The sequence below is a fragment of the Nocardioides candidus genome (genome assembly GCF_041321175.1).
In the GTDB taxonomy this organism is placed as follows: domain Bacteria; phylum Actinomycetota; class Actinomycetes; order Propionibacteriales; family Nocardioidaceae; genus Nocardioides.
Window position 1 is genome coordinate 55,607 of record NZ_JBGGWC010000002.1, and the last position, 55,849, is coordinate 111,455.

The following is a 55,849-nucleotide window of genomic DNA, read 5'->3' on the forward strand; positions in this document are numbered from 1 at the left end:
GCACGATCTCCGGGACCCCGCCGACCCGCGACGCGACGACGGGCACCCCGCAGGCCATCGCCTGCAGGAGCGCCATCGGGCAGGCCTCGGCGGCCGACGGCAGCACGAAGACGTCCGCGTGACGGAGGTACGGCGACGGGTCGGACTGGTAGCCGGCGAGGTGGACGTCTCGGATGCTCCCCTCTTCGTCCACCACCGCCTCGATGCGACCACGTTCCGACCCGTCGCCGACCAGCTCCAGGGCGAGGCCGGGCACCCGTGCCGCGGCCCGCACCAGGTCGGGCACCCGCTTGACGGGCTCCATCAGTCCCAGCCAGGTGGCCGTGACGTTCGTGCGCTGCGTGCGCGCCGCGGGCGGCGCCAGCCAGCCGGGCCCGACCCCGTTGGGCACGGTGCGCACCCGGCCCGACCGGATCCCGACCTGCTCCCGCGCGTAGGCGGCCAGGGCCCGGCAGGGGGTGACCACGACCGACCGCGGCGTCGCGGCGAGCAGCCGCTCCAGCCCGAGGTAGGTCCAGCGGTCGCGCGCCCGACGGGGCGCGACGGGCAGGTTGCCGGGCACCAGCCCGGCGAGCTCGTCGGGCACCCCGTGCAGCGTGTAGACCGACGGGCGCGAGCTCCGGGCGGCCAGCACCCGGCCCACCAGGCCGGCCCGGCGGTCCTGGAGGTGCACGACGTCCGGCCAGACCCGGTCGATCACGTCGGCCACCGCATGGGCGCCGGTCACGTCGGCCTTGCTGCGCACGTCGGCGACGTGGACCACCACGCCGCGCTCGGCGGCGAGCGCGAGGTGGCTCCCCGCGGGGCCGACGAGGTGGCTCTCGTGCCCGAGCCGGACGAGCTCCACCGCGACGTCGACCGCGTGGTCGACCGGACCGCCGCGGGTCTGCGTGACGAGCTGCAGCACGCGCACCGTCACCACCTCCCCGCGCCGGCGAGGACCGGACGCTCGACGACCCGCTCGGGGTCCTGCTCGGCCGACGGCTGCGCCTCGGCCCCGTCGTCGAGGGCGATGCCGAGGGCGACGAGCAGCCAGACCGGCAGGTAGAGCTGCTCGCTCAGGAAGCAGGCGGCGGCCAGGGTCCCGGCCAGGCCCAGCAGCACCGCGTCGGCCAGCGGCCGGGTCTCGGCCCACCGGCGGCCGCGGACGGCACCCCGGACGCCGTACGCGATGACGGCGAGGAACGCCGCCAGGCCGAGCAGGCCGAGCTCGGCGGCGACGTCGAGGTACATCTGGTGCGCAACGGTCTGGTCGACCGCCGGCACGCCCGCCGGCACGAACCGGTCCCGCTCCTCGGCGAACCCGCCCGGCCCCTGCCCGAGCAGCGGGCTCGCGGCGGTCATGGTCGCGGCCATCGTCGAGGTGGTCACGCGGAGGTCGACGTTGGTCGCGGCGATGTGCTCCTTCTCGTGGATGCTCTCGTCGACGACCGCGGCGTGGGTGAACCACAGCGCTCCGGTCGCCACGGCGGCGACGGCCACCACGGCCACGGCGGTGCGCGGCCGGACCGCGCGCAGCAGCAGGGCCACGACGCCCATCACGACCAGCCCGACGAGGGCGCCGCGCGACAGCGTGGCGAGGACCGCCACGACCAGGACGACGCCGCCGAGCACCGCAGCCGTCGCACCGGGCAGGCTGCGGCGGCCGGCCACGAGGAGCAGCGGCAGCGCCGCCACCATGAAGAACGCGAGGTCGTTGGGGTCCGAGAGCGGGCCGGACGCGCGCCCGCCGTGGGCGAGGTAGTCGGCCACGCCCACGGCGCCGGCCGCCGTGCAGGACAGCGCGAAGGTGAGCGCGAGACGGCGGGCGAACACCAGCGGGTCGGGCTGCGCACGGCGGACGGTGTCGACGAGGACGACGACGACCAGCGCGTAGGACCCGTAGCTGACCGTGTGGTCGAGCCCGACGTCCAGGTCCGCGCCGTGCGCCACGAAGGAGGCGAGCACGACCAGGGCGAGCACGCCGACCGCGGCGACGCCGGGGTGCCGCAGGGCCGGACGGCCGCCGGCGACGAGCCGCACCAGCCAGGCGAGGAAGAGCAGCCCGCCGGCGACCTTGATCGCCGCGGGGTGCACGTCGCGCAGCAGGTCGCCGAACGGCTCGGCCGCCACGTAGGCGACGGCGGCCCACTCGACGCGGACCACCGCGGCACCGACGACCACCGCAGCGAGCAGGACCAGCAGGGCGGTCGCCGGGGCGACCACGGCGCCGACGGCCACGCCCAGTGCAGCCGCGACCACCGCGGCGTACCAGGCCGCGCGGGCGGCACCCAGCCTCCGTAGGTGCACGGTCACCACCTCGCCATCGGGATCGAGCAGGAGCAGCACGCCGACGTACGCCGCCGTCGCGCCGGCGCCGCAGACGAGCAGGCCCGGGACCGACACGGCCGGCCAGGGCAGCAGGAGCTGGAGGAGCAGGGCGGTCGCCGCGAGGGCGACCGCCGCGCCCCCGACCGGCAGCAGGCGCCGGCCGAGCAGGGTCCATTCGGCGCCGCTCACGCGCCGGGTGAGCACGAGGGCGGCCACCGCCAGGGTGGCCACACCGGCGACGAACTGGGCGATGGCGGCGGCGGTGACGCCCCGGTCGACCAGGAGGAGCAGGAGCACCAGCAGCGCGCCGAGGTGGAACGCCCCCAGCCCGAGCACGTCGGCCGTCCGGCCGACCGAGCGCAGCGAGACGAGCAGCAGCTCGAGCGCGCTCAGCACCAGGCCGTACGCCGCCAGCCACCGCAGCGCCGGCACGCCCGCCGCCCACGGGTGGCCGAGCAGCTCCAGCTGCGGCGCCAGGACGATGACGCCGACGTACGCCGGCACGACGAGCGCGTGCAGCACGACCGCGGCGTCGACGATCGCGCGCCACACGGCCGCGCCGCGCATCCGGCACAGGTGCGCGAAGACGGCACCGCCGATGACCATCGCGATGAGGAGGTAGGGCATGTAGGCGATGCGGAACGCCATCGAGTAGACGCCGACGTCGTGGGTGCCGAGCCGGTTCGCGATCAGCACGTAGTCGACGTTGAGCATGACCAGGGTGAGGACCCCGCCGCCCGAGAGGCCGAGCCCGTAGGAGAGCAGCTTCGTGGCATCGTCGCGCGACCAGCCCAGTCGGACGAGCGGGCGCAGCCACCACAGCAGGAGGAGCACCACGAACGCCTGGGTGAGCTGGCCGTAGACGAGGGAGAACGCGCCCTCCCCCGCGGCCAGCGCGCCGATCGTCGCGACCGCGCCGGCCACGCTGCCGACGATGTCCGGCACCACGCGGCGGCGGAAGTCCAGGGAGCGCCGCAGCAGCTCGGCGCTGACGCCCGCGACGGCGGCGAGCGGCACGCAGAGCACCACGCCGCGGAACACGTCGACGCCGAGATCCCCGGCGTGCACCAGGCCGGCCAGCCCGGGCGCGGTCGCCCAGACCAGCAGCACCAGGCCCGAGGAGGTGGCGAGCGCGATCGTGACCGCGCTGCGGGCGGCGCGTTCGGCGTCGCCCCTGAAGTGCACCAGCGCCGTGCTGGTGCCGAGGCCGGCCACGACCGTCGTGACGTTGAGCAGCACCGCCCCCAGCGAGACGACCCCGAACGCGTCCGGCGCGAGCACCGCGGCGAACACGAGGAGCACCACCGTCTGCGCCGACTTCGACGCGACGGCCCCGAGCGCGAGCCAGGCCGCTCCGCCGACAGCGGCGGGCGGCTCGTCGGCTCGCGCCGGCACACCCGGTGCGAGGGCCGGGGTGTCGGGGAGGTCGTGGCGGACGTCCATCAGCGGCCTCGCACCTCACGCTCGAAGGCGCACATGGCGGGCTTCGGGCTCAGGTCGGGGTGGAGCAGGCCGAAGCCGTCCTGGTAGTCGTCGGTGGGTCCGTCGACGTCGCGGTACCAGATGATCGGGCCGACGTAGGGGTAGCGGTTGCGGATCAGCTCGACCGCCTCGCGCAGGAACCGGGCCTGGCGCTGCGGGGAGACCGCACGGTCCCAGGGGTTGCCCGCGCTGTCGGGACCGGACGACCACCCCAGCTCGGTGACCCAGATCCGCTTGCCACGGTCGCCGAAGTCGGCCATCACCTCGCGCATCGCGGGGGTGTGGGTCAGCCGCCAGACGGCGCCGACCGCCGGAGTGTCCGGAGCGGCGTCGCTGGGTCCCACGTAGGGATGGGTGGCGAGCGCGTCGAAGCAGTCCTTCGCACCGGCCTCGTAGGCCTGGCGGAGCCAGGCGTCGTCGTTGTACATCAGGCCGCCGAAGAGCACCGGGTCGTCGTCGTACTGCTTCACGACGGGGTAGGCGGTGCAGAGCAGGCGGGTGTACGTCGCCGGGTCGGCGCCGGCGAAGAAGGAGTCGAAGTTCGGCTCGTTCCAGATCTCCCAGGCGTCGACGTCGTCGCCCCAGCGCTCGGCCGCCCGGCGGATCGCGTCGGCGTAGTCGTCGTCGTCGCGCGGCGGTGCGTAGGGGCTGCCGGAGTCCGAGGCCCACTCCGGGGTGAGCCAGAGGTTGAGGATCACCTTCAGGCCGTCCTGCTTCGCGCCCTCGAGGACCGCGTCGAGGAGGTCGACGTACCAGAGCTCGAACGGGCCGCGGCCCTCCGGCTGCAGGGTGCGCCACCCGACGTCGATGCGCACCCACGTCGCGCCCGCGCGGGCGAGGCGGTCGAGCACGGCGAGGGCGGGGCCGGGGCGGTCGCTGTGGTGGGCCGAGAGCTGGACGCCCAGCTGGTCGTCGGCCACGCCCTCCGGACCGGACGGCGCGTGCTTGCGGTGGTGGCCGGGCTCCTGGGCGGGCGCCTGGGGGTCGGCGGTGCCGCCCCCCGGGCTCGCGTCGACCAGGCTCGGCACCCGCGAGCCGAGCAACCAGACACCGAGCACGGCGACCACCAGGACCACGACCGTGCGGTGCAGGAACGTGCTCATCGCGCACCTGCCAGGGAGGACTCGCCGTGCTCGTCGCCCGGGGCGCGGCTGAGCAGGTCGTGGGCCATCCGGCGCACGGCGGGTGCCCGGCCCAGTGCCCGGCGCAGCGCGGGGTAGGACCGACGCAGCTTCAGCCGGAAGCTCAGCATCGAGTCGGTGGCGTTGACGTCGACCCGCGGGACCGCGAAGTCCCCGGCGCCGTCGTGGACGGCGAACGCCGCCCGGTAGCCAGCCGCACGCACCGCCTCGCGGACGCGCGCGTCGTGGGTGCCGTAGGGGAAGGCGAAGGTGCGCACCTCCTCGCCGAGCAGGGCCTCGAGCTCGGCCCGGGCCTCGGTCGTGTGGCGGCGCAGGTCGGCGGCGGAGAGCGTCGTCAGGTCCTGGTGGTCGAAGCCGTGCGCGGCGACGGCCATGCCGCTGCGGTGGACCGCGACCAGGTCCTCCCCCGCCATGAGCAGGTGCCGGTGCCGCGGCTCGAGCCAGACCGACGCACCGCCGACGAGCCCGGCGGGGACGTAGAGCACGCTCGGCAGCCCGAAGGACGCAAGCACCGGGACGGCGTGCTCGCCGACGCCGACGTAGCCGTCGTCGAAGGTGATGAGTGCCGCCTTGCGCGGCAGCGCCGGCCCGCCGGCCAGCGCCGCGAGGTAGGCGTCCTCCGAGACCGGCACGAAGCCGGACTCGAGCAGCTGCTCGACCTGCGCACGGAAGGCGGCCGGCGTCACGAACATGCCGTAGGGGTCCCGGTCGGCGGGCACGTGGTCGACCCCGTGGTACATCAGCACGAGGGGGCGCGGCGAGAGGGACGTCATGTCGTGCGCTCCCTGATCTGGTAGAGCCCGCCCGCCAGCAGCAGGGCCGCGAGCGCCAGCAGCGCGGCGATGTAGAGCTGACGCGGCGGCGCGGAGGTGACTCCGCTGTCGCCCGCCTTCACGACGACCACCACCTTGGCGGTCTCGTCGCCGCGGCCCTCCTCCTCGGCCCTGTCGGCGAGGCCGTTGGCCACGGCGATCGCCGCGTCCTTGTTGGTGGACGTGGTCTCGATCCGGACCGTCGACGTGCCCGGGTCACGGGTCGAGGACACCGACACGTCCGGGTGGCTCGAGGAGTCGCTGACGTCGTCGAGCACCTCGTCGGCCGTCTCCTGCGCGCCGAGCATCACGCTGAACTCGTGCGCCTGCATCTCGATCGAGTCGGCCGCCTGCTCCGCCGTCAGCGGTCGCAGGGCGATCGCGCTGGTCGCGGTGTAGGTCGTCGGGATGAGGAGGATCAGCTGCACCCCGAGGAGGACGAGGAGGGCGAGCCCGCCGACGAGCAGCCCCGTGTAGCGCCAGCGCTCGCGTCGGCGCTGGTCCTGCTGGGCCGTCAGGGACATGTCGTCACTCGCTTTCGGGTCGTCGTGGTGCGCTCCTCGCGCACCCGGCAGGTCTCGGCGACCATGGCCGAGCCGAGGAGGGTCCAGACCAGGCCGGACACGATGGGGTTGCGCAGCGGCATGTCGAAGGCGCCGTGGACCATCACCACGGTCAGCGCGCCGATCACCGCGACGCTGCGGGTGCGCAGGACCTTGGCCGCCGGGCCGATGCCCGGTGCACCCAGCAGGTGCCGGCGTACGGCGATGACGCAGCCGACGACGACGAGGACGCCGAGTGCCATCCCGATCACGCCACGGTCGGCGAGGACCGTGAGGAACAGGTCGTGGGGGTGGTCGGCCGGGTCGGCGGACACCACGCTCCGCGACTCCCCCGCCGCGCTCTGGAAGCCGCCGGGACCCACGCCGAACCACGGGTGCTCGGTGGCCTGGCGGAAGGCCTCGGCCCAGGTGAGGGGCCGGTCGTCGTACTCGTTCTGCGTCGGGTCGCCGAGCGAGCGGATCCGGGCGCCCAAGACGCCGATGACGGCCGTGCTCGCCGGCGCGGCCAGGGCCGCGGCGCAGGTCGCGAGGATCGCGAGCGCGACGCCGGTGAGCGCGCGGCGGGTCGCCGGCTCGCACACGGCGAGGCCGATCAGCGCGACGAGCGCGCCGATCCACGACCCGCGCGACATGCTCATGACACAGGCGGTCGCCAGGCAGGCGGCCGACGCGCCGATCACCGCGGCGCGCCGCGGGGTCGACGCGGTCACCAGGCAGGCGACCGCGATCGGCAGCAGGATCGCGCAGAAGGCGCCGAGCTCGTTGGGCTGGGAGAAGGGCCCGGTCAGCCGGCCGCTGACGACGGTGCCGGAATCGGTCGCCTCGAGCGATCCCGCCGAGGTCAGCGCGAGCACCGCCACGACGCCGCCGACGACCACGAGCAGGTCGAGGCCGTCGACCTCGAGCCCGGGGCGGTAGGCCACCACGATCGCGGTCGCGTAGCCGAGGGTGAGGACCGAGATGACCACCAGCGGGATGGAGGTGTCCGGGGCGACGCCCAGCGCGGCGGACACCACGCCCCCCGCCATCCCCAGCCCGGACCCCACCAGGACCAGCGACGCGGGCAGTCGCGCGTCGCCCCGCACGACCTGGAGGAACGCCATCGCGGCCGGCACGGCCATCGCGACGTAGGTCAGCCGCAGGCCGACCACCGGCACCGACCAGTCGCCGAAGGGCAGCAGGACCACGGCGGCGGCGATCGCCACCACGAGGTGGCGGTTGCCGGCGTCGACGGAGGGGGCGGTCATGCTCACGCGGAGCCTCCCTCGCGGTGCCGTCGGCCCCTGCGACCCAAAACGGCCGAGAGCGCGCCCTCCACCTTGGCCAGGTCGCGCGCGGCGGCGACCGGCGGCACCAGCAGCGTCGTCACGACCGGCCGGGGACCCCGGACCGCACGGGCCACGGGCAGCGAGAGGTAGACGGCCGCCGTGGCCGCGGCGACGCCGCGTCCGCGTCCGCCGCGGAGCGCGAGGCCCGCCCAGCCGGCGTACGCACCGAGCCGCGCGAGGTCGCGCCCCATCAGCCGGGCGTCGAGCGAGTTGCCGCTGCCCTCGCCGTACCGCTTCAGCATGCGCAGGTTGGCCCGCAGGGTCGGCCGCTGGGCCCACCGCACCTCGGCGTCGCGGGCGAGCGCGGCGGTGCGGCCGCTGGCGACGACGGCGCGGCCGAACAGCACGTCCTCGCCCGTGGGCAGGTGCTCCGGGAAGCCCTCGGCGGCACGCCAGGCGTCGCGGGTGAACGCGACGGACCGGCCGGTCGGCATCGAGGCGTCGAAGACGCGGCCGAGGAAGCGGCCGTAGGCCCGCACGAAGGGCGTACGACGCCCGAGCTCCTCGATCGACGGGTAGCCGGTGGCGATCAGGGCGAGCTCCCAGGGCTTGTCGCCGAGCACGCGGTAGGTGCCGGTCCACAGGTCGACGTCCGGGTGCCGGTCGAAGGCGCGGCGGAAGGCGTCGAGCCACCCGGGCACCGGCACGCAACCCGCGTCGGTGCAGGCGATCAGCTCGTGGCGCGCGCTCTCGATGCCGAGGTTGCGACCGCGGGAGATGCCGGCGCCGGGCTCGCTGAGGAAACGCACCCGCGGGTCGGCCTCGGCCGCCCGGAAGGCCACCGAGCCGGTGCCGTCGGAGGACCCGCCGTCGACGACGACGAGCTCGTCGTCGGGGCCGAGCTGCGGGACGAGGCCGGTGAGCAGGTCCGTGAGCGCGGCCGCGTCGTCCAGCACGGTGGTGACCACGCTGAGGGTCGGACCGGGCGCGGCGCCGGCCGACGGGCCGGCCTCGGGGCCGGGCCGGTGTCCTGCGCCGGGGCGGTCGGCCAGCCGGGCGAGGAAGTCGACGAGGGCGGACGCGGACGTCGTGGCGTCGGCGAAGTCGCGTGCCCGCTCCGCGGCCGCCTCGGCCACGACGCGGTGCGCGGCCGGCACGGTCAGCACGCCGAGCGCCGCGGCGACGTCGTGCGCGCTGCCGGGTTCGACCGCCAGACCGCCTCCGCGGACCAGCTCGTCGACAGGCGGCACGGCGATCACGGGCACGCCGGCGGTCATCGCCTCGAGCGCCGCCATGCCGAAGGCCTCGCGGTACCAGGGCACCTCGGGGCTCGGCCGGGTCAGCACGGCGATCGCGTCGAACGCCGAGGCCACCCGCGAGAAGTCCGGGACCTCCCCGAGGAACCGCACCCGGTCGGAGACGCCCAGCTCGGCCGCGAGCTTGACCAGCCGGTCCTGCTCGTCGGGCTCGGACGCGTCGTGGATCCCCGCGACGGCCAGCACCCAGCAGGAGGCGGCGGGCTCGGCGAGGGCACGCACGGCCTCCTCGATCCCCTTGTTGCGGGTGATGCGCGTCGCCATCCCGACGAGCAGCTCACCGGGCTCGAGCAGCACGTCGAGCTCCGCTCGCGCGACCTCGCGCGGCAGCGGCTCGGGCATCCGCGGAGGGTTCAGCACCAGGCTGCGACGCGGGGAGCGGCCCTGGAGCAGCCACGCGCTCGTCGTCACCTGGGCGTCGGTCAGCCGGTCGAGGATACCGACCACCCGACCCGAGAAGGAGGCGTCGTGACGCACCCAGACCACCGGGATGCCCAGTGCCCGTGCGGCCGGCGCGGCGACGAGCGCGGCCTTGACCCCGTGGGCGACCACGACGTCGGGCCGGCGACGGCGCAGTGCCGTCATCACCTGCGGCACCAGCCGCAGCAGCCGCCGCGGCGTCCGAGCGTCCGGCACGGTCGTGACCCTCCAGCCCCGGGCCGCCCACTCGCGGCTGGTCGCGCCGGCACCGATGCCGACCACGTCCACCTCGAGACGGTCCGTGGCGTCGGCCAGCTGCAGCTGCCAGCGCTCGGCGCCGCCGAGCACGCCGCCCTGCTGCACGACGGTCACGCGCAGCCGGTCCAGCGGCGGCTGGGGGAAGGTCGTCGGGTACATGTCGTCCGGCCCTCACGCCATCCGGGCGGCACGGCGGGAGCGGCGCGCGGGCCGGACGCCCAGGAGCACGCTGCCGAGGACGCGCAGGCGGATGCCGTGCAGGTGGTCCGCGGCTCGCTTGACGAAGCGCGGGTGCACGGTCCCGGACGGCACGATCATCAGCAGCGCACCGTGGATCGCCATGATCCGGGCGTCCTCCGAGGTGGCCACGGGAGCGGCGTGGACGATGACGACGTCGTAGTCGTCCTCCGTGTCGTCGAGGAGGCCGCGGAAGCGCATCTCCAGCAGGCTGGGCGCGGCGAGGTGGGCCTCGCCGAGCGGGAGCACGCTGATGAGCTCGGCGGGCCCCTCGCGGACGGCGTCCTCGAGGCTGCACTCGCCGCCCAGCACGTCGTAGAGCCCCTGCTCGCCGGGCGCGTCGAGGGCGGGATGCACGTTGCCGCGCTCGCGGTCGGTGTTGATCACCAGCACGCGGTGGCCGACCTCGGCCAGCGCCGCGGCCAGGTTGATCTCGGTCCACCCGGCCCACGGGTCCGACCCGCTCGCCGAGGTCACGACCAGCAGGCGGGTGGGGTCCTCCGCGCTGGCGAACTCGATCGCGATCCGCAGCGCCCGGATCGCCTGGAACTCCTCGGCCCACACGTCGATGGCCGGGACCCCCTCCCAGTCCGAGGGCTTCGGGATCACGCCGAGCACGGTCGTGTCGGAGATCTCCCCCATCTCCTCCGGCTCGGTGACGGTCCGGAAGAGCCGGTCCGAGAGCACCGCGGCGCCGATGGCCAGCAGCGCCGCGAGGACCAGGCCGGCGAGCACCGTCACCGGGATGTTGGGCGAGCTGAACTCGTCGGGCACCACGGCCTGCTCGGTGACGCTGTAGTCGAAGGTGCCGTTGCTCGCGTCGTGGCCCGGCAGCAGCGCCACGATGAGGTTCGCGACCTCGGCGGCGCGCTCGGCGTCGGTGTCGCTCACCGACACCTGGATGATCACGGTGCCGGGCACCACCTCGGCCTCGACCTCGTCGCGGAGCTGGTCGGCGGTCCGGCCGTCGACCTGCGCTGCCACCTGGTCGAGGACCGGTCGTGACTCCGCCACGTCGGCGACCGTGCCGAGCAGGTCGTCGTAGCTGGCGGGCGAGGGTGCCAGGTCCTGCTGCGGCGTGGCGGCGATGCGCGCCGACGCGGTGTACTCCCGGTCGGCCAGCACCAGGCCGGCCGCGACCGCGTTGGCGACGAGGGCGAAGACCAGCACGACGGTCCACCGGCGGCGCCACAGCAGGGCTCCCAGGGTGCGGAGCCCGCCACGCACTGCCGTGGACGTCGTGGCGCCCTGCTCGGCGGGGACGACCGGGGTCCGGGTGGTCGAGGTTGTCGGGGACATCGGGGTTTCCTAACTGAGGACGAGCTCGGCGGGGGCGTGTCGGTAGGCCTCGTGCAGCCGCTCGCGCTGCAGGTCGGCGGAGTGTGCGGAGGCGAAGGCGAGCGAGCGGCGTTGCTCGCCGGCCCACGCCGTCGCCGAGTGGAGGGCGATGATCCGCGCGGCGAGGTCGGCGGCCGTGCCGACCGTCCCCGGCACGCCCAGGCTCATCAGCGTGTCGATGCCGCGCGCCGCGATCGGCAGGCCCATCGCCGCGGCTTCCAGGATGCTGACCGGCGCGGCCTCCCACGCGGCGGTGTGGACGTAGACCTGGGCACCGGCCAGTCGTCGTACGACCTCGGTCCGCGGGAGCCAGCCGGCCACCGCCACGCCCTGGGCGCGGAGCTCGTGCTCGGCGTCGGCGTCGCCGCCGCCCAGCCACTCCCACTCGACCCGCTGGTGGAGGACCTCCTCCAGGTAGCCCTTGACGCTCAGGAGGTAGTGCCAGTCCTTCTGGGGGCTGATGCGGCCGACCGTGACGACGCGGGGCCGGTCGGACCACCGGGCCCGCAGCTCGGGCGGGTTGAGCGCCCGGTTGGGCACGGTGACCACGTTGCGGTGGCCCAGCTCGGCGGCGAGGTGCGCCTCCCACGGCGAGCAGGCGACGAGCACCGAGGTCCGGCGCGCCATCGCCCGCTCGAGGCGGCGCACCCCGGCCCGGACGACCGGCCCGAGGTCGCGACGCTCGAACGCGAAGCAGTGCGGGCTGTAGGCGACGTCGACGCCGAGGTCGAGGGCACGCACCAGGAGGCCGGCGTACGACGAGTGCGCGTGCACCTCGTCGGGTGCGAGGTCGCGGACCAGGTGGCGCACCGACAGCACCGACCGCAACGGCTGCGCCGGCAAGGTGTGCACGCCCGCGAAGGCCGACAGGTCGTCCCCGGTGTCGGCGTGCGACCGGCGGGGCCACACGGCCAGGTGGTGCTCGACCTCGGGGGTGGCCTCGACCATCGAGAGCACCGAGGTGAGCACGCCGCCGCCGAGGGACTCGACGACGTGCAGGACACGGACGGTCATCACGTTCTCCAGGGCTCGTCAGTAGGCGCCGCGGGCCAGCACGACGGCGGGCACGGTGCGCAGGAGGATGAGGAGGTCGAGGCGCAGGGTGCGGTTCTCGACGTAGTTCAGGTCCATGCGGATGGCGTCGCTCCAGTCGAGGTCGCTGCGTCCGCTGACCTGGGTGATGCCGGTGATGCCCGGACGGACGGCGAGGCGCTGGTAGTCGAGAGGCGCGAACCGCGCCACCTCGCGAGGGGTGGTGGGCCGCGGACCGACGAGGGCCATCGACCCGCTCAGCACGTTCCACAGCTGCGGCAGCTCGTCGAGCGAGAGCCGGCGCAGCCACCGTCCCGGGGCGGTCACCCGCGGGTCGTCGTGGATCTTGTTCAACGGCCCGGAGCCGTCGTCCTGCTGGGCGAAGACCTCGTCGGCGACGTCGTCGGCCCCGATCCGCATGGTGCGGAACTTGACGATGACGAACGGTCGACCTCCGGTGCCGATCCGCTGCTGGCGGTAGAGCACCGGGCCGCGGCTGGTCGTCGCGACGAGCACGGCGATCGCCACGAGGAGCGGCAGGAGGAGGACGAGGGCGAGGCCCGCGAAGGCGACGTCCATCGTCCGTCGGGCCGGGCCGTGGGCCCGCACCGCGATCAGCGGCACGACCGCGGCGGTGGCCGCCTCGGCCGGCGTCGCCCGGACCGCGGTCGTGTCGTCGGTCCGCTCGTACGGAGCGCGCGCGATGCTCACGAGCGCCCCCGCTCAGAGGGCCGCGGCACCGCCGCGAAGAGTTCTTCCTTCACGCATCACTGGTGCCGGGAAGCCCTGCGTTGATCCATCGGAAGATGCAGAATTTCGCTCAACCATGGGGTTTTTCTCACGCCTTGGCGGCGGAGAGGTCCCTACGGAAGCGGGCGTACGACGCCAGCTCGGTGCGCATCGGGGCCAGCACCTGGCCGCGCACGACCCGATCGATGACGCGCCGGCACTCGTCCTCGACGAGGCCTGCCTCCGCGGCCGCGTAGCGGTCGACGGCGGAGCGTCCCATCACGAGGACCGCGATGCCCAGCAGCACGACGAGAGCACCCGCGACCACGGGGACGGCGAGAGCCGCACCCGACGTCGCGGCGACGCCGAGCCACCCCGCGGTGGCCACCGTGCCGAGCGCCGCGACGGCGCGGGCGGGACCGAGCAGCGGGAGCCAGCCCGGAGGACGGAGCTCGAAGCGGAGGGCCGCGAGCTCGGCGTCGAGGCGGTCGTCGGTCTCGCCCAGCCGGGCGGTCGCGGCCGTCCGGACCGGGTCGGCCCAGGCCGGAGCGAGGTCGCGGCAGACGTTGTCGACCAGCGAGCGCACGGCCGTGTCGGCGGCGCGACGGTCGATCGCACCGAGCGACCGCTGTCCGTCGCCGACGGGGGTGCGCGTACCGCCGCCGAGCAACGAGGTGCGCCGGGCGGCCTCGGCGCGCGCCGCGCGCCGGGTCTCCTCGGCCAGGGCGGTCACGCCCGCGGCCTCGCCGATGCGGCGCTCGAGGTCGGCGATCCAGACGTCGGGCACCGACGTCGGCGCGTCGCCGCTGGCCTCCTCGACGCGGGAGGCGGCGGCCCGGATGTCGGCCTCCACACGGAGCGCGGAGTTCTGCTTCTCCTCGACCCGGCGCCTGATCGCGGTGCGCAGGTCGTCCATGCCGATGCCCTCGCGAGCACTCGTCGCGAGCACCCGCGGGTCGCGGATGCCGTCGGCGACGAGGAGCTTGCGAAGGTCGCGGAGCATGCCGGTGCGGCGCTCCTCGGGCACGGTGTCGATGTGGTTGAGCACCACCAGCGTCACGGCCCGGTGGCCGGCCAGCGGCCGGAGGAACTGGCGGTGGATGGCGGCGTCGGCGTACTTCTGCGGGTCGACGACCCAGATGAGGAGGTCGGCCAGCTCGACCATCCGGTGCGCCTCACGGTGGTGGGCGACCTCGATCGAGTCGTGGTCGGGCAGGTCGAGCAGGACCAGGCCCTCGGGGAGCCGCGACTTCGCGGGCGCGCTGTCGAGGCCGGACCTGCGGTACTGGTCGTCCGGGCGCACGCCCAGCCACTCGAGCATCTCGCCGAGGTCGTCGTCGGACCAGAGCAGCGCCTTCGCCGTGGAGGTCGTCGGGCGCTGCGCGCCGGACGCGGAGATCGTGGCACCGGCGAGCGCGTTGAAGATCGAGGACTTCCCCGAGCCGGTCGAGCCGGCGATCGCGACGACGGTGTGCGCCGCGGACAGCTGGAGCCGTCCGGTGGCCCGCGCCGCGGAGGCCTGGACGTCGTCGAGCAGGTCGTCGTCGATCCGGCCGCGGGCCGCGTCGACCGCGGCCGCGAGGCCCGAGAGCCGCGCCTCCAGGCGCGACCCCTTCGTCAGCGTGCGCGGCTGCGCCGCGATCGACGCACCCAGTCCTCGTCCGGTCATCGGCTCCTGCTCCCGTCGGCCTCGTAGTGGAGAAGCGCGCGGGCCGCGTCGCGTGCTGCTGCACGCAGGCGGTCCGGCGCGTCGGGCGCGAGGTTCCAGTCGAGCACCGGCCGGAGGTAGCGGTCGCGTTCCGCTGCGAGCATCGAGGTGGTCGCCCGGACCACGTCGTCGCGCGCCTGCACCAGCAGGCCGTGCAACGCGGCACCGGTCGGGTCCTCCGGCGCCTCGCCCACCGGCGCGGTGATCGCATGGAGGACGAGGGTGACGGCGAGCGCGCGGGAGCTTTGGTCGCGCAGCCCGCCGTCACCCCCGAGCTGTTCGGCCACGCGCGCGACGAGACGCCGGCGCACCGCGGCGATGGACTTGCGGGTCCGGGTGCCCAGACCCCGGCCCGGGCGCGAGAGGTCGTCGGCGCTCCAGTCCAGCAGGGCGCTGCCGTGGCTGGTGGCGCGCAGGTCGGCGCTGGCGTGCGCCGCGGCGCGCTCGGCGTGGTCGACGACGAGCGTCTCGAGGGTCAGGTCGAGGGCGAGCACCAGGCGGTCCACCCGCGTCTGGAGCTCGTCGGCCGACCGGGCGCGGAGGTCGTGCACGGCGCCGACCGTCTCGGCGAGGGGCGGGACGTCGTACCGGTGGAAGAGCTCGGCCCACTGCGCGCGCAGCTCGCCACGAAGCAGGCTTCCGTCGCCGAGGGCGCCGCGCAGCAGGTCGACCTCGACGCCGTACGACCGGTCCGCGATGGTGAGCAGCTCGCTCACCGCCTCGACCTGGAGCACGGCGGCGTCGGCGACGGAGGCCGCGGCGACGACGGCACGGCGTACGGCGCCGCCGACGGTCTGTTGCACGGCGGCCGAGCGCGCCCGGACGTCGGCGGCGAGGGAGTGCAGCCAGTCGCGGATGTCGGCGACGTACGGCGCGGGCAGTCGCCCGCTCTCGTCGACCGGGCCGTGCTCGACGAAGAACACGTGCTGGTCGCGGATCCCGCGCTCGGTGAGCATCCGGCTCAGGTGGGGGGTCACCGTCGCGCGGTCGTCGACGGGGATGCGGTTCATGACGACGGCGGTCGCGGCGTCGCGGGCCAGCGCGATCGAGAGCTGCTGCCAGGGCACCTCGTCGGCGTAGCGGGCCGAGGAGGTCACGAAGAGCCACAGGTCGGCGGCGGCGAGCAGCTTCGTCGCCAGCTCGCGGTTGGCGTCGTCGATCGAGTCGAAGTCGGGTGCGTCGAGGATCGCCAGGCCGCGCGGCACGGACGGCGTGCCGACCAGCTGGATCGCCCCGTGGTCGGACGTCGCGTGGTCGACGCGGTCCAGCGTCGGCAGGATGCGGTCCGGGCCGAACCAGTCGCGGTCGTCGGGGTGGTGCACCAGGACGGGCGAGCGGGTGGTGGGGCGCAGCAGGCCCGGCGTGGTCACCCGCCGGCCGGCGAGGCTGTTGACCAGGGTCGACTTGCCGACGCCGGTCGGTCCGCCCACGACGACGAGCGCAGGCGCGCCCGGGCCCTCGAGCCGGGGCAGGAGGTAGTCGTCCATCTGGTCGACCACCTGCGACCGCTCGGTGCTCACCGAGCCGGACTCGCGCAGCGGCAGCGGCAGCGGCGCCGCGCCGAACGCCGTGCGCAGCCGGGCGACCGCGAGCGACAGCTCACGATCGACGGCCCGGGCGCGACCGGTCACGGCGGGTGCCGGCACCGTCTCAGTCGACACGACGGCCATGGCGGCGGAACATCGACCCGAGCTGCCGGTCGAGCAGCTCGTCGGCGAGGGTGGCGGACGCGTCGGCGGGCTCCGGCGGCACCCCGGTCGGGTCGACGACCTCGGCCTCGGCGTGCCCGCCGTCGTCGGCGTCGTCGGTCCCCTCGGCGTCCTCGGCGTTCTCTGCGTCCTCGGTGTCCGCGGCGTCCTCGGAGTCCGCGGTCTCGTCGGGCCGGCCCTCGTCGGCCTCCCCCGCGGCGGCGGCGATGTCGTCCTCGACCTCGTCGACCTCGTCAGCAGGAGGACGGGGGGTCTCGGCGAGCAGCTGGGCCATCGAGGCCCGGGCGTCCTGGAGCCGGCTCATGATGTCGGCCACCGTGGTCGTCAGGTCGCCGATCGCCTCGGCCGACTCCTCGCTCAGCTCGATCGCCCGCTGCAGCACGTTGCGCGCTTCGCCGCGGATGCCGTCGGCGTCCTCCTGGGCGCGGGCCGCGGCCTCGGCGAGGTAGGCCCGGGCGGTCTCCTCCGCCTCGGCCATCGAGGTCCGCAACGCCTCCGCGCGGATCGCGTCGGCGTCCTTGTTGGCCGACTCGACCAGGTCCGCGACGAGCGCGTCGACCTTCGCGCGCTGGGCAGCGGCCCAACCGGAGATCTCCTGCCGGGTCCGCTCGGCGGCGTCCCGAGCCTCGATCACGATGCGCTCGGCCTCCTCCGAGGCCTGCTGGCGCGCCTCGTTCGCCATGGCGAGCATGGCCTGGGCCTCCTGGTGCGCACCCCGCGTGGCCCGCAGCGTCGCGGCGTGCTCGGAGGCCGATGCGGTGACGCCGGCGACGCCGAGCTCGGCGGGTGGTGCGCCGGGTGGCTGGAGCTCGCTCAGCACCTGGTCGAAGGCGCGTGCGGTCTCGCCACCGGTGGTCTCGGCAGGTGCCGAAGCGACGCCCTCGGGCGCGGCACCCTCGGCGTCGGATGGAGTGCGACTGAACATGCCCGACTAGTGCCGCGGACGCGTCCGTTGATCCGAACCCACCGAACTTTTCCTCAGCGATCCGGACATCGCGTCGGACCTCGCCTCACACATCGTCGTGGGACAGGTCGGGGTGGTCGTCGTCCGGGTCGGCGAACGGCCGGAACGCCCAACCCTCGCTGGACTCCGCCCGACCGAGGTCGGCCGCCCGGCGCTCCACCTGGAAGGCGTCGCGCATCGTGGCGAGCAGCCGCTCCCCCTCGTCGAGCCGGGTGTTCATCACCGAGAGGCCGAGGTTGCGCATCGACTCGGCGTGCCCGACCGCGTCGGCCACGATCGCCCGCGCGTCCCGGTCCGCCTCGGACAGCTTGGCGGTCGCGAGGCGCACCGCCGTCGCACGCAGCCGCTGCGCCTCTCGGGCGATCAGGGCGAGCAACCGGTAGGCCTCCGCGGTGTCGAGGGTGCGACCACTCTCGAGGCGGTCGATCAGCCGATCGATCTCGAGGTGCGGGAAGCTCGGGGGCCAGGCGAGGCCCTCGCCCTCGCCCCGGTCGGGCACCGATGACGGATCGGACGGTGGGACCACGACCGAATCACTTCCCTCCAAGCAGGCTGCGTGACGAGCGCGCCGATGGTGCGCGCCCGCACGGACGCGCACACCGACATCGACTGACTGGTGCGCAGAACGGCCGCGTTGATCCACCGGAGGCCGAATCCGGCGGGGTTTTCCCGGCGAGCCGGTGCTCAGCCCCGACGTGCCTCGTGCCCGACGTAGCGGAACGCCGCCCAGAAGTAGGGGTGCGGGTGCTGCGCCGCCACCTCGCGCCGCGCGCGGCGCAGGGCGTACGGCGGCGCCAGGCCTTCCGCGAGGCCTCGGTAGAAGCTCGTCATCAGCTCCAGTGTCACCGCGTCGTCGACCGCCCACAGTGCGGCGATCACGCCCTCCGCTCCGGCCGACAGGCAGGCCGAGGCCAGACCGATCGGCTCGGCGAGGTAGTCCGGCGACAACCCGGAGCCACACGCGCTCAGCACGACCACGGCACCGCCGAGGTCGAGTGCGCCGGAGATGATGTCGCGGGCGTGCAGCCACCCGTCGCCCAGCTGGAGTGCGGACGACAGCGGGTTGTCCTGGCGGAAGACGCCGTGGCAGACCAGGTGCACGACGTCGGCATCGGGTGCGCGCTCGATCAACGCCTCCCTGGTCGCCTCCTCACCGATGAGGATCTGCGCCGACGGCAACGTCGTGAAGATCATCTCCGCCTCCGCGGTGATGAGCGGGGCGTTGTCGTCGGGGACGGCGAGCACGAGGGCCGCGATGCCGGGCGCGTCCGGGCTCGTGGGCGGCAGCTCCGAGGGGAACGGTGCATCCAGTGCCGAGAACCACGGGCCGACCTCGTCGAGCAGTCCCTCGAAGGGCACCGCGTGCAGGTGCCGGTGGCCGATGACCTGCAGCTCGTCGTCGAGGTCCGCGAGGAGATCGGCGAGCGGCTTCACGAGCAGCTCGCAGAGCCCGTCGAGGGCGGGCGATGCCCAGCCCTCCTCGATCACGCGCGACTCGGGTGCCATCAGTCGGCACTCCTGCTGCCACGAGCTCACCAGCCGACGGGTCTCCGCGGCGATCGCACCGAGCACGCGGGCGTCGACCTGGCCGTCGCGCACGACGAAGGCGACGACCTCCTCGCCGGTGACGTAGTACTCGACCAGCGACCCCCACGGCACGGACGGCAACACCTCGTCGTCGGGATCGGGGGTGGCCCAGGAGGACGGGCGTCGCGAGGTCTGCAACAGCTCGTCGAGCCGCTGCGCACGCTCCTCGTCCGTCGTCGGCCGCGCTCCGTGGGTGTGCTCGACGAGCGGCCCGAGGGACGAGCTCTTCATCATCCGGGCGCGGCGCCACGCCTCGATCTGCGCGGCATGGTCGTTGCGCTCGAGGAGCAGTGCGATCAGCTCGTCGGTCGCCTCGACCAGCGAAGGCAGGATCACGGCCGAGGCGTCCTCACCGAGCCGCTGCTCCCACGCACGGCCGACGCCGAGCGCGCTGCGGAGCGCCTCGAGCGCCTCGTCGCTGTGGCCGAGCCGCCGCAGGTGGCGGGCCCGGGCCAGCAGCACGTCGACCCGGAGCTCCGGCACAGCGGCGCCGACCGCGAGGTCGGCTGCGGCGTCGAGCAGGTCGGAGGCGTGCTCGGGCTCGACCACGCGTGCGGCGAGCAGCCGCGCGTGCACGCCGAGGAAGGGAGCGACGTCGTCGAGGTCGGCGTCGAGCACGCGGGCGCACTTGCCCGCCGCGAGCTCGAGGTCGCCGCGCGCCAGGGCCAGCTCGGCCTGGACCAGCCAGGTCCGTCCGCGCAGCAGCTGGCTGCCGCACTCGGCGAAGAGCCGGTCGGCCACCGCCACCTCGCGGGCAGCCACCTCGAAGCGCTCCCACCGGAGGGAGGCCTCCGCGCAGGCGAGCGCGGCACGTGCCGAGCACTCGACCGCGCCGATCTGGGCGAACACGTCCTCGGCCAGGCCGGCCTCCGCGTGCGCCTCGGCGGGGAGGCCAGCCCGCAGCAGCGCCTGGGACCGAGCGAGCCGGTGGATGCCGACCTGCCACCTGCTCGCACCGTCGTGCGGCTGCAGGCAGTCGAGCACACCGAGGGCGCGCGCCACCTGACCGGTCGCGGCCAGCGATGCGGCGATCATGATCGACGCCGTCACCGACTCCCGCTCCTGCCCCGACGCCCGATAGCTCGATCGGGCCCTCTGCAGCTCGACCATCGCATTGTGCGCGCGGCCGGCGTCCAGGGACGCCACGCCGCGCCCGAGGCTGACCAGGGCCATGCCGTCGGCGTCGCCGAGGGCGGCGTACAGGTTCTCGGCGGTCTCGTAGTGGCGCAGGGCCGCTGTCATCTGGCCCATGCCGGCGCGGGCGTCGGCGAGCTGCCGCTGCACCGTGGCGTCGAGCAGGGCGACCCTGCTCTCCTCGTGCGCCTCCCGTCCGAGCTGCGCCTGGACGCGGAGCACCGCCGACTCGGCGGCCTCGTACTCGCCGAGGAGCACCTGGACCTCGGTGCAACCCAGGGTCGCCCGGGCGGCGTCGAGCCTCCGGCCGACGGCGAGCCAGTTGCGGCGCGCATGACGGAACGCCGAGGACGCGGCGCCGAGCTCACCCAGGTGGAGGGCGACCTCGCCCCGGATCTCGCTGATCCGTGCTGCCCGACCGAGGTCGCGCTGCCCCTTGATCGCCGTCTCGGCGTCGTCGAGCAGCTCGACACACCGGTCGAGGTCGCGGTGCAGCCAGCTCGCTGCACCGTCGATCAGGTTGTCTACATCGGTTCGGTTGGAGCTGGCCCGATCCGCACTCCTCATCGCCGCCGTCAGTGAGCGCGGAGATCGACCGCAGCACGGACGCGCGTGTCACCGGCCGTGAGCCACAGCTCGTCGACCTCCACCGGCACTCCCCGCACGTCGAAGCGGCCGTCGGCCGCCGAGCGCGCGGCACGCCGCAGCGCACCCTGCTGGAGGAACGCCAGGTCCACACCCACGGTCTCGCCCTGCGGCACCATGATCAGGCCCTGCACGTCGACCTCGCCGGGACCCGCCGCGACCGCGTCGAGCACGAAGCGCCCCACCAGGCTGTCGAACGCCAGGTGCACCCCGTCGTCGTGCGAGCGCACGCCCGCGGCGGCAGAGCCGACCCGGGTGTCGTAGAGCAGCGAGGCCTCGGACCAGTCGTCCTGCTCGGGGCTGTGGAGCCCGACGAACACGTTGCGCAACCGAGCGCTCAGGTCCGCCGGCGGCTTCTCGAGCGGCATCGATCCCGTGTGGTGCAGGAAGTCGCGGATCCACTCGATGGTCTCGAGCGTCTCGGCGTCGGCGGTCTCCACGTACGTGGTCACCGCGTCGGCGCGCTCGGGGGGCGCGAGCCGACCCTCGACCCAGTCGAGGAGCTCGGTGAAGGACGGTCGGGTGGCGTTCACTGCTCGTCCCTGAGGATGACGCGGAGCTTGTCGAGGCACCGACCGCGCAGGGGGCCGATGCCGCCGATGGAGCGGCCGAAGCGCTCGGCGATCTCGGCGTAGCTGGGCGACTCGCGCTCGAAGTAGAGCGCGAGCAGCAGCTCGCGGCAGGTGCCACCCAGGGTGGCGAGCGCGTCGTGCAGGGTCGCGACCGTCGCCCAGTCCGCGAAGGGATCTGAGATTCCCTCCGTGGCGAGCTCGAGGGCGACCGTGCGGCGGCTCAGGTTGCGCGTGCGCCAGGCCTGGCGGCGGGCGACCGTCATCAGCCACGACGCGAGCTTCTCGTCGTCCTGGATCCGGTCGAGGGAGTCGACCAGCGCGACGAACGTGCTCTGGGTGACGTCGGCCGCGTCCTCGGCACCGAGGCCGTTGCGGAGGGCGACGGTGTAGACGAGCCGCTCGTAGCGGCTCACGATCAGGTTCCAGGCCTCGGCATCACGGCGTCGGCAACGGCGCAGCAGCTCGGTGTCGCTGACGGGGCCGGCCGGCTGCGCAGGTCCGGTCCCGGGTAGATGCCGCACGTTGCTGCGCGGCAATGAGGTGCGAGTCGGGCGCTCGCTCAATGACGTCATTTCGTCCCCACGAAGATTTTGGGAACGCGTGGAGCGCGCATTCCCGTGGTGAAGAGCCAATGCCTTGATCAATGCGATCCGCCCGAGAGAGCTATCGGTCGGACCCGGGCGTTGGCCCAAGGGTCTGAAAGGTGACCCTAACCGCGACTTCGCCGGTCCACAAGACGGATAACTTCGAAAAAGTCTGGATCCGTGGATCAAATCCCCACGAATCCGCACCAGTGGGGTATGGAGCGGACCCCGTCCACCAACGGAGTGCGGCCCCACCGCGAGGCGGGGCCGCTCTGCTCCGGGTGCGCTCCCGCACCCCGTCACCGACGGGATGGACGCGAGCGCGACGCCCGATGTCGCGGCTCTCCTCGCGGCCCACCCTTTCGGCAAGCGGACGCTACCACCTTTGCCGGAGAGGCATCCACATTCTTTCCAATACTTGCCACACTGTTTTCCTGGCGTCGACATCGGGTGCGGCGCGCAGGGTCACCCATCTGAGGGAGAAGAAGATGACCGCACTGAAGAAGTACGTCGGGACCGCTGTCGCCGTCGCCGCAGTCCTGCTCACGGTCGGGGTCGCCGCACCGGCCGACGCCGTCACCTCGCAGTCGGGACGCCCCATCGGTTGCTGCTGAACCGGTCACCGCTGACGCACCCGGCGACAGCCGGGAGCGTCAGCCCGGGCTGATCGCCCGGTCCCGGGCGCGACTTCGGACGCGAAGTCCACTGGCCGCAGCCGCGCCCTTCAGCGCTGCCCTGGCGGCCTCCATCTCGCCGGCCCGCTCGAGGAGCTCGGCCAGCTCGCACCATGCCTGTGCGACCCAACGGTCCGAGCCGCCGAGCTGCTGGAGGACCTCCGCGGCACGGTGGTAGGAGGCGACGGACTCCTCGCGCCGACCGAGCTCGGCCAGCGCTTCGCCGTGCACGATCAGGGCGTCGGCCATCCCCAGCGAGGCCCCGTCAGGCGTCTCCTCCTGCGCGGACCGCGCCACCTCCTCGGCCTCCTCGAGCCGCCCGTCCAGCAGCAGGGCGCGGGCCAGCACGACCTCCCCCTGGGCGCGCTCGCCGGCGCTCGCGCTCGTCGAGCGCAGGTCACGGTTGCCGCGACGGATCTGGTCGAGGGCGGCGTGCACGTCCGGGGGGTCGAGCGACAGCTGGAGCCGCCCGAGCTCGAGACGCAGCCGGGCGAGGTTGCGCACGTCCTGGCCCTCGCCGAGAAGAGCGAGCGCACGCCCGGCCAGCGCGAGCGCCGTCTCGGTGTCGCCCCGCTCGGAGTAGACGATGCTGGTGTTCCAGTAGGCGGTGCTGCGCGCGGTCGGCGACGCCTTCTCCTCCGCGACCCGGATGGCCGAGGTGCAGATCCGCGCCGCACGGCTCAGGTCGCCGCGCTCGATGTAGGCCAGTGCCACGGTCATGGCCAGCTGGACACCCTCGTCGGTGTGCTCGAGGCCGCCGTCCTCGATGACCGGCCTCAACCGCTCCCCCACCTCCGTCGCCAGCACCAGGTCGCCGACCTCGCGGTAGCAGCGGCTCAGGGCGATGCCGAACCGGATCGCGGCCAGGCCGCTCGCGCCGTCCAGCAGCGCCTCGAACTCGGTGATCGCCTCGTCGAGCTGGCCGCCGGCCTCGAGCACCCGCGCCACGAGGTAGCGACCGTGGTCGACGAGGTCCTGGTGGGAGGCGCGCTCGGCGCGCGTGAGGAACTGCCGCGCCTGCAGCTCGGCGTCGACGACCTCGCCGTTCTGGAGCGCGAGCTCGGCATAGTCCAGGCCGAGGCGGATCTCCTTGTACTCCGCCGAGGTCGCGCCGTGCAGCAGAGCGTCGACGGTCGTGCCGAGCCGCTCGGCGATGACCTCGAGCACGCTCAGCGTGGGTCGGCGGGTGCCGGTCTCGATGCGGGAGAGGTAGCCGATCGACAGCGTGTCGCCGGCGAGGTCGCTCTGGGTCCAGCCCCGTGCCAGCCGTGCCGACCGCACGCGCGACCCCAGCATGACCGGCTCGACCATCCTGAGTTTGTCCGCTACGTGCGTGTCGACTTGACTCACCGGCAGCATCCTAGGGCAGCCCCACCAACTTCGATCCGGAAACGTTGGAGGTCACCGCCGACAGATCGCTCCCGCCGACCGCCCGGGCGGCGCAGAACGGCGACGGCTCCGGGACCAGGACCTGGTGCCGCCCGGCGGACGTCCGGCGGCGGCCGAGACAGGCCGCGGGGTCGCACGGAGGTCCGTAGGGGAAATTCTCCGACGGTGCGTGATGTGACCCGGATCCCGTCCGGAGCGCGCAGGTCTGAATCCTCCGCCCGCGGGAACCACCTCCCTGCGCCCGATCCTCGGCGCCCGGACCACGGAGGAAGAGCACGATGATCCGCTGGACTGTCTCCCGCCTGCTGGGCCGCCTGTGCCCCGTGTGCGACGGCCACTTCCACGACCTCGAGCGGCACTGGGCCGTGGACCACCTCCGGTTCGGGCTCGAGACCAGGTCGGCCGCCTGACCCTGCTGGCGGTCACCGGCGTGTCCGGCTCGGGGAAGTCGACCGTCGGGGCCGCGCTCGCCGAGCGGCTCGCCGTACCGTTCCTGGACGGCGACGCCCTGCACCCGACCGCCAACGTCGCGAAGATGCGCGCCGGCCTGCCGCTGGACGACGAGGACCGCTGGCCGTGGCTGGACCGGGTGGGCGCGTGGCTGGCCCGGCACGAGGCGGGCGGCGGCGTGATCGCGTGCTCGGCCCTCCGCCGTACCTACCGCGAGCGGATCCTGACCGCGGCGCCGAGCACCCGGTTCGTGTGGCTGACCGCGCCCGCCGAGCTGATCGCGGAGCGGCTCGCCACCCGCTCGCACGCGTTCATGCCGGCGACCCTCCTCGAGTCCCAGCTCGCCACGCTCGAGCCGCTCGACCCCGACGAGCCAGGCGTCGCCGTCGACGCGTCGGCCCCGCTGGCGGACGTGGTGGCGCAGGCGCTCGCGCTGGGATGACCTCCGCCGTCACGCCCGCTCGATCGTGAAGGCGACGATGAACCCGAGGGTCGCGATGAGACCCGCGAAGAGATGGGCCTGCTCGAACGCCTCGGGGATCATCGTGTCGGACACCATGGCGAGGATCGCGCCCGCCGCAACGGCCGTGATGAGGGCGATGGTCGCGTCCGGCGCCCCCTGGAGCAGCAGGCAACCGAGGAGACCGGCCAGCCCGGACGCGACGGCGATCGCGATCCACACGCCGAAGACGTAGGTCGCGCTGCGGCCGTTGCGCTTCATCCCGGCGGCGCTGGACAGCCCCTCGGGCAGGTTGGAGATGAAGATCGCGGCCAGCACCGGCACTCCGACGCCGTTGCCGCCGAGCAGCGAGAGCCCGAGCACGACCGACTCCGGGACGCCGTCGAGGAGGGCCCCGACCGCGATCGCGGCACCGCTCCCCGACTGCTCCTCCTCCGACGGCTGCTGCTCGCCGGACCGCTTGCGGTGCCGGGCACCGCGCCGGTTCAGCACGAGGTTCGCGCCGACGTACGCGAGCGCACCCAGGAGGAAGCCGACGACCGTGGGGCCGAGCCCGCCGGTGGTCTCCGCCTCGTCGACGAGGTCGAACGACAGCGCCGAGATGAGTACGCCGGCTCCGAACGCCATGATCGAGGCGACCACCGGTTGGGAGACCCGCACCCGCCAGGCGACCAGTGCGCCCAGCACGAGCGCGCCACCTGCGAGCAGGCCCCACAGCCCTGCGGCGAGCCATACCGGCATCGCGCCGCCCTCCCTCGTCTCGTCGTCCGACCGTGGGGGCCGGTACCCAGCGCCGGGCCGGTCAGGCCCCGGCGGCCCGCTTCTCCCCTGCCGCGATCTCCTGCTCGAGGTCGAGGCAGTAGCGCCCGAAGTCGATCTGGATCGTGTGGCGGGGTGAGGCGTAGTACTGCTCCAGGTGCCGTGCCTCGTCCTCGGCCATGATCCGCTCCTGGTCCTCGACCGACGGCAGCACGTAGTCGCCGACGAGCAGCTTGACGAGCAGCTTCGACTGCTGCTCGGCCAGGTTGACGATCGTCGGCGACGACTGCGCGAGACCGAGGTGGTAGAGGTGGTCGACGCCGGGCTTGATCATCCTCTTGAAGAGCGGGTAGCGGTGCTCGGAGTCGGGGTGCAGGTCGGCCTCGCCGTCGTCGAAGAACGGGAAGCGCATGTCGTAGCCGGTCGCGCAGATGATGACGTCGGCCTCGACCGCGCTCCCGTCGGCCAGGTGGACCGTGCGCCCGTCGAGCCGGACGATCTCGGGCAGCATGTGGATGTCGCCGGACCCGGCGCGGGTGAGGAAGTCGGCGCTCACCGACGGATGCGCCGACAGCGGCTCGTGGTCGGGCTCGGGCAGGCCGTAGCTGCTCATGCTGCCGACGAGCTCGCGGATGAGCTGGCGCGACGCGGCGAGCGCGACGTCCTTGGGGATGTCCGGTGGCGCCATCACCTTGTCGGCGGCGACGCCGTTGCGGTACTTCGGCAGCACCCACACGCCGCGGCGCGCGGAGACGTAGAGCCTCTCGGCCATCCACCGGTTGGAGAGCTCCGAGGCGATGTCCATCGCGGAGTTGCCCATGCCGACCACGATCACCCGCTTGCCGCGGATCTCGATCGGCTCGAACGGGCTGATGTAGGCGTGGCTGTGCATCAGGTCCCCGTCGAAGTGGCCCGGGTAGTCGGGCAGGCGCGGCGACCAGTGGTGCCCGTTCGCGACGACCAGGTCGGTGTAGGAGCGGGTCTCCCCCGTCGAGAGCGCCAGGTCCCAGCCGCCGCCGTCCCCACGGCGCGCGCGCACCACCTCGGTCTCGAACTCGATCGCCTCGCGCAGCCCGAAGTGGTCCACGTAGGCGCGGAAGTAGTCGTGGATCTGCGTGTGGTGCGGGAAGTCCGGGTAGTCGGCGGGCGCCGGGAAGTCCTCGAACTGGAGCCGCTGCGTCGAGGTGTCGATGTGGAGCGACTCGTAGACCGACGAACGACCGTTGGGGTTGCGGAAGTACCAGTTGCCGCCGACGTCGTCGCTCATCTCGAAGTGGTCGTAGGCGATACCGTGGTCCTTGAGGCGCTTCGCGGTGGTGATGCCGGAGCAGCCGGCGCCGATGATCGCGACCTTCACGGGTGGTTCCCTCCTGGGGTCAGAGTCGGTCGACGCACGAGAACGCGGTCCGCAGGTAGGCGTCGGTGCGCGGTGAGGCGAGCAGGTGCGAGGCCATCCGGTTCGGCGTGTAGGCCACCGTGGTCCGGGAGTCGAGGGCGTTGACGACGACGGCGCCGCCGTACCCGCTCCACCAGCAGGTGCGTCCGCCGGGCACCGCGGGGGCCGACGGCGTCGGCAGCCCGAACCCGATGCCGAACGTCACCGCCTGCAGCAGCACCTGGTCGGGGCCGTCGGCCTGCACGTCGAGGATGCGCTCGATCGTCGTCTCCTGGAGGAGTCGCCGGCCGGCGTACTCGCCGCCGTGCGAGACGACGGCCTGCACCTGCGCGACGCCGCGCGCGTTGCCGTGCCCGCCGACCGAGCCCACGGCGCCGCGCCGCCAGGCGGCGGTGTTGCAGACCGCCGGCACGAGCAGCGGGTTGGCCATCGTGCGCAGCAGGAAGCTGTCCGGCGGCAGCTGCGAGTAGTCGACGCCGGAGGGCGGCGGGGCGATCAGGTCGGCGCAGCGGTGCTGCTCCTCCTCGGGCACCCCGATCATGAAGTCGGCGCCGAACGGTCCGGCGACGTCCTCGCGGAAGACGTCGGCGAGGGGGCGGCCGGCCGCCCGCCGTACGAGGCCGTCGAGCAGGTGGCCGTGGTCGACGATCTGGTACGCCGACCGCCCTCCCGGTGCGCACCACGGCTCCTCGTCGGCCAGCCAGTCGGCGGCACGCGCGCCGGCGAGCAGGTCCTCGACCGTCACCGGACGGCTCCAACCAGGCACTCCGCTCGTGTGCGAGAGCAGGTGGCGCACGAGCACGCCGTCCTTGCCGTGGGCGCCGAACTCGGGCCAGTAGTGCGCGACCCGCTGGTCGAGGTCGACGATGCCGCGATCGGCGAGCACCAGCACCGTCAACGCGGCCATCACCTTGGTCACCGACCACGTCATCACGACGGTGTCCGCACGCCACGGGACGCCCGGCCGGGCCTCGCCGCCCCACAGGTCCACGACCAGCTCGCCGTCGTGGACGACCGCGACCGCGGCACCGGCGTCGATCCCGTCCGCGAGGTTGCTCGCGAGCAGGTCACGCAGCGGCGCGAAGCCCTCGGCGCACGATCCGTCGACCACGCGGCCACCCTAGCGGCCAACTAGAACATGTTCTAGCGCTCTCTCAGCCGAGCTCCGGCAGGGCGGCGCGGACCCACTCCCACATCGCCTGGCGCTCCTCGTCGCCGGCCGCGGTCGCCGACCGGTAGCTGGTGGGCCGCGGCACGCGGTCGTGCCAGAACAGGCCGGCCGGCGGCGGGGGCTCGGTCGCGGCGAGCCACACGACGGTGTCGGCACCCTGGCGGCCGGTCCTGAGCAGCGGTCGGGTCAGCAGCCGGAAGACCGGGAGCGACGTCGCGACCCCCGGGGTGTCGGCCCACCCTGGATGCATCGCGTGCACCGCGACGCCGTCACCGGCGAGTCGCTCCGCGAGGACCGGGGTCAGCTCCACCTGGATCCGTTTCGACCGCGCGTAGGCCGTGGCGCCGCGGTAGGTCCCGGCGAGGTACTCCGGATCGTCGAGCGGCAGCGGCTGCGCGTACATCCCTCCCGACGAGACGAGGACCACCCGCGCACCGGCCTCGCTGCGGCGGAGCGCAGGACGCAGCAGCTCGGTCATCAGCACCGGCCCGAGGACGTGGGTCGCGAGCGTGAGCTCGTGGCCGTCGGCCGAGGTCTCGCGCGCGGCCGGCAGGGTGCCGGCGTTGTGGACCAGGACGTCGAGGCTGCTCGCGTCCTCGGCGAGCCGCTCCTCGATGTCGCGGGCGAACCGGCGGACGTCGCGGAGGTCGGAGACGTCGCACGCCTCGGCCACCAGGTGCGGCGGGGCCCCACCCTCCTTCTCGAGCCGCGCACGGATGCGCTCGATCGCCGGCCCGACCCGCTCCGTCGTGCGCCCGACGAGGTGCACGGTCGCGCCGAGCCGCGCCAGACCCAGCGCCGTCGCCTCACCGAGCCCGGTGCCGGCGCCGGTGACCAGCGCCCGTCTGCCGGCGAGGCTGCCCGGCGCGGGGTCGTCGTGCGAACCGAGGCGGCGGAGCAGGTAGCCGAGGTTGGTGTAGCCGCCGACGAGGCTGCGGTCGAGGACCTTGTCGAAGGCGGACTCGCGGCGGCTCATCGCGACGCTCCCGCGTGCTGGCGCAGCACCGATCGCGCCACCCGGCCGCCCGAGACCAGGGCGCCCTGGATCGAGCTGGTGTCGCGGTGGTCGCCCGCGACCCACACCCCGCTGCCCTCGCACCAGGTCGGCTTGCGCAGCTCCAGCGGAGCCGGCATCGCGGGGAGGGCGCGCGGGACGTGACGGGTCGCCACCAGCTCCCAGTCCGCGTCCGGCGCCTCGTGGAGCTCACGAGCGACGGCCTCGGCGGCGCACGCGTCGAGCCGCGGGCCCCCGTCGGTGTGCAGCACGGAGGTCGAGACGAGCGCGCGGCGCCCGTCGCCGTACTCAGGAGCGCTGGCGGTGAGGACCACGCTGTTGACCACCCCCGACCCGTCCGCGTCGACGGCCAGCGTGCCGTCCTGGCGCGCCCACGGCGGGGCGGCGAAGGAGTACGTCGTCACCCCGCGGGGCGACGGCGCCGGCCCGAGGTCGGGCACGAGCCTCGTGGCGGTCCACCCGTCGGTCGCGACGACGACGGCGGACGCATCCAGCTGCCGGCCGTCGGCCAGCACCACCGCGGTGCGGTCGACCGCGGCGACGGGCGTCTCCAGTCGTACGACGCCCGTCGGCAGCTGGTCGGCGATCGCCTCGGGCAACCGCTGCATGCCCTCGGCCGGCACTGCGGAGTCGCCCCTGGCGAAGAGCCGCATCATCAGGTCGGTGAAGACCCGCGACGTCCGGACGTCCGCGTCGAGGACCACCCCCGCCATGAACGGCACCAGCACGTCGGTCACGACCTGGTCGGGCAGACGCTCGCGCCAGGCCTCGGTCGCGGGCAGGTCCTGCCGGACCTTGATCGCGGCGGGCGAGCTGACAAGGAGCCCACCCGCGTAGCGGGCCAGCGCGACCTTCCCGCGCAGGCCGGTCGCGCCGGACGTCGCTGCGCGGACGGCGGCGGTGGGCGAGGTCAACGGATGGGGCACGGCCCGGACGACGCCGCCGCTCCGCACCCGCACCCCGCGCGGGAACCCGCGCAGCCGGAGCGCCCCCAGGTCGACGAACGCGCTCAGGGCGGGATAGGCGGTGTTGAGCACCTGGAAACCGCGATCGACCTGGAAGCCGTCGACCTCGTCGGTCACGATGCGACCACCGACCCGGTCGGCCGCCTCGAGCACGAGCACCGACCGGCCGGCACGGGCGAGGTCGCGAGCACACGCGAGGCCGGCCAGGCCGGCGCCGACGACGACGACGGGCCGCTCAGGCACAGGCCGCTCCGTCCCCGTGGAGCATGCGGACGGGTGCGGCACGGCGCGCGGGCGCGACCGGCAGCGAGAGCAACCACGCCAGGGGCGAGAGCCCGCTCGCGAGGTGCGCGCCCGCCCTGCGCCACGCCTCGACGAACCGCGCGGCGGCCGCCTGCTCGGCGGACTCCGCCTCTCCCGCACGCATCAGCTCCAGCCGGTAGACCGCGACCCGGGTCGCGTCGTAGAAGCGCAGGAAGGCCCACTGGTCGCCGCCGGCGGAACGCAGCAGCAGCTCCGCGAGATCGTCGTCCATCGGCCCTCCCAATATCTCAACACTATTTCTCCACGCCTTGTTTAAGTTAGGGTGCGAGCATGAACCACAGCGAGGGCATCGCGCAACCCCGGGCGGCGCTGACGATCGGCGGCCTGGCCGAGCGCACCGGCCTGAGCCCCGCCGTGCTCCGCATGTGGGAGACGCGGCACGGCTTCCCCGCGCCGCAACGGCTCGCGTCCGGGCACCGGCGCTACTCCGAGGACGACGTCGCGCTCGTCCGTCAGGTGATCCGGCGCAAGGAGGCCGGGGTGCGGCTCGAGGTCGCGATCGCCGAGGCGGCGGCCACCCAGGCGCCGCCGGCCCCGTCCGTGTTCGCCGAGCTGCGGCGCAAGCACCCGACCTTGGTCACCCACCGCCTCCGGAAGTCGACCCTCATCGCACTGTCATGGGCGATCGAGGACGAGTGCTGCGCGGTTGCCGACCGGCCGGTGCTCTTCGGCGCCTTCCAACGCGGCGACTTCTACCGACCCTCGGCTCCGCGGTGGACCGAGCTGGCGCGGGTGGCCCGTTCCGCCATCGTGTTCGCCGACGCCTGGGACGCCGCCACGGACGAGGCGATCGGGCCGGTGCGCGCGACGCTGGCCAGCGACGCACCGCTACGGCGGGAGTGGGCCGTCGTCTGCGACGCACGGGACTCCACCGCGTGCCTGTCCGCCTGGGAGCTCCCGGGGCAGTCGACCGTCCCCGACCGGCAGCGCGTCTTCGAGGCCGTGTGGACCGTCGACCCGGTCGCGGTGCGCGACGCGGCGCGGGTCTGCGCGTCGGTCGCCGCCGAGGCCGGGGTGCTCCCGGCCCGACCGCTCCTCTACGAGCTCGCGGACGCACCCGCTCCTCGCGTCACGACGCCGACCGGTGTCACCGCCCTCTTCAACCGCGTCGTCGCCTACGTCGACCGGCTGGCGTGATCCCGGTCACCGCGCCGGGCCCGCCGGCACGCGCCGGCCGCGAACCTTCGCGACGAGCTCGGCGAAACCGGCCGGGTCGATCCATCGCGAACCCAGCACCCACAGGACGAGGAAGACCGCGGCAGCCGCCGGGAGAGCCAGGGCGACCGACGGCACGGCCTCGACGACCACCCCGGTGACCGCGGCGGCGACCACCACCACGGCCAGTGGCCGGACCGCGACGATCGTCCCGGTGATCCGGGTGAGCGCCGTGGTCACGATCAACGCCCGCAGCAGGAAGGCGAGCGTGGTCGCGACGGCCGCGGCCGTGAGCCCCCACACCGGGATCAGCCAGAGGTTCAGGCCGACGTTGAGCACGAGCGCGGCCACGCTGGCGAGGCCGACGACCGGGTCGGGCCGGAGGGCGAGGAGCATCGACGCCGAGAGGTGCGCGATGCCGAAGAAGAGCGGCGCGGCCGCGAGACCGAGCAGCAACCCCCGGTCGACGTACGCCTGGCCGAAGAGCAGGCTGACGAGGTCCTCGCCGCGCAGGGCCAGCACGACGCCGTACGGCAGGTAGGCGGCGCAGACCACGACCAGCGAGCGCTGCGCCCAGGCTCGCATGTGCTCGGGGTCGTCGGGCCGACTCGCGACTACCGGCACGTAGGCCCGCGACAGCGTCCAGCTCACGAAGAGGACGGACTCGAAGATGCGGTAGCTCGCGCCGTACACACCGACGGCGTTGGTTCCGATCAGCACGCCGATCAGCGCGGCGTCGAGGCGGAAGACGCCCATCGACGCGATCGAGTCGAGTGCCGTCACCGGCGCCGCGCGGACGACCATCCGGATCTCCGGCATGCTCCCGCGGATGCGCGGACGCGCGCCTGCCCGCCGCGCGGCGACCTGCATGGCGGCGACACCGACCGCGGTCGCGACCAGGTAGCCGAGCGCGGCGAGCTCACCGTCGCGCGAGACGACCAGTGCCCCGACCGAGAGCCCGAGCGCGGAGAACCGCTGCACCACGAGCACGACGGCCGACAGCTCCTGTCGCTGCCGGGCTCCGCAGGCGGCGCGCGCCGCGTCGCTGAAGGTGTCGAGGAGGCAGGCGGCGACGAGGTAGAAGACCGCCGAGGCGTCGTCGAGGTTCATCATCTCGAAGACCACCACCGTGGTCGCTGCCATGACGACGACGGACAGGACCGCCCGGATCGCGATCAGGGCGCCGTAGCACCGGTCGAGCAGCTCCGGGCGCGCGCTCCCGATCTGGACGACCCGCTCGTCGAGGTCCAGGGAGGACAGCACGGCCAGGAGGAGACCGAGGCTGAGCCCGAAGGAGAAGACCCCGAACTCCGCGACCCCGAGCAGCCGCGCCAGGAGCAGCAGCGTGAGGAAGGTCGCGACCTTCCCCAGCAGCTCCGACGCCCCGAGCGCGACCACTGCGAACCCGGCACGTCGCAGGACGTCAGGGTGTTCGGCGACCTCCGTCATCGGTTCCCCGCTGGGCGGAACCACGACCGCACCACTCCCTCCTGCACAACATCGGCGGGCCACACGTGGGCACCCCTCGGGCGGCGCGGATCCACGCGCCTCTGCAACTGGTGCACGGTCGGGGGGCGGTTGATCCACCGGACGACGATCCGACGCCGTTGCGGGCAGCGACTCGCCGGAGCTCTCGAGGGCCGGCTCGAGCACGCCGCGCTCCACCGACCGGCCTCATCAAGGATTTCTAAAACACAGTTCTCTTGACACAACAAGTGCCCAGATCTAATTTGAAAGAACTTTCATTTTAGATAGGCGAGGAGAGCTCCCATGACGACAGCCACTACCACCGACTCCACCATCGGCGCACGTCTCGGCGCGGAGCGCGCGTTCCAGCTGCTGCGCACCGTTTTCACGATCGCCCCGATCGCCTTCGGTCTTGACAAGTTCTTCGACCTGCTCATCGACGACTGGGCTGTGTACCTCGCGCCCTGGGTCAACGACATCGTGCCCGGGAGCGCCCACCAGGCGATGCTCTGCGTCGGCGTGATCGAGATCGTCGCCGGCGTCGTCGTCGCGGTCGCCCCTCGCTTCGGCGGGCCGCTCGTCGCCTTGTGGCTGGCCGGCATCATCCTCAACCTCGTGACCATGGGTGAGTTCTACGACGTCGCGCTGCGCGACTTCGGCCTGCTGGTGGCTGCACTCGCCCTGACGCTGCTCGCCTGGGACCGCCCCAAGGTCTCGGCGTGAGCATGGCTGCGCGATCAAGCCGCGGTCGCCGCGATCACCGACGGACGTACCGAACCGCCAGGGACACGGCGCGCTGAGCGGGCCGAGGCCGCCGGAGACCTACTTCGGTACGTCGGTCGGCGCTCGGAGCGGAAATGCCAGTGGCGGCTTCCGGATCTCTCCGTATGCCGCCTCTGGATCTGGTAGCGGGGGCAGGATTTGAACCTGCGACCTCTGGGTTATGAGTTATGTGTCAGCCCAATTCTCGCACTCGCGCTCAGCGGTCCTGGACAGTAAACTCCCAGGTCAGAGGCACAATTCCGTTCCATCGACATCCACAGCCGTCCAGGCTCGTCGATGCCGGACTTGCCTACAACCAGCCCACCAAGGGTCTTCTCGGGAGGTATCACGAATGGCGTGGGTGCTCGAACGAACCGGCGCAGACGGCACCAGGTACATGGGCGTCTACCGCGACACCGACGGCCGCAAGCGATCCGCCGGATCCTTCACCACCCGCCGCGACGCCCAACGCGCCGCCAACCGCGAAGAGCAAAAGGTCCTAGCCGGCACCTGGCACGACTCCTCCCACGGCGAGATCACCTTCCGCGCCTACGTAGAAACCGAATGGCTGCCGAACAAGCACATCGAGGCCTCCACCCGAGCCGCCTACATCTCCTACCTCAACAAGCACTTCTACCCCTACCTCGGCGACCGGCGCCTCAACCGCATCTCCCCCTCCCTCGTCCAGGACTGGGTCGCCCACGCCCGCGACCAGGGACTCTCGCCGCGCTCGATCCGCAAGTACCACGTGATGCTGTCCTCGATCTTCGCCCGCGCCGTCAAGGACCGGGTCCTGGTCTACAACCCCTGTGACCACACCGAGCTGCCCAAGGTCATCACCCGCAAGACCCGCACCCTCACCCCCGACGAGTACACCCGCCTTCTCGCCGCGATCCCCGACCAGCACCGGCTCATGGTCGAGACCCTGATCGAGGCCGGACTGCGGTGGGGCGAACTCGTCGCACTCAAACCCCGCCACATCGACTTCCTCCGCCGATCACTCACGATCGAGGAGACCATCGTGGAAGTCTCCAAGCGCCACTCCCCCACCGGCCAGCGGTACCTGGTCAAGCCCTACCCCAAGGACAACGAACCCCGAACCTTCGGCGTCCGCCAAGCATGGCTCGACGCCATCGCCGCATACATCCAGGCCAACGGGATCGGGCACGACGACCTGCTCTTCCCCACCAGAGCCGGCACCCCGATCTCCCGCAACACCTTCCGCACCCGCATCTGGCTGCCCGCCGTCAAAGCCTCCGGCATCGACTACCCCGTCCGGGTCCACGACCTCCGCCACGCCCACGCCTCCTGGCTCCTCGCCGGCGGCGCCGACCTCAAATCAGTGATGGAACGCATGGGCCACTCCCAAATCCAAACCACCCAGAAATACCTCCACACCCTCCCCGACACCGATCAACGCAACCTCGACGCCCTCAACCGAATCCAGAACCGTCACTAACCCCACCCCCACCCGTCACGAGCGCTGACCACTCGCAGACGCACCGCCGCCTGTCAGCGCATGCCCTACTGCCCGCTAATGGCTCCCTTCTGTGTCAAGACACCTTCGGGAGCGCGGGTTTAGGGTGCTGGGTGGCGGGTCCGTGGAGTGGCTTGTCCGAAGAGCCGGCGTTGGGATGTAGGCCGGTCGCGCTGGAGTCAGAGTCGCGTCCCTGTTGCCCTCCCGGGCCCGTCGCTGTGTGCGCGGCGAGGTCGGCGATGAGGGTTCGGTAGATGGTGTCGGAGAGTCGTCGTTTGAGGCAGCGCATGGCCTCACCGGAGGTCTTGCCGGCTGCCTTCTTACGGTCGTAGTAGGCGCGGCCTTCGGTGGGGTTGCGGAGCTGGACCGTGGCCATGATGTGCAGTGCTCTGTTGATCTGCCGGTTCCCGCCGCGAGACAGCCGGTGCCGGACGTTGTCGCCAGAAGAGGCGTCGATCGGGGCGGTGCCGGTCCAGGAAGCGAAGTGGTTGCGGTCGGGAAAGCGGGTCACGTCGCCAACCTCGACCAGCAACCGAGCCGCGCCGGCGGGGCCGATGCCGTGCAGATCGAGCAGTCCGGTGCGGGTTGCTTGGACCAGCTCGGCGAGTTCCTTATCTGCGGCCTTCTTGCGCTGATAGATCCGCTCCAGGTCAGTGACCAGCTCGGCGGCCACGCGCTTGCGGGTCTTGCCGACGATGTCGCGGGGTCGCACACCGGTGAGGAGTCGCCTGGCTTGAGCTGCGGAGAGATCCTTCTTCGCGCCGCCGGGGATCAGTTCGAGCAGCAGAGCGTGCAACTGGCTGATCTTGCGCGTGTGTTCCTCGCCGAGGGATCGTCGGCGATCCACGAGCAGGCGGAGGACCTCGAGCTCTTCGTTACGCACGACGGGTCGCAGTCCGCTCATCCTGGTGCCGACCAGTGCGACGGAGTGGGCGTCGGTGGCGTCGGTCTTGCGTCCCTGACCGGTCGCGAACACGCGTGTGCGGGCCGAGAGCTTGGGTGGCACGTCGATGACTTCCTCACCGTCGGCGACCAGCCGCATGGCGATGTGGCGGCCGATCCCGTTGCAGCCCTCGATCGCCCAGACCCTGTCTTTCCACTGGCTGACCGCGGCCAGCATCGAGCGGTAGCCGGTCGTGTCGGTGGCGAACCGTTCACCGCCAACAACGGCCTCATCGGCCGTCATCACCTCGATGGTCACCGACCGTTTGTGCGGGTCCATCCCGATCACGACCCGCTGCTCGACTTCCGACATTGATGTCCTCCGTCCTGAGATCCGACTAGGTCGGGTCAGGAGGGCACCGCTGCTTCGAGCAGAGCAATCCCTTCTTGAGCCACTCCCGCCCTTGCGGTGGTCGGGGATGCGCAGGCCATTAGAGAGCCACACCCCGAAGGTGGGCAGCCGAATAGAGAGCGACAAGCCCGACCACCTCGACCGAGCCTCGTCAGCCCCAGTCGTGCGGTCAATGAAATAAGCAGCCGATTAGCGGACGGCAGGCCGCCCGGCGACCCTAGGGTGACCGCATGGCAGACGTTGAGTTCGACGCGGACGGGGTCAGCCTCCGCTTGTCCAAGGAAGAGTGGTGGTTCGTGACCTCCGCGATGGGTTACGTGCTTCACGGGAAGCGAATGCAGGACCACGACTTCCGCAACATCCTCATGGCGGCACCGGAAGACGCCGAACTGCTGCACGAACATCTCCGTGCAGCCGAAGTCGCAGCGCGGATCGCAGGAAGCCACTGGGCTCCTCGACCTGGCCCCCGCTCGGGCTGGTAGTCCGACCCTCACACGCTACTGCCGCTCGGCGTGCGCGGTTGCCGAGTAGCGTGCGATCGATGGGAACGAGCCGCATTATGAGTCGGTGAGCCGAAACATGGTGGAACGTCGGTCGGCTTCAAGCCGTCGTAGAGGTATGCCAAGACGTAGCGCCTGGTTGCCTGTGCTGGCAAGTGCGCTGATTCTGCTCGGATGCTCCAACGACACTGAGCCCTCGGACCTACGGAGTGCGTCACCGTCGAGCACGTCCGGATCCGAAGTCACCAAGACGGTCGACTCAGCCGGGGACGTTGAACTGACGGGGCATTGGCAACTCGAGAGCGCCCAACTTGGCGAGCGCTCTGTCTCGATACCGGATGAAGTCAGCGTTTCGTTGGTTGTCCGAGGCAGGCGAAACCTTGCATCCGTCCACTGCAACTTCGCTTCCTTCGCGGTCCGCGTCGACGGCACCATCGCATCGTTCACCCCTGACGATGCACCCGTTCCCGTTCTGAGTTGCTTGGCTCCGAGTGAACCGCCACCCGTTACGGCACGGGACTACTTCGTTGCACTCTCTGCCATTGACCACGCGGAGCGGACGCCCGGCGGACTGGTCCTAACCGGGCCGGATGTCACTCTCATCTACCGACTGGAAGGCAACTGACGCAGGACGTCCGCTACTGCCGCTCGGCGTGCGCGGAGCTCGCACGCTACTGCCGCTGCGCGTGCGCGCGGAGATCGCACGCCTCGACCGCTCTGTGTGCACGGGCGTACACAGCTGGGCCGGTGCCGCGCTGTGGCGACAGTCCGACGCCTCCCCGTCAGTCGTGCGCGATCAAGCCCATGACGCCGAGCGCGACGATGCAGCATCCGAAAATGACGTAAGTGGCCCGCCACGCGCGGTCGGACAGCAGCCGGTGGAGAAGGACCTCTGTCAGCCCGAAGGCGCGAGCTGGCTTGCCCGCCATCGCCGCCAGGATGCCCGACCCACCGATCGCGATGACGAGGGTGCTTGCGGCGAACCACGCGTCAGCGATAGCGGCAGCAGTGCCGAGGACGACAACTACCAAGAAGATCACTACGACGATGACCTGTCCACGGGTTCTAGCCATGAGTCAGATCCGCTGCGCCACTTCGAGGGCACCGAGGATGAGCAGCACCGTCCCCACGACGCCCAGATAGCCCGCTGTCGCAACCTTGTCGCGGCTGTAGTCGCCTCTGGACATTCGGTCGAGCCTCCGCGCGGCGATCCAGAAGAACAAGCCGAACATCGCTGTCACGAAGACCCCGGCGATCGCCTGACCGAAGTCGTGATGAATGGCCGAGGCAAGGCTTGCGAAGAACGCACCAGCAGTGAGCAGACCCCAGAAGATGACCCGCATCGCGTTCAGAGCGTTAGGGAACGTCCAGTTCACGTGAGTTAGATACCCGTCAACTCGACACTCTTACGCAGGGGCGTCTCCATCGTCGATGCAAAGAGCGATAGGAGGTGAGTCCACGGCCATGAGTAGCCTGCGGCTGCCCACGAACACCCCCTGCTCGTGGTAAGAGTCGACCGCCACGAAGCCGCCGACTGGGACGAGCCTGATCGATCTTTGAGCCGTCACCTGACCGCGGTGTCGCACGCTACTGCCGCTCGGCGTGTGCGCTCGTGCCGAATGTGGAGCGAGGCCCACTTCAGGCCCTTTGGCGGTGGATACGACGGTAGGGATGCTGGTCACGCACGTACCAAACGACCCACGTCGCCGGGAACACCACTCCTGCGACCACGGCATGCAGCACGGCCATCCCACGTCGCTGAGCGCCATGACGGGTCAGGAACATGAGGGGGAGCACCCCGCAGACCAGCAAGAGGATGAGGACGACCAACACCACAACATTGTGGTTGCTGCCGGGCGCAGCCGCTACCCCAAGCGCCCGCTACTGCCGTCCGGCGTGCGCGCGGAGCCGCTGTCCCGGGCACACTCAGTCGCTGCTGGTGCAGCCAAGTGGCCAGTTTCGGCGGGCCCAGTTCAGTCGCACTCGCGGAGGTGACTGTCGCCGGCGACTCCTCCTGATCTACGACTGTCCGTTTTGGACGGGAAGCGTGGAAGGCGAGGACGGTCCCACACCGGTTGACGGCGTGACCGTGTACGCGACCTCCTTCGTTCCGGCCGGCAGCGGGGTCGGGAAGGTGAGGATCTTGGTCGACTCCTCCTTCATGTCAAAGGACTGGGTGCCGAGAACCGTGGCGCCTGCCTTCGCAACCACCGTGCCGGCGCAGCCGTCGGCGCCGGTGCCGCAGCCCAGTTGGACGCTCGCACGACCCTGCTGGTCCGGGGTGACGCTCGTGCTGGTGATGCTGACGAGCGACGGGAAGGAGTTGCCGGTCGGTGTGTCGTCGCTGCTGGGGTCGAAGCACCCGTCGAACTCGAAGACCGGGTTGGTGACTTCGCGACCGCGCTTGTCGGTGATCATGAGGTAGCCGGTGAGCTTGGTCGACCCAGATGCGGTGTAGCAGCCGTTGCTGTGCACGTTGAGCTCGAATTTGCCGTAGCCCTCCGGTGGCATGGGCACGTTCGGGTCCTTCCAGCTCATCAGGCAGATCCAGTCTCCGCCCGGCCCGACATCGGTGACGTCGGGCCCGTGCTTGTCGCACATGGCCGTGGCCTGCAGCGAGTCCGGCGTGACCCCCTGGTGTCCGAGGAGCGTGGCCTGCTGGGCGTAGAGGTTGCTGAAGGTCTGGGGCAGCGAGCGCTCGATGCGGGCACGGGTGATGGTGCTGTCACCCCCGGTCGCGAACGCGGCGATGCCGAGCCCGACGACCACGAGGACAGCGGTGATGAGAGCAGTGACGGAACGGCGCATGGGGTCAGCCTCCGGTGATGTCGCGTCGGCGAAGGATGAGGTAGGCGGTGGTCAGGCACGCGACCGACCAGGCCGCGCAGGCCAGCACGCCCTCGACGAGCGGGCCGGTGAAGCGTGGCGAGGCGAGCAGGCCGTGCCACGCCTCGGCGCTGGTGCTGAGCAGGAACGGGCGGACCGCCTCGATGCTGCCGAGTCCGCCGACGAGCTGCATGACCATCGCGATGACGACGGGTGCGGCGATGCCGACCGACGGGTTGCGCGACCACACCGACAGCAGCAGCGCAAGGCACGTGAAGGCCAGGATGGTGGGCAGCAGCGACACCCAGCTGAGGGCGACGAGCCGCAGCGCCGTGGCCGAGGGGATCAGCTGACCGGTCAACCCGGTCAGGTCCTGGTGGCCGCCGACCAGCACGCTCGACGCGATCGTCGAGACGCTGAGCAGCAGGAGGACCAGCACGGCGAAGCCGCACGCGGCGATCGTCTTGGCCCAGAAGACACGGCCCCGCCCAGCAGACCGGGTCAGCACCGTCTTCCACGTGCCGTGGTGGTCCTCGCTCGCGAAGATGTCGCCCGCGACGATCGCCGTCAGCAGCGGAATGGCCCACTGCGCGGCGAAGCCGAGGACGAGCAGCGCCAGCGCGAAGCCGTTCTCGGTGGAGTAGCGACCGAAGAGCGAGTCCTTCGGGGGTCGGGACTGGCCGTGGATGATGACCGCGACCGGGATCGGCATGATCACCGCGGCAGCCAGGACCGCCTTCGTGCGCAGCTGGGCACGGAGCTTGCGGACCTCCCAGCGCAGGGTCGAGCCCAGCCCGGCGTGACGGACGACGTCGCGCGCGGCGACGTGGCCGGCATCGGTCAGGAGCTCGGCGGCGCTCATGCGGCCACCCCCTCGTCGGTCAGCATGAAGAACAGCGCCTCCAGCGGTGTGCGGGTTGGGGTGAAGGAGAGGAGGCCGACGCCGGCGGCGACCAGGGTGCCGACGTACGCCGACACGGCCGCCTGCGGACCGGTGACAGTCAGGCCTCCCTCGCCGCGGACGACGGTGACCGCCGGGTGGGCGCCGGCGAGCGCCACCGCGCGCGGGTCGTCGGTCGTGGCCAGCGCGTAGCCCGGGTCGGGGGCCATCGAGCGCAGGTCGGCGATGGTGCCGTGGAAGGCCACCTCGCCCCGTCGCATGATCGTGACGTTGTCGCAGATCTCCTCGACCTCGTCCATGTGGTGCGACGACAGCAGCACCGTTAGCCCGCTGCCCGCCAGCCGCTTCACCAGGGCGCGCATGTCGCGGATGCCGGCGGGGTCGAGCCCGTTCGCCGGCTCGTCGAGGACGAGGAGGCGGGGATCGCGCAGCAGGCTGGCGGCGACCCCGAGCCGCTGGCGCATCCCGTAGGAGTAGCCGCCGACCTTGTCGTCAGCGCGCTGGGTGAGGTCGACGATCTCGAGCACCTCCTCCAGGCGGCCGCGGGCGTCACCGCCGTCGAGGAGCGCCAGGCCCTTCAGGTTCTGGCGACCGGTGAGGTAGGGGTAGAACTTGGGACTCTCGATGAAGCCCGCCACCCCGTCAAGGGTCGCGATGCCGTGCTTCTCCCAGGAGCGCCCAAACACGCGGATGGTGCCCGCGTCGGGCCGGATCAGGCCGAAGAGCATCCGGAGGAACGTCGTCTTGCCGGCCCCGTTGGGCCCGAGGACGCCGTAGACCTCTCCGGGTGCCACCTGCACGGAGATGTCGTCGACAGCGACGAGCGACCCGAATCTCTTGGTCAGCCCGACGGCGTCGACAGCTAGGTCAGTTGTCATGAGCCGGACGGTAGGAGCTCCGGGATGAAGCGAGCATGAAGACGACCTTCATCCGTGCTTCATGTCCTGGTCCCTAGGTTGCGACACGGTGGGAGCCACTGTCGAGGAGGACCATGAGCCGGAAGGTCGCCACCGGACGTCGCGTGCTGGCCGACCACTGGCCGGTGCTGCTGGCGGCGGCCGTCTGCGTCGGCGCCTGGCTCCCTTTCCTGGACCGCCCGCTGACCAACGACGAGAGCGGCTTCCTGCTGCTCGGGCAGCAATGGGGGCACGGCACCTCGCTCTACGGCAACTACTGGGTGGACCGCCCGCCGCTGCTGATCGGCATCTACGCGCTCGTCGCGCACCTCGTGCCGTTCACCACCTCGGCGCTGGGTCCGCTCGACTCGGGCGTCAAGCTGCTCGGCGCTGTGGCCGGCGGCGTGTCCGTGCTGCTGGCCGGCCGGCTCGCCGACGTGGTCGCGACCGACGGCGTTTGCCGCCGGGCGATGGTCGCGACGCTGGCGGCAGCTCTCCTTTGCAGCCCCCTGCTCGGGATGCCGGAGGCCGACGGCGAGGTCCTCGCGGTGCCGTTCGTCCTGGCCGGTGCCTGCCTCCTGGTCCAATCCCTGCTCCACAGCAAGGGACGCCGTGCGGTCCTGCTCGCCGCGGGCGCGGGCGCCACGGCGACGAGCGCCGCCCTGGTCAAGCAGAACGCGATCGACGTGTTCGTGCTCGCCGCGGCGGCGCTCTTCGTCACCCGCCACCGGATGCCCGGGACGGCGGCGCGCCTCGTCGGGTTCACCACGGGCGCGCTCGCGGTCCTGGCTGCGGCGGTGGCCGCGGCCGCAGCACGGGGCACCCCGGCCCCCGGCCTGTGGGACGCCGTGGTCATGTTCCGGTTGCACGCGGCCCGCGTTGTCGCCTCGTCCGCGACGGCGTCGACGCCGCTGCGGCTCTCGCACCTCGGGCTGGCGCTGGTCGCCAGCGGGGCAGCGCTCGTGCTGATGGTCGCCGCCGCAGCCGTGCTTCGCGACAGGCGCCGCTCCGTGCTCGCGGTCCCGGCACTCGCCTTCGTGGCCTGGGAGGTCGTCGGCGTGCTGGGGGGCGGCAGCTACTGGCTGCACTACCTGACCGGGATGGTCCCCGGGCTGGTGCTCCTCGTCGCCGTCGCGCGCCCGGGTCTTCGCGGCCGCCGGCTCCTGAGAGCCATGATCGGCTACGCCGTCGTGGCCGCCGTCGTCGCGTGGGGGGTGCTGCTCACTACCCCGGTCGTGGCGAGCCAGGACGCGCTGGTCGAGACCTATCTCCGGGCGCACGCACGCCCGGGCGACGGCGTCGTGGTCGCGTTCGGTTGCCCCGACATCGTCATTGGAAGCGGACTGCACAGTCCTTACCCCGAGCTGTGGAGCCTGCCGGTCAAGGTTCGCGACCACCGGCTCCGGGCCCTGCGTCGAGTGATGGCCGGACCGCAGGCGCCGCGCTGGATGGTGGTGTCCGGCACCAGCCTCGCCTCGTGGGGCCTCGACGTGGCACGAGCGCAGCACTACCTGCAACGCCACTACGTTGAGCAGGTGACCTACGGCGACTGGCACGTGTGGCGACGCGGGGAAAGGACCACGGGATGAGGATCCTCGTGGCCGAGGACGACGTCCGCCTGGCAGCGGTGCTCGAGGAGACGCTCCTGGAGGCCGGCTGGACGGTCCACGTGGTCCACGACGGGCCGGCGGCGTACGAACGCCTGCTGGCCGACCCCGGGTACGGCGTCGCGCTGCTGGACTGGATGCTGCCCGGCGGCGACGGCGTCAGCGTCGCCCGCAGGCTGCGCGGGTTGGGCATCGCGACCCCGATCCTCATGCTGACGGCGCGCGGCGACGTCCGCGACCGCATCGAGGGGCTAGACGCCGGCGCCGACGACTACCTTCCGAAGCCCTTCGACCTCGACGAGCTGCTCGCGCGCCTCCGAGCGCTCTACCGGCGGGGTAGCTTCGCCGGCGAGGCGCCTGTGCAGGTGGGCGACCTAGTGGTCGACCCGGTGTCGCGCCGAGTGACCCGTCGGGGCGTGGAGATCTTGCTCTCGGCGCGGGAGTTCGACATCCTCCACCTGCTCGTGGCGAGCACGGGACAGGTGGTCAGCCGGCTCACCATCCTCGACGAGGTCTGGGACGGGGAGACCGACCTGCGCAGCAACGTCATCGACGTGCACCTCGCCGCGATCCGAGCCAAGATCGACAAACCCTTCGGGACCGACACCATCCAGACCCTCCGCGGGGTCGGCTACCGGGTGGACGCACCGCGGGTTCCACAGTGAGCCCGTGGGGAGCCCGGATGGCGCGGCTGCCGCTGCGCCTCAGGCTCGTCGCGGGATTCTCGGTGGCCACCTTCCTCGTCCTCCTCGCCGCGGGCGCATTCGTCTACTGGCGCGTGGAGTACGCCCTCGACCAGGACCTCGACGCCGAGCTGTCCGAGGCGCTCGGGACCATCCAGCCGCTCGTGGGAGCGGACGGGCGCGTAGCCGGACCGGCCGAGGCCGACGCCACCGGCGTGGCGTGGCAGGTGCTCGACGCCGACGGACACGTCATCGACAGCGGCGGAGCAGCATCCCCGGCCAGCTTCCTGGACGCCCGCCGGCTCGCAGGGGTGGGCACGTCGCCGCAGACCTTCGAAGTGGGTGCCTTCCTTCCCGCCTCCCACGCGCCCTACCGGGTGCAGGTGGTCCGTGCGCAGACCGCGCCGGACCACTACGTGCTCGTGGGGGAACGGCGCGACCACCGCGACGAGGCGCTGCGCGAGCTCCTGCTGCAGCTGTCGTTGGCCGGCATCGGCACGCTGCTGGTCACGGCCTTCGTCGGCGAGCGACTGGCCCACGCGGCCCTGCGGCCGGTGGAACGCTACCGCCGCAGCGCCGCAGCCATCGCGACGGGAGGGCCTGAGCGACGGCTCGACGTCCCCCCGTTGCGGGACGACGAGGTCACCCGGCTCGGCCACACCTTCAACGACATGCTCGCGACCCTGGACCGTGCGCTGGAGCGGGAACGGCAGTTCGTCGCGGAAGCGAGCCACGAGCTGCGCACCCCCATCACCCTCCTCAAGAGCCGGGTACAGCTCGCCCGTCGCCGGTCGCGGTCGGTCGAGGAGCACGAACGGATCCTCGGCGAGCTGGAGCTCGACCTCGACCGGCTCGCCCGGCTCGCCGAGCAGCTGCTCCAACTGGCGACGGTCACGGCCGAGCACGAACCGGGCGACATAAGTGCAGTTGCGCGACGGGTCGTCGCGGAGCGTGACGTTGACCTCGAGACCGCGACGACCCACAGCGTCAGGCTCTCCGACGTCAAACTCGAACGCATCCTGACGAACCTACTCGACAACGCAGCGACGCACGGAGCGCCGCCGATCCGCGTGGTCGTCGACCAGCCCGACCCCGGCTGGGTGCGCGTCGTCGTCAGCGACGGAGGTCTGGGGATGACGTCAGAGCTGCTGGCGAGCGCGACGCAGCGGTTCACCCGCGCCGACGAGGCACGGGCACGACCCGGCGCGGGGCTGGGGCTCGCCCTCGTGCGGTCCCTCGTCGAGCAGGCAGGCGGGCAGTTGCGCCTTTGCTACGACGGGAACCACGGCGCGGTGGGCGAGTCATGGCCGGCCGCCTGCCTGCATTCAGGACTGATGACAGTGACGGTGCTCTTGCCGACGGCTCCCTAACCGTGCACGCTGCTGCCGCTCTGCGCGCGCGATCCTGCCGAGTAGAGGTCGCGTCCCTTCACCCGAAGCGCAGGGACACCTCCGGGTGTCCCACCCGCACCGTTCCCCACGAACCGTCGACACGTCTCATCGGGACCGACAGCGAAGCGGTCGATGTTGCCGAGGTCTTGGGTTCCGGATGCATCTGTGGCGGGAGCCGCGCCACTCAGGTCAGCGTCAATCGGCTGGCTGCTGCGCACCGTCAGCCAGCCACCGAGGTAGCAGTGCTGCTCGCCTGCGGCTGGATGTTGGTAGCGCGGGTGGCCCGGGGTCACGACGACCTCAAGGCGGAATGACACGCCGGTCGTCGATGGAGCAACCTCAAGGACCATGAGTCTTCGAGATAGACGCCAGCCAGGTCCGGAAACGCTTCGTGATACTCCACGACCTGAGTATGCCGACCGTCCGCTACTGCCGCTCGGCGTGCGCGGTGTCGCACGCTACTGGACGAGCTTGGGCTCGATTCTCGATTGGATCGAGGCTTGGTACAACCCGGAAGTCGCCGGCACACCAGCCTGGACATGCTCAGCCCTCCGCAGGTCGAGGCCCTTCACAGCACCGCCGAACCGGCGGCGCGATCAACCAACCGAACGTGTCCGGAACCGGGTCAGGCTCTGGCCTCGCCACGACGAAAAGCCCGTTCCCTGTGACAACCGAATCCGCCCATGAACGGGCTACCGCCACGTGCACATCGACGAATGCGAACCACCTCGGGGGCACGTGCCGACCGATGGCACGTCGCCCCAATCCGTTGAGCGTCTCGCCACGAATCACTAGTGCGAGAACTCAGCGGTCGACTACATGGGTCGGCTCCAGGATTGGAGAACAACCATGATGAAACCTGCATTAGCCTCAGCGGCCATCGCCAGCATTGCGCTCGCCCCGTTCCTCGGCATCGCAGCGGCATCTGCCGCCGATGGAGATGCAGTGGCAAATCTCGAGCCGGTCGCCCTCAACGGCGTCCATGCCAGCGGCACCGCGATGGTAGAAGTGAACGGAACCCGAATCGACGTGACGATGGCTGCCAGCGGTCTGCTGCCGGACAACCCGCACGCCGCCCACATCCACTTCGGCGCCGACGCGCGCCACGAGTGCCCGACCGCCGGCGAGGACACCGACGGCAGCGGCACCCTCACCACGACCGAGGGCGGACCCGCCTACGGCCCGGTCGTCGTCGCATTGACCAAGACCGGAGACACCAGCCCCGACAGCACGTTGGCAGTCGACCGGTACGACACCGCCCCCGGGGGCAAGTTGACTTACGAGCGGGGCAGCATTCAGGTCTCCGAAGAGGTTGCCCAAGCCATCGTGGACGGTCAAGCGGTCGTGGTGATCCACGGCGTCGACTACAACGGCGACGGTAAGTACGACGGAGACGCCAAGAGTGACCTCGATCCCAAGCTCCCCACCGAAGCCACCGACCCGGCCATCTGCGGGGTGCTCTCAGCGGCACCGGACGGCGGGGCAGACACCGGGATGGGCGGCACCGCGCAGGGCAACGGAAACAACGCGTTGTACTTCCTCGGCGGTGGTTTGCTCGTGGCCGCAGTCGGTGCTGGCGCCGCATCGCGACGCACGGGTCGCGACAAGCCCTGATGGTCGACCAGGTGCACGGCAACCGTCTCAAGGGGCACCTCCGGACGGTCGCCGTGCTCCTGCTCATAACAGCGGCGCTCACATTGGTCGTGGCAGCGCGACAGTCCGCTACGCCATCATCTGCCCCCCCACCAGCGCCTGGCCGATCTCACCACCGAACATCGCCGCACGCGCACAGCAAACCAAGCGATCAGCCGTCTTTCGGAGCGTTCCTGCCCGGTTCCCGACCGATCGGCTTGTCGATCCCCGGCATCGACGTCGAGGCAAGCAGCATCGTCCCGCTCGACCTGGCCAGCGACGGCACCATCGAAGTGCCCCAAGACCCGCTACTACCGGGCTGGTTCCGCCCAGGGCCCACCCCCGGCCAGCTCGGGCCAGCGGTGATCGCCGGACACGTGGACAGCAGCGATGGGCCAGCGGTGTTCTACCGTTTGGGAGACCTGCGCCCGGGCGATCGAATCAAGGTCAGCCGGGCAGACGGTTCTGTGGCTACCTTCATCGTGGACCGCGTCAAGAGCTATGCCAAGGCCACGTTCCCGACCCGGAAGGTCTACGGTGGTACGTCTCGAGCTGAGCTGCGTCTGATTACCTGTGGAGGAACCTACGACCCCGACTTGGGGTACCTCAGCAACACCGTCGTGTTCGCGAGGCTGGTCTAACAGCGTCGCTGCGACCACCTACGTTCACCCACGGTGGCTTCGAAGCGCCGGTCTCATAGCGTCGGCAACAAGAAGGGGTCTGCTGCGCGAACGGTGCCAGTTTCGGTTAGGCCGCCTTGGTGGCGGTCGGGCTCATGATCAACTCGCATTCGACCGGGATCAACCGGCCAAGCGCGTCTTGGCAACGGCGTCGGTGATCGGTCCCCTCGATCCAGGCAACGATCGCGATCCGCAGGTCCTCACGGGTGTTCCAGTCGTGGCGGTTGAGGACGTTCTTCTGCAGCAGGCTGAAGAAGGACTCCATGGCCGCGTTGTCGCCGGCAGCTCCGACACGGCCCATCGAGCCGACCATGTCGTGGCGGTTGAGCTGGTTGACCAGCTTCCTGGAACGAAACTGCGACGCGCGGTCGGTGTGTAGCACCCGGCCACATCGAAACCGTCCGCGTTGCGGCGGGCGACGGCGCTGTCGAGGGCAGCGACCGCGATCCGCGACTTCATCCGTGAGTCGATGGAATAGCCGACGATCCGGTTGGGGTACACGTCCTTGACCGTGCACAAGTAGAGTTTGCCCTCGCGGGTCCAGTGCTCGGTGATGTCGCTGAGCCACAGGGTGTTCGGGGCCTCAGCGGTGAAGTCGCGCATCACCAGGTCGTCGTGCCCGGTGGCCCGGGCTTCTTGCCGTTACGTCCGCGCTTCTTGCCGAACGCGGACCACCAACCCGGCTCAGAACAGATGTTCCGCGCGTTCCGCTCGGCCATCGGCTCCCCGGTTTCGCGGGTCTCATCGAGCAGGAACCGGTAGCCGAACTCCGGGTCGTCGCGGTGGGAGTCGAACAATGCGTTGGCGCGGCAGGCGATCGTGAGCTCGGCGTCGGTGACCGGGCACTTCACCCAGCGGTAGTAGAGCTCGCGAGCGATCTTCAGCACCCGGCACGTCACCGCGACAGGAGTTTTGTCGGCGGCCAGCTCGCGAACGAGTGGGTACCTAATTTTCCCGGCAGATGAGCCTGCGACAGATACGCGGTCGCGCGGCGTAAGACCTCGATCTCCTGCTCAAGCAGCTTGATCCGCCTGTTCGCCTCACGCAGCGAGTCGGAATCAGGCTCGCCCTGCGAGGCAGCGGACGAGGTCGAGGACTGGCGCTCATCGATCGTGAGCCAGCGCTTCAAGCACGAGGAGGAGCTCCCGAAATCCTTCGCGACCTGAGCCATCCGAGTCGCGGTACACCCGGATCACATCCGCACGGAACTCCTTGAGAAACGGCTTCGGCACGATGCCACCGTTCCACCGCCGACACACATCGACGCAGACGAGATGTCACCTTATCCGTGCAGCAGCCCCCCGGGGCCATCGTCATTTTGGCTAGGAAGAGTCGCTAGCCGACTACAGCGCCTGCGTCGCTCCGCCGTGAGCTTGACGGAGGCAGGTGACATGTAGATCTGCGTCGAGGTGGCGCCTGCGAGGAGATTTTCGTAAAACGGGCGCGGAAGTAAAGAAACTCTGGTTGCATCAGTGGCGTCATCTGGACACGCCAGCTGTCACGAAGCCCGTCGCGCGCGGTGCCACTCCCCCGGCGACCGGCGAATCAGCGTGCTTGCACGCAGGGTGCCCGCGACTCGCGGCCTTGAGAACGAACGGAAAGCCTCCCTATGCGCATCTCCCCCCGTGGTCGCACTCATCTGCCTGTCATCCTCACCGTCGCCTTGCCGGTCGCCTTAGGTCTGACGGCGCCGGAGGCAGCGTGGGCCGACAGCGGCCCGTCGCTGGTGGCGAGCGTGCAGGTCGGCGACAACGGAGCCTTGGGGGTCGGGGTCGATTCGTCCACCCACACCATCTATGCATCCACCCAGTTCGCGGACACGCTGTCGGTGATCGACGGCGCCACCAACACCGTGACTGCCACGATCCCCGTCGGCAGCCGGCCGGGCGCGGTCGATGTCGACCCGACGAGCCACACAGTCTACGTCGCGAACAACCGCGGTCCGTCCGTCTCGGTCATCGACGGCACGACCAACACCGTGACCGCCACCATTCCTCTTGCTCAATCTCCCCAAGGCCTGACCGTCGACCCCACCACCCACACCGTCTACGTCGCCAGCCCCGACGACGGCACGCTCGTCGTGATCGACGGAGACACCAACACGGTCGAGGCGACCGTGCCGGTCGGACTCGGCTCCACCCCCGTTGCAGCGGCGGTCGACCCGTCAACTGAGACCGTCTACGTCGCGAACATCGCCAGCAACTCGGTGTCGGTGGTCGACGCTGCGACGAACACCCTCACCTCCACGATCGCCGTCGGCAGCGGTCCCTTGGGAATCGACGTGGACTCGACGACCCACACCGTCTTCGTCTCCAACGCGTTCGACAACACGCTCTCCGTGATCAACGGCGCCAGCGGCGTCGTGACTGCCACCGTGCCGACGGGGGTGGCCTCGGCCGGTGTGGCCGTGGACCCGACGAATCACCAGGTCTACGTTGGGATCCAGGACGACTCGACACTCCTCGTCCTCGACGGCATGTCCGACACCGTCGTGAGCACGGTGTCATTGGAAGGGTCACCGTTCGCAGTGGCACTCGACGCCACCACGCACACGGTCTACACCGGCAACAGCAACGGCTCAGTCTCGGTGGTCGCTTATCCGCCTGCCATCACCAGCATCTCTCCCTCGTCGGGTCCGATCACCGGCGGCACCGAGGTCACCATCACCGGCACCGGCTTCTCCGCGGCCACGGCTGTGGACTTCGGCAGTGGCCACGTCACCGACTTCACCATCGATTCCGACACCCAGATCACCGCGACCGCGCCACCCTCGACCTCGATCCGTGACCGCCACATCTGGGTCACCACCCCCAACGGTGTCAGCGAGGCCACTTCCAGCGACCTCTTCACTTACACCGGCACCGCACCCGCCATCAGCCGTATCTCCCCCGCGACCGGCCCACTCACCGGCAGCACCGAGGTCACCATCACCGGCACCGGCTTCACCGACACCACCGCCGTCACCTTCGGCACCGCCGGTCCCGCCCAGGACGTCCACATCGACTCCGACACCCAGCTCACCGTCACCGCACCCGACGCAAGCACGGCCGGCGTCCGGAACGTCAGGGTCACCACCTCCACCGGCGGCACCAGCCCCGTCGTCACCGCCGCCCGTTACACCTACACCGCCGCGGCGCCGACCATCACCGACGTCACCCCCGCCACCGGCCCCATCGAGGGCGGCACCATCGTGATCATCACCGGCACCGACTTCACCGACGCCACCCGCGTCGTCTTCGGCAGCGCCGGACGAGCCCTCTTCCACGTCGACTCCCCCACCCAGATCACCGCCACCTCGCCCCAGTCGAACCTCGCCGGGATCCGCAACATCCGCGTCCGCAGCGCCAGCGGAACCAGCCCCACCGTCAAGGCCGACCGCTTCACCTACACCGCTGAGGACTGAGACCGAACTCCTCTTCCCTCAAAGCGCATCCTCCGCACCATCAACCAACGACCCTGACCGGCACCCGTTCGCGCAACCGAGCCGTTCGCAGATCTCAGAGTCAAACGTCCAAGAGAGTCTGGGCGGTTCACTCCGGACGGTTCACATCGACGCAGATCAGATGTCACCTGTCCGTGCAGCAGACCCGACGATCGACGACGCCCAGAACAACCCAGGAGACAAAGAGCCACGCAAGTAGAGCGATGACGGTGCCCAATGCCAACACGGCGGGCCACCGAGAGCCACGGTGCCTCGACGCTAGGTCTGACATGCCCACGAGGCTACCGGGATCGGGCCTACCGGACTCGCATCGCAATCAACGTCCGCAACTCTGCAACCGCAAGCACACGGTGCGGCAGTAGCGTGCGGCTCCGCGCGCACGCCGAGCGGCAGTAGCGTGCGGCGAGCTAAGGCGCGTAGGTCACCGTGAGCCGACCGGCGAGCTCGCGCCGAAGCCGATCCATGAGGTCGTTCGCACGTGTTTCCATCGACTCGGTGTAGGGGACCAGGCCCTCGTCAATCCGGCACATGTCCCGACCCCATCGATCTAGATCGATGATCAATCCATCGCTGACCCCGAGAGCTCTCCGTAGCCATCTCGGGTCCTCGGGCAGGAGTCCGTCGGCGTCCCAGAGCGGCACGGTGACGCCGATGTCCCACGAGAAGGTCAGCGACTCGCCCGCGATCGCGTAATCCGCCGAGTCACCGTCCTCGACCGGGATGCGCTCGGCCGACCAGTGCCTGCCGCCCGCCGGATCTCCGAAGTGCAGCGGGGCGGATTGCGGTCGGGTGCAGCCATGTATCCATTCGACCACGACTGGGGTCTCAGTAAGCCCCGACTTGTCGAGCATCGACGCATGTTGGGCGGCAGTAGCGTGCGACACCGCGCACGCCGAGTGGCAGTAGCGTGCGTTTCGCGTCAGCCTCCTACTGAGTGCCCATCAGGCCTGGGGAAGTAGACGTACCAGGTGTCGTCCTGGCGAGTCAGATGGACGAGGAAGATGGGGTTGGTGGATGCGGGGTCACTGTTATTGACGCACTGCTCACCGTCTCCCGCGGGCCTGCACAACCTGCCGAGAATCACGACGGTCGCGTCGTGACCCTTGACCTGCTCGTCGCCAGCTGACAGGTCATCAGCACGTGAGTCGTTCCGGTCAGGCGCAGCCGGGAGGGAGGCGGACGCGTCCGCGAGGTATTCGAACGCAGTAAGGCTTGCTTTGGCGACGTAGGCCCGCGCTGCTTCGTAGTCGTACTTGGCTATTTCGCTGATGAATGCGACTGCGGTGTCAGAGGCGGATGTCCGGTCGACAAGAGAGTCTTCGACCTTGTCGCCGCCGTCGTCCTCGTGCGAGCAACCCGCCAGGAGTGCGGTGAGAATCAGGAACGCGACCGAGATATTGCGCATGCCGGTGCGACGCCGCAGAACCCGCCGACGCTCCAACCCACCGCCCTGCGTCATGGCGACACTGTCCCACCGCCAAGGTTCAAGCGCACTCAGTTCGACAACCGCGCACGCGCAGCGCCAGTAGCGTGCAGCTCCGCGAGCACGCAGCGGCGGCACTTGCGAGCGTTGAGCGAACCCGCGGAATGAACCTTGACGTCGCTCTACCATCGATACGTGGCAATGAGAGCGTCGAAGACCGCCTCGCCCTTAGGTGTGCGAGTGGCGCTCTACGGCATCGGCACGCTTGGGATCTGTGCGCTAGCCGGCATCATCGGCGAAGCCTTCTTCCCAGTGGAGCTGATCGGCGACACCGGGCGGAACGACATGGCAGGGCTCGCCTCAATCATATGGAGCTTCTACGCCTTCGTGCTGTGCATACTTGCCGCCACCGCTTGGGAAGTGCGTCTGTGGATGCTGCGACGCCGCCGTTAGGCCAACCCTCGGAACTCACCTGTCATCGTGCCCGTCCGCACCCCGAGCCGCGCACGATCTGCGGCAGTAGAGGTCGTCTGTTTAGGTGGTGACTTCGCCGCCGTCGAGGATCAGGGGAACCTCGGTTTCGCCGAACACAAGACGTATGCCGATGACCTCGTTCATCTCGTCGAAGACCGGCTGCCAGGCCGTCAGCTTGGTACCCAGCACGTCAGCAAACGGAGGCTCCAACGCCGCATCGCGCAGGACCCAGCGACCGCCGTCTAACTCGTAGTCGTAGCCGCCCAGCCACGAATCGTCGCCGGGCTCAATGACTTGCAGGTCGAGGGTCCAAGCGGTCGTGCCTGAGAGCACGAGAGCGTGACCGGTGTCGAAGACCAGCCGCGCCGGACCTCTGTCCCGCCTGCCGAGATCACCCACGCTGTCCCACGACAGCCGCTCCACAGCGACGAGGCTGCGACCCAGGAGATCCTCGACCACAACGCCGATGATGCCATCACGAAACGCACGCAGTTCGGCATGACCCCGCACGCCGAGCGGCAGTAGCGTGCGGCTCCGCGCGCACACCGAGCGGCAGTAGCGTGCGCGAAGGCGTCGGCCTCAGCGGTGTCGGACCGGGTGAACGGCGAGGTTTCGCATGCTTTCGCGGGAGACGCGTACACCGGTGAACTCAGCAGCCATCGCCAACCCCACAGCCCACATATCGGTTTCGTCGTCACCTGCTCGTGCGAACAACTCAGTCAACTCGTCGGGGAGGTCGACCCCGTCTGGGTCTTCGGCGTCGTACATATCTACCGTTGCCACAAGTCGACCGTCTCTTGCGCAACTGAAGGCGTTGTCGTCGTTCACATTCCAGAACATGCTCGCAGCAGATCCGCCCGCGGAGAGCCGTGCAAGCACCTCAGGGCGCGACCCTTCGTAACCGTTGTCCTCGACTGCCACCACACCGCCGGGTACGTCCACGGCGGCGACGCTGGCCGGGTACTTGCTGCCCCCGCCGTAGGCGTCCTCGCCTTCGAGGATGATTGACGCGTCCGCACCGAACCGTTCCAAGACTTCCTCAACGGTGCTGCCTGCAACAAGGGTCACGCAGGCAGCCGGTCCCAGATCTTCAGTCCAGTAGTAATCAGCAGGGTCCAACACGGAGATCTCCCTTCGAGAAGGCTCCAAGTCTCTCGCATCTAGGTTCGCTCTATTCGACATTAGCGGGCACTCGCTCGACCAAGAGTTTCAGCCCTCTCCCCCGCACCTTCATGTCCTCCCCGACGCCGACCAACGCAACCTCGACGCACTCAGCCGAATCCAGAACCGCGGGTAAGTGCCGCGTTCGATATCGCGGAAACGTTTGACGTTTCCGCCCCGCGGACCGCCTCGGTCGAGGACGACGAGCAAGAAAGCTACGTGTACGTGATCGCACGAGCACGGCCGTCGCACATAGGTGACTGTCGAATCAGCCCTCACGTGGAGGAGAAGAGAGAGATGAACGAGAAGCTGCTGTATCGAGTGCCCGAGGTCGCTGCGTACTTGAGCATCAGTCGCTCCAAAGTCTACGAACTACTCAAGTCCGGTGAGCTGCGTTCGGTGCACATCGACCGAACGCGCCTCGTCCGACGATCAGACCTCGAGATCTACGTCGACGCCCTCACGGCAGCTTCATAGCGTCTCGCCCACGAAGCGGCACTGCCCTCTTCGGAGAGTCCGTGCCATCAGGGCAAAATAACAACCCTCCGATGCCGCCCCACACACCGTGCGCGGTTGACGACCCTTGACACTGGCTTACAACAAATGGCACTTGACCTGCGCATAGACTCATGTCCCGCATGGTTGCGTCCACAATACTTGCCATCAGTTGACGGAGTTTCTGGTCCTAGGTGCTAGTCATTCGAAACCCCCAACAGGTCGAGAGCGGGTTCGTGGATGATGTCCAAGCGCGTGTCGCGGGCGTAAGCCGCGGGTTCGGGCACGACTAGGCGTCGCAGCTGTCGCTCGGTGGCGCTGAGCTGCACCGAGGTGGCGTCGTCGTGATTCATCGCGGTCCTCCTCGGCGGCCCGGCGCTGGGCGGTCGGTGACGGGCTGCGTGCCCGGGATGTCGCGCTGGCGACCGGGTGGCTTGGGGACGAAGGTCTCGTCCAGCTCGGTGGTGATGTCGCGCATCTGGGTCTGGTTGCGCTTCCACTCGCGGGGGTGAATGCCGTTCTGCAAGGCCGAGGCGACGATGGCGGCCATGGAGTAGGACCGGCCGGCGGGCACTTGGTCGAGCGCGCACCAAGCCTTAGCGCCGTCGCCGTGCAGCCAGCTGGCGAAGCCGAGCATGGAGGCCGGCGCCGCGCGGACCTCGTCCGGACCGCGGCGGGTGAGGTCGGTCCAGATGGCCATGTGGGAGGTCGAGTTCTCCCGACTCATGTCTCTCCCAGAGCGCGTCCCGGGTGCTGATCGTCTCCAGGGCCACCAGCATCCGCGCGCCGTCGACGTCTGAGAGCCGATTTCCGTCGGCGTGGAACTGCTCCAGCCGGCCCAGGGCCCACTCCCGATCCGCATCGGGTGTGCTGGTCGCGGACGCCGCTCGGGCCGAGGGGATCAGCTGGGCGACCGGCTCGCGGTCGCCGACCATGGAGGCGGCCAGGGACTCGCGGCTGTCGGCCGGCTGGGCGGCGCCGGTCAACACGGTCGCAGCCGCGATCCGCTGAGCGGTCGACGAGGTCTGCAACCCGGTCTGGTTGGTGTTGAACTCGCGCCAGCGCTCGCCGTCGGACCACAGCCTGATGTGGGTGGTGATGCCGACGTCCCGGAGCCGGTTGGACAGGTGCTCGCTGGCCAGCTCGGCGCTGCGACGGTCCTCTGTGATG

53 protein-coding genes and 1 pseudogene (2 of these 54 cut by a window edge) are annotated in these 55,849 nt (G+C 71.2%); 15 read left to right on the plus strand and 39 right to left on the minus strand.

From position 1 onward, the window contains the following. From ACAX67_RS10095 to ACAX67_RS10175, 17 genes are all read right to left on the minus strand, one after another. On the minus strand, positions 1-913 hold the 5' portion of the coding sequence (locus tag ACAX67_RS10095) for a glycosyltransferase family 4 protein (RefSeq protein ID WP_370703718.1). Its footprint begins 194 nt before the window's first position; only the first 913 of its 1,107 coding nucleotides appear in the window; it begins with the start codon at positions 911-913; its stop codon lies beyond the left edge, outside the window. 2 nt (positions 914-915) lie between these two features. Further along, positions 916-3,753, minus strand: a complete 2,838-nt coding sequence (locus tag ACAX67_RS10100) for an oligosaccharide flippase family protein (RefSeq protein WP_370703719.1) — start codon at positions 3,751-3,753, stop codon at positions 916-918. Next, entirely contained in the window at positions 3,753-4,895 is a 1,143-nt protein-coding gene (locus ACAX67_RS10105) for a cellulase family glycosylhydrolase (protein WP_370703720.1), read from the minus strand. The genes ACAX67_RS10100 and ACAX67_RS10105 overlap by 1 nt, the downstream gene beginning before the upstream one ends. Next, complete coding sequence (locus ACAX67_RS10110; protein ID WP_370703721.1) at positions 4,892-5,707, minus strand: polysaccharide deacetylase family protein; 816 nt, start codon at positions 5,705-5,707, stop codon at positions 4,892-4,894. The genes ACAX67_RS10105 and ACAX67_RS10110 overlap by 4 nt, the downstream gene beginning before the upstream one ends. Next, on the minus strand, positions 5,704-6,270 hold the full coding sequence (locus ACAX67_RS10115) for a hypothetical protein (protein WP_370703722.1): 567 nt from the start codon (positions 6,268-6,270) through the stop codon (positions 5,704-5,706). Before ACAX67_RS10115 ends, ACAX67_RS10110 begins: the two co-directional genes overlap by 4 nt. After that, positions 6,261-7,556, minus strand: a complete 1,296-nt coding sequence (locus tag ACAX67_RS10120; protein WP_370703723.1) for an O-antigen ligase family protein — start codon at positions 7,554-7,556, stop codon at positions 6,261-6,263. Before ACAX67_RS10120 ends, ACAX67_RS10115 begins: the two co-directional genes overlap by 10 nt. A gap of 2 nt (positions 7,557-7,558) precedes the next feature. Continuing rightward, positions 7,559-9,730, minus strand: coding sequence for a glycosyltransferase (locus ACAX67_RS10125; RefSeq protein WP_370703724.1), 2,172 nt, complete (start codon positions 9,728-9,730; stop codon positions 7,559-7,561). Positions 9,731-9,742: 12 nt separating this feature from the next. Continuing rightward, positions 9,743-11,107, minus strand: coding sequence for a tyrosine-protein kinase domain-containing protein (locus ACAX67_RS10130; protein WP_370703725.1), 1,365 nt, complete (start codon positions 11,105-11,107; stop codon positions 9,743-9,745). A 9-nt stretch (positions 11,108-11,116) separates the two neighbouring features. Beyond that, positions 11,117-12,160, minus strand: a complete 1,044-nt coding sequence (locus ACAX67_RS10135; RefSeq protein WP_370703726.1) for a glycosyltransferase — start codon at positions 12,158-12,160, stop codon at positions 11,117-11,119. Between the two features lie 18 nt (positions 12,161-12,178). Further along, positions 12,179-12,889 (minus strand): sugar transferase, encoded by a 711-nt coding sequence (locus tag ACAX67_RS10140; RefSeq protein WP_370703727.1) that lies wholly within the window; start codon positions 12,887-12,889, stop codon positions 12,179-12,181. Between the two features lie 127 nt (positions 12,890-13,016). Next, positions 13,017-14,576: a GTPase gene (locus tag ACAX67_RS10145; protein WP_370703728.1), complete on the minus strand. Its 1,560-nt coding sequence runs from the start codon at positions 14,574-14,576 to the stop codon at positions 13,017-13,019. Beyond that, positions 14,573-16,276, minus strand: coding sequence for a GTPase (locus ACAX67_RS10150; protein ID WP_370703729.1), 1,704 nt, complete (start codon positions 16,274-16,276; stop codon positions 14,573-14,575). The genes ACAX67_RS10145 and ACAX67_RS10150 overlap by 4 nt, the downstream gene beginning before the upstream one ends. Next, positions 16,266-17,249, minus strand: a complete 984-nt coding sequence (locus ACAX67_RS10155) for a hypothetical protein (protein WP_370703730.1) — start codon at positions 17,247-17,249, stop codon at positions 16,266-16,268. The genes ACAX67_RS10150 and ACAX67_RS10155 overlap by 11 nt, the downstream gene beginning before the upstream one ends. An 85-nt stretch (positions 17,250-17,334) precedes the next feature. Beyond that, entirely contained in the window at positions 17,335-17,814 is a 480-nt protein-coding gene (locus ACAX67_RS10160; protein ID WP_370703731.1) for an SPFH domain-containing protein, read from the minus strand. A 158-nt stretch (positions 17,815-17,972) separates the two neighbouring features. Further along, entirely contained in the window at positions 17,973-20,576 is a 2,604-nt protein-coding gene (locus ACAX67_RS10165) for a CHAT domain-containing protein (RefSeq protein WP_370703732.1), read from the minus strand. Between the two features lie 8 nt (positions 20,577-20,584). Further along, entirely contained in the window at positions 20,585-21,187 is a 603-nt protein-coding gene (locus ACAX67_RS10170; protein ID WP_370703733.1) for a hypothetical protein, read from the minus strand. Further along, positions 21,184-21,747, minus strand: coding sequence for an RNA polymerase sigma factor (locus ACAX67_RS10175; RefSeq protein WP_370703734.1), 564 nt, complete (start codon positions 21,745-21,747; stop codon positions 21,184-21,186). The genes ACAX67_RS10170 and ACAX67_RS10175 overlap by 4 nt, the downstream gene beginning before the upstream one ends. Before the next feature lie 551 nt (positions 21,748-22,298). Between ACAX67_RS10175 and ACAX67_RS10180 the strand changes: the two genes are divergently transcribed. Further along, positions 22,299-22,424 (plus strand): hypothetical protein, encoded by a 126-nt coding sequence (locus ACAX67_RS10180; protein ID WP_370703735.1) that lies wholly within the window; start codon positions 22,299-22,301, stop codon positions 22,422-22,424. A gap of 39 nt (positions 22,425-22,463) precedes the next feature. On the opposite strand, the gene ACAX67_RS10185 is transcribed toward ACAX67_RS10180, so the two are convergent. Then, the gene (locus ACAX67_RS10185) at positions 22,464-23,795 is read right to left on the minus strand and encodes a helix-turn-helix domain-containing protein (RefSeq protein WP_370703736.1); all 1,332 of its coding nucleotides are present in this window, start codon (positions 23,793-23,795) and stop codon (positions 22,464-22,466) included. A 356-nt stretch (positions 23,796-24,151) separates the two neighbouring features. On the opposite strand from ACAX67_RS10185, the gene ACAX67_RS10190 reads away from it, so the two are divergent. Then, complete coding sequence (locus tag ACAX67_RS10190; RefSeq protein ID WP_370704550.1) at positions 24,152-24,283, plus strand: hypothetical protein; 132 nt, start codon at positions 24,152-24,154, stop codon at positions 24,281-24,283. 5 nt (positions 24,284-24,288) lie between these two features. Next, on the plus strand, positions 24,289-24,765 hold the full coding sequence (locus ACAX67_RS10195) for a gluconokinase (RefSeq protein ID WP_370704526.1): 477 nt from the start codon (positions 24,289-24,291) through the stop codon (positions 24,763-24,765). Between the two features lie 9 nt (positions 24,766-24,774). On the opposite strand, the gene ACAX67_RS10200 is transcribed toward ACAX67_RS10195, so the two are convergent. The 6 genes from ACAX67_RS10200 to ACAX67_RS10225 form a co-directional block, all read right to left on the minus strand. Further along, positions 24,775-25,524 carry a ZIP family metal transporter gene (locus ACAX67_RS10200; protein WP_370703737.1) on the minus strand — a complete coding sequence of 250 codons (750 nt, stop codon included), beginning with the start codon at positions 25,522-25,524 and terminating at the stop codon, positions 24,775-24,777. A gap of 61 nt (positions 25,525-25,585) precedes the next feature. Beyond that, positions 25,586-26,899, minus strand: coding sequence for a flavin-containing monooxygenase (locus tag ACAX67_RS10205; protein WP_370703738.1), 1,314 nt, complete (start codon positions 26,897-26,899; stop codon positions 25,586-25,588). A gap of 19 nt (positions 26,900-26,918) precedes the next feature. After that, entirely contained in the window at positions 26,919-28,049 is a 1,131-nt protein-coding gene (locus ACAX67_RS10210) for a serine hydrolase domain-containing protein (protein WP_370703739.1), read from the minus strand. Between the two features lie 43 nt (positions 28,050-28,092). Next, positions 28,093-29,085, minus strand: coding sequence for an SDR family NAD(P)-dependent oxidoreductase (locus tag ACAX67_RS10215; protein ID WP_370703740.1), 993 nt, complete (start codon positions 29,083-29,085; stop codon positions 28,093-28,095). Continuing rightward, complete coding sequence (locus tag ACAX67_RS10220) at positions 29,082-30,332, minus strand: NAD(P)/FAD-dependent oxidoreductase (protein WP_370703741.1); 1,251 nt, start codon at positions 30,330-30,332, stop codon at positions 29,082-29,084. The genes ACAX67_RS10215 and ACAX67_RS10220 overlap by 4 nt, the downstream gene beginning before the upstream one ends. Continuing rightward, entirely contained in the window at positions 30,325-30,624 is a 300-nt protein-coding gene (locus ACAX67_RS10225) for a sigma-70 family RNA polymerase sigma factor (RefSeq protein WP_370703742.1), read from the minus strand. Before ACAX67_RS10225 ends, ACAX67_RS10220 begins: the two co-directional genes overlap by 8 nt. A 59-nt stretch (positions 30,625-30,683) precedes the next feature. Between ACAX67_RS10225 and ACAX67_RS10230 the strand changes: the two genes are divergently transcribed. Further along, positions 30,684-31,550, plus strand: a complete 867-nt coding sequence (locus tag ACAX67_RS10230; protein ID WP_370703743.1) for a DICT sensory domain-containing protein — start codon at positions 30,684-30,686, stop codon at positions 31,548-31,550. Between the two features lie 6 nt (positions 31,551-31,556). Here ACAX67_RS10230 and ACAX67_RS10235 read toward each other — a convergent pair whose 3' ends face one another. Further along, positions 31,557-33,017, minus strand: coding sequence for an oligosaccharide flippase family protein (locus tag ACAX67_RS10235; RefSeq protein ID WP_370703744.1), 1,461 nt, complete (start codon positions 33,015-33,017; stop codon positions 31,557-31,559). A gap of 321 nt (positions 33,018-33,338) precedes the next feature. Here ACAX67_RS10235 and ACAX67_RS10240 point away from each other — a divergent pair, with 321 nt between their 5' ends. Both ACAX67_RS10240 and ACAX67_RS10245 read left to right on the plus strand, forming a co-directional pair. Further along, on the plus strand, positions 33,339-33,758 hold the full coding sequence (locus tag ACAX67_RS10240; protein WP_370703745.1) for a hypothetical protein: 420 nt from the start codon (positions 33,339-33,341) through the stop codon (positions 33,756-33,758). Between the two features lie 391 nt (positions 33,759-34,149). Continuing rightward, positions 34,150-35,256: a tyrosine-type recombinase/integrase gene (locus tag ACAX67_RS10245; protein WP_370703746.1), complete on the plus strand. Its 1,107-nt coding sequence runs from the start codon at positions 34,150-34,152 to the stop codon at positions 35,254-35,256. A 94-nt stretch (positions 35,257-35,350) separates the two neighbouring features. Here the strand turns inward: ACAX67_RS10245 and ACAX67_RS10250 are convergent, their stop codons facing one another. After that, the gene (locus ACAX67_RS10250) at positions 35,351-36,529 is read right to left on the minus strand and encodes an IS110 family RNA-guided transposase (protein ID WP_370703747.1); all 1,179 of its coding nucleotides are present in this window, start codon (positions 36,527-36,529) and stop codon (positions 35,351-35,353) included. 269 nt (positions 36,530-36,798) lie between these two features. Between ACAX67_RS10250 and ACAX67_RS10255 the strand changes: the two genes are divergently transcribed. Continuing rightward, complete coding sequence (locus ACAX67_RS10255; protein WP_370703748.1) at positions 36,799-37,050, plus strand: hypothetical protein; 252 nt, start codon at positions 36,799-36,801, stop codon at positions 37,048-37,050. Positions 37,051-37,850: 800 nt separating this feature from the next. Here ACAX67_RS10255 and ACAX67_RS10260 read toward each other — a convergent pair. The 5 genes from ACAX67_RS10260 to ACAX67_RS10280 all read right to left on the minus strand — a co-directional run bounded on the left by ACAX67_RS10260 (position 37,851) and on the right by ACAX67_RS10280 (position 41,673). Next, positions 37,851-38,141: a hypothetical protein gene (locus ACAX67_RS10260; RefSeq protein ID WP_370703749.1), complete on the minus strand. Its 291-nt coding sequence runs from the start codon at positions 38,139-38,141 to the stop codon at positions 37,851-37,853. A 3-nt stretch (positions 38,142-38,144) separates the two neighbouring features. Continuing rightward, positions 38,145-38,444: a hypothetical protein gene (locus tag ACAX67_RS10265; RefSeq protein ID WP_370703750.1), complete on the minus strand. Its 300-nt coding sequence runs from the start codon at positions 38,442-38,444 to the stop codon at positions 38,145-38,147. 643 nt (positions 38,445-39,087) lie between these two features. Beyond that, on the minus strand, positions 39,088-39,876 hold the full coding sequence (locus ACAX67_RS10270; protein ID WP_370703751.1) for a hypothetical protein: 789 nt from the start codon (positions 39,874-39,876) through the stop codon (positions 39,088-39,090). Between the two features lie 4 nt (positions 39,877-39,880). Next, complete coding sequence (locus ACAX67_RS10275) at positions 39,881-40,756, minus strand: DUF2705 family protein (protein ID WP_370703752.1); 876 nt, start codon at positions 40,754-40,756, stop codon at positions 39,881-39,883. Beyond that, the gene (locus ACAX67_RS10280) at positions 40,753-41,673 is read right to left on the minus strand and encodes an ABC transporter ATP-binding protein (RefSeq protein ID WP_370703753.1); all 921 of its coding nucleotides are present in this window, start codon (positions 41,671-41,673) and stop codon (positions 40,753-40,755) included. The genes ACAX67_RS10275 and ACAX67_RS10280 overlap by 4 nt, the downstream gene beginning before the upstream one ends. Positions 41,674-41,786: 113 nt before the next feature. Between ACAX67_RS10280 and ACAX67_RS10285 the strand changes: the two genes are divergently transcribed. From ACAX67_RS10285 to ACAX67_RS10305, 5 genes are all read left to right on the plus strand, one after another. Then, entirely contained in the window at positions 41,787-43,280 is a 1,494-nt protein-coding gene (locus tag ACAX67_RS10285) for a hypothetical protein (protein WP_370703754.1), read from the plus strand. Beyond that, positions 43,277-43,963: a response regulator transcription factor gene (locus tag ACAX67_RS10290; RefSeq protein WP_370703755.1), complete on the plus strand. Its 687-nt coding sequence runs from the start codon at positions 43,277-43,279 to the stop codon at positions 43,961-43,963. Before ACAX67_RS10285 ends, ACAX67_RS10290 begins: the two co-directional genes overlap by 4 nt. Further along, positions 43,960-45,351 (plus strand): sensor histidine kinase, encoded by a 1,392-nt coding sequence (locus tag ACAX67_RS10295; RefSeq protein ID WP_370703756.1) that lies wholly within the window; start codon positions 43,960-43,962, stop codon positions 45,349-45,351. The genes ACAX67_RS10290 and ACAX67_RS10295 overlap by 4 nt, the downstream gene beginning before the upstream one ends. An 870-nt stretch (positions 45,352-46,221) precedes the next feature. Continuing rightward, a complete protein-coding gene (locus tag ACAX67_RS10300) occupies positions 46,222-46,986 on the plus strand; it encodes a GVDTG sorting domain-containing protein (RefSeq protein WP_370703757.1) in 765 nt (254 codons plus the stop codon). Further along, positions 46,986-47,645: a class F sortase gene (locus tag ACAX67_RS10305; RefSeq protein WP_370703758.1), complete on the plus strand. Its 660-nt coding sequence runs from the start codon at positions 46,986-46,988 to the stop codon at positions 47,643-47,645. Before ACAX67_RS10300 ends, ACAX67_RS10305 begins: the two co-directional genes overlap by 1 nt. A gap of 106 nt (positions 47,646-47,751) precedes the next feature. Here the strand turns inward: ACAX67_RS10305 and ACAX67_RS10310 are convergent. Then, a pseudogene (locus ACAX67_RS10310) lies at positions 47,752-48,916 on the minus strand (IS3 family transposase). A 431-nt stretch (positions 48,917-49,347) separates the two neighbouring features. On the opposite strand from ACAX67_RS10310, the gene ACAX67_RS10315 reads away from it, so the two are divergent. Next, positions 49,348-51,087: an IPT/TIG domain-containing protein gene (locus ACAX67_RS10315; protein WP_370703759.1), complete on the plus strand. Its 1,740-nt coding sequence runs from the start codon at positions 49,348-49,350 to the stop codon at positions 51,085-51,087. 446 nt (positions 51,088-51,533) lie between these two features. Here the strand turns inward: ACAX67_RS10315 and ACAX67_RS10320 are convergent, their stop codons facing one another. Both ACAX67_RS10320 and ACAX67_RS10325 read right to left on the minus strand, forming a co-directional pair. Further along, positions 51,534-51,977 (minus strand): hypothetical protein, encoded by a 444-nt coding sequence (locus ACAX67_RS10320; RefSeq protein WP_370703760.1) that lies wholly within the window; start codon positions 51,975-51,977, stop codon positions 51,534-51,536. A 68-nt stretch (positions 51,978-52,045) separates the two neighbouring features. Beyond that, complete coding sequence (locus tag ACAX67_RS10325) at positions 52,046-52,585, minus strand: hypothetical protein (RefSeq protein ID WP_370703761.1); 540 nt, start codon at positions 52,583-52,585, stop codon at positions 52,046-52,048. Between the two features lie 204 nt (positions 52,586-52,789). Here ACAX67_RS10325 and ACAX67_RS10330 point away from each other — a divergent pair, with 204 nt between their 5' ends. Beyond that, positions 52,790-53,002: a hypothetical protein gene (locus ACAX67_RS10330; RefSeq protein ID WP_370703762.1), complete on the plus strand. Its 213-nt coding sequence runs from the start codon at positions 52,790-52,792 to the stop codon at positions 53,000-53,002. Positions 53,003-53,083: 81 nt separating this feature from the next. Here ACAX67_RS10330 and ACAX67_RS10335 read toward each other — a convergent pair whose 3' ends face one another. Both ACAX67_RS10335 and ACAX67_RS10340 read right to left on the minus strand, forming a co-directional pair. After that, the gene (locus tag ACAX67_RS10335; RefSeq protein WP_370703763.1) at positions 53,084-53,569 is read right to left on the minus strand and encodes a hypothetical protein; all 486 of its coding nucleotides are present in this window, start codon (positions 53,567-53,569) and stop codon (positions 53,084-53,086) included. A 33-nt stretch (positions 53,570-53,602) separates the two neighbouring features. Continuing rightward, positions 53,603-54,145 carry a DUF6461 domain-containing protein gene (locus tag ACAX67_RS10340; protein ID WP_370703764.1) on the minus strand — a complete coding sequence of 181 codons (543 nt, stop codon included), beginning with the start codon at positions 54,143-54,145 and terminating at the stop codon, positions 53,603-53,605. Positions 54,146-54,481: 336 nt separating this feature from the next. On the opposite strand from ACAX67_RS10340, the gene ACAX67_RS10345 reads away from it, so the two are divergent. Beyond that, positions 54,482-54,661: a helix-turn-helix domain-containing protein gene (locus tag ACAX67_RS10345; RefSeq protein WP_370703765.1), complete on the plus strand. Its 180-nt coding sequence runs from the start codon at positions 54,482-54,484 to the stop codon at positions 54,659-54,661. 215 nt (positions 54,662-54,876) lie between these two features. On the opposite strand, the gene ACAX67_RS10350 is transcribed toward ACAX67_RS10345, so the two are convergent. The 3 genes in view from ACAX67_RS10350 to ACAX67_RS10360 are tightly spaced (each overlapping or abutting the next) and all read right to left on the minus strand, a layout consistent with a single transcriptional unit that may run on beyond the window. Beyond that, a complete protein-coding gene (locus ACAX67_RS10350; RefSeq protein WP_370703766.1) occupies positions 54,877-55,032 on the minus strand; it encodes a hypothetical protein in 156 nt (51 codons plus the stop codon). Continuing rightward, on the minus strand, positions 55,029-55,379 hold the full coding sequence (locus ACAX67_RS10355) for a DUF4192 family protein (protein ID WP_370703767.1): 351 nt from the start codon (positions 55,377-55,379) through the stop codon (positions 55,029-55,031). Before ACAX67_RS10355 ends, ACAX67_RS10350 begins: the two co-directional genes overlap by 4 nt. After that, positions 55,276-55,849 carry the 3' portion of a DUF4192 family protein gene (locus ACAX67_RS10360; RefSeq protein WP_370703768.1) on the minus strand. It continues 224 nt past the right edge of the window, so the window shows 574 of its 798 coding nt (coding positions 225-798); its start codon lies off the right edge, out of view — the gene reads right to left on this strand; the stop codon is at positions 55,276-55,278. The genes ACAX67_RS10355 and ACAX67_RS10360 overlap by 104 nt, the downstream gene beginning before the upstream one ends.

What these genes read in the sequence shown, in the direction of transcription:
- ACAX67_RS10285 (WP_370703754.1), top strand. Translation starts at nt 41,787, where the DNA reads ATGAGCCGGAAGGTCGCCACCGGACGTCGCGTGCTGGCCGACCACTGG.
- ACAX67_RS10280 (WP_370703753.1), bottom strand. Translation starts at nt 41,673, where the DNA reads ATGACAACTGACCTAGCTGTCGACGCCGTCGGGCTGACCAAGAGATTC.
- ACAX67_RS10135 (WP_370703726.1), bottom strand. Translation starts at nt 12,160, where the DNA reads ATGACCGTCCGTGTCCTGCACGTCGTCGAGTCCCTCGGCGGCGGCGTG.
- ACAX67_RS10100 (WP_370703719.1), bottom strand. Translation starts at nt 3,753, where the DNA reads ATGGACGTCCGCCACGACCTCCCCGACACCCCGGCCCTCGCACCGGGT.
- ACAX67_RS10325 (WP_370703761.1), bottom strand. Translation starts at nt 52,585, where the DNA reads ATGACGCAGGGCGGTGGGTTGGAGCGTCGGCGGGTTCTGCGGCGTCGC.
- ACAX67_RS10290 (WP_370703755.1), top strand. Translation starts at nt 43,277, where the DNA reads ATGAGGATCCTCGTGGCCGAGGACGACGTCCGCCTGGCAGCGGTGCTC.
- ACAX67_RS10120 (WP_370703723.1), bottom strand. Translation starts at nt 7,556, where the DNA reads ATGACCGCCCCCTCCGTCGACGCCGGCAACCGCCACCTCGTGGTGGCG.
- ACAX67_RS10145 (WP_370703728.1), bottom strand. Translation starts at nt 14,576, where the DNA reads ATGACCGGACGAGGACTGGGTGCGTCGATCGCGGCGCAGCCGCGCACG.
- ACAX67_RS10200 (WP_370703737.1), bottom strand. Translation starts at nt 25,524, where the DNA reads ATGCCGGTATGGCTCGCCGCAGGGCTGTGGGGCCTGCTCGCAGGTGGC.
- ACAX67_RS10300 (WP_370703757.1), top strand. Translation starts at nt 46,222, where the DNA reads ATGATGAAACCTGCATTAGCCTCAGCGGCCATCGCCAGCATTGCGCTC.
- ACAX67_RS10125 (WP_370703724.1), bottom strand. Translation starts at nt 9,730, where the DNA reads ATGTACCCGACGACCTTCCCCCAGCCGCCGCTGGACCGGCTGCGCGTG.
- ACAX67_RS10115 (WP_370703722.1), bottom strand. Translation starts at nt 6,270, where the DNA reads ATGTCCCTGACGGCCCAGCAGGACCAGCGCCGACGCGAGCGCTGGCGC.
- ACAX67_RS10165 (WP_370703732.1), bottom strand. Translation starts at nt 20,576, where the DNA reads ATGAGGAGTGCGGATCGGGCCAGCTCCAACCGAACCGATGTAGACAAC.
- ACAX67_RS10275 (WP_370703752.1), bottom strand. Translation starts at nt 40,756, where the DNA reads ATGAGCGCCGCCGAGCTCCTGACCGATGCCGGCCACGTCGCCGCGCGC.
- ACAX67_RS10235 (WP_370703744.1), bottom strand. Translation starts at nt 33,017, where the DNA reads ATGACGGAGGTCGCCGAACACCCTGACGTCCTGCGACGTGCCGGGTTC.
- ACAX67_RS10155 (WP_370703730.1), bottom strand. Translation starts at nt 17,249, where the DNA reads ATGTTCAGTCGCACTCCATCCGACGCCGAGGGTGCCGCGCCCGAGGGC.
- ACAX67_RS10250 (WP_370703747.1), bottom strand. Translation starts at nt 36,529, where the DNA reads ATGTCGGAAGTCGAGCAGCGGGTCGTGATCGGGATGGACCCGCACAAA.
- ACAX67_RS10345 (WP_370703765.1), top strand. Translation starts at nt 54,482, where the DNA reads ATGAACGAGAAGCTGCTGTATCGAGTGCCCGAGGTCGCTGCGTACTTG.
- ACAX67_RS10245 (WP_370703746.1), top strand. Translation starts at nt 34,150, where the DNA reads ATGGCGTGGGTGCTCGAACGAACCGGCGCAGACGGCACCAGGTACATG.
- ACAX67_RS10190 (WP_370704550.1), top strand. Translation starts at nt 24,152, where the DNA reads ATGATCCGCTGGACTGTCTCCCGCCTGCTGGGCCGCCTGTGCCCCGTG.
- ACAX67_RS10320 (WP_370703760.1), bottom strand. Translation starts at nt 51,977, where the DNA reads ATGCTCGACAAGTCGGGGCTTACTGAGACCCCAGTCGTGGTCGAATGG.
- ACAX67_RS10185 (WP_370703736.1), bottom strand. Translation starts at nt 23,795, where the DNA reads ATGGTCGAGCCGGTCATGCTGGGGTCGCGCGTGCGGTCGGCACGGCTG.
- ACAX67_RS10270 (WP_370703751.1), bottom strand. Translation starts at nt 39,876, where the DNA reads ATGCGCCGTTCCGTCACTGCTCTCATCACCGCTGTCCTCGTGGTCGTC.
- ACAX67_RS10255 (WP_370703748.1), top strand. Translation starts at nt 36,799, where the DNA reads ATGGCAGACGTTGAGTTCGACGCGGACGGGGTCAGCCTCCGCTTGTCC.
- ACAX67_RS10355 (WP_370703767.1), bottom strand. Translation starts at nt 55,379, where the DNA reads ATGGCCATCTGGACCGACCTCACCCGCCGCGGTCCGGACGAGGTCCGC.
- ACAX67_RS10260 (WP_370703749.1), bottom strand. Translation starts at nt 38,141, where the DNA reads ATGGCTAGAACCCGTGGACAGGTCATCGTCGTAGTGATCTTCTTGGTA.
- ACAX67_RS10230 (WP_370703743.1), top strand. Translation starts at nt 30,684, where the DNA reads ATGAACCACAGCGAGGGCATCGCGCAACCCCGGGCGGCGCTGACGATC.
- ACAX67_RS10350 (WP_370703766.1), bottom strand. Translation starts at nt 55,032, where the DNA reads ATGAATCACGACGACGCCACCTCGGTGCAGCTCAGCGCCACCGAGCGA.
- ACAX67_RS10180 (WP_370703735.1), top strand. Translation starts at nt 22,299, where the DNA reads ATGACCGCACTGAAGAAGTACGTCGGGACCGCTGTCGCCGTCGCCGCA.
- ACAX67_RS10225 (WP_370703742.1), bottom strand. Translation starts at nt 30,624, where the DNA reads ATGGACGACGATCTCGCGGAGCTGCTGCTGCGTTCCGCCGGCGGCGAC.
- ACAX67_RS10105 (WP_370703720.1), bottom strand. Translation starts at nt 4,895, where the DNA reads ATGAGCACGTTCCTGCACCGCACGGTCGTGGTCCTGGTGGTCGCCGTG.
- ACAX67_RS10215 (WP_370703740.1), bottom strand. Translation starts at nt 29,085, where the DNA reads ATGAGCCGCCGCGAGTCCGCCTTCGACAAGGTCCTCGACCGCAGCCTC.
- ACAX67_RS10240 (WP_370703745.1), top strand. Translation starts at nt 33,339, where the DNA reads ATGACGACAGCCACTACCACCGACTCCACCATCGGCGCACGTCTCGGC.
- ACAX67_RS10110 (WP_370703721.1), bottom strand. Translation starts at nt 5,707, where the DNA reads ATGACGTCCCTCTCGCCGCGCCCCCTCGTGCTGATGTACCACGGGGTC.
- ACAX67_RS10130 (WP_370703725.1), bottom strand. Translation starts at nt 11,107, where the DNA reads ATGTCCCCGACAACCTCGACCACCCGGACCCCGGTCGTCCCCGCCGAG.
- ACAX67_RS10305 (WP_370703758.1), top strand. Translation starts at nt 46,986, where the DNA reads ATGGTCGACCAGGTGCACGGCAACCGTCTCAAGGGGCACCTCCGGACG.